At 72.7% G+C, this 56,273-nt stretch carries 52 protein-coding genes, 3 tRNA genes and 1 pseudogene (1 of these 56 running past the window's edge); 29 read left to right on the top strand and 27 right to left on the bottom strand.

Features of this window, described 5'->3' with window-relative positions:
* Positions 1-767: the 5' portion of a helix-turn-helix transcriptional regulator gene (locus tag CLV70_RS32040; protein WP_106130368.1), read on the bottom strand. It extends 268 nt beyond the left edge of the window; 767 of the gene's 1,035 nt are visible here — the first part of the coding sequence; the start codon lies at positions 765-767; its stop codon lies beyond the left edge, outside the window.
* An 893-nt stretch (positions 768-1,660) separates the two neighbouring features.
* On the opposite strand from CLV70_RS32040, the gene CLV70_RS32035 reads away from it, so the two are divergent.
* The 3 genes from CLV70_RS32035 (at position 1,661) to CLV70_RS32025 (ending at position 5,990) form a co-directional block, all read left to right on the top strand.
* Complete coding sequence (locus tag CLV70_RS32035; protein ID WP_106130367.1) at positions 1,661-2,767, top strand: magnesium and cobalt transport protein CorA; 1,107 nt, start codon at positions 1,661-1,663, stop codon at positions 2,765-2,767.
* Positions 2,764-3,267 carry a GrpB family protein gene (locus CLV70_RS32030; protein ID WP_158277867.1) on the top strand — a complete coding sequence of 168 codons (504 nt, stop codon included), beginning with the start codon at positions 2,764-2,766 and terminating at the stop codon, positions 3,265-3,267. Before CLV70_RS32035 ends, CLV70_RS32030 begins: the two co-directional genes overlap by 4 nt.
* Positions 3,268-3,398: 131 nt before the next feature.
* Complete coding sequence (locus tag CLV70_RS32025) at positions 3,399-5,990, top strand: lipopolysaccharide biosynthesis protein (protein ID WP_146164234.1); 2,592 nt, start codon at positions 3,399-3,401, stop codon at positions 5,988-5,990.
* Between the two features lie 47 nt (positions 5,991-6,037).
* Here CLV70_RS32025 and CLV70_RS32020 read toward each other — a convergent pair whose 3' ends face one another.
* Positions 6,038-6,463 (bottom strand): hypothetical protein, encoded by a 426-nt coding sequence (locus tag CLV70_RS32020; protein WP_106130364.1) that lies wholly within the window; start codon positions 6,461-6,463, stop codon positions 6,038-6,040.
* An 81-nt stretch (positions 6,464-6,544) separates the two neighbouring features.
* Positions 6,545-7,030 (bottom strand): GNAT family N-acetyltransferase, encoded by a 486-nt coding sequence (locus CLV70_RS32015; RefSeq protein ID WP_106130363.1) that lies wholly within the window; start codon positions 7,028-7,030, stop codon positions 6,545-6,547.
* 73 nt (positions 7,031-7,103) lie between these two features.
* Between CLV70_RS32015 and CLV70_RS32010 the strand changes: the two genes are divergently transcribed.
* Positions 7,104-7,736 (top strand): DUF2238 domain-containing protein, encoded by a 633-nt coding sequence (locus tag CLV70_RS32010; RefSeq protein WP_106130362.1) that lies wholly within the window; start codon positions 7,104-7,106, stop codon positions 7,734-7,736.
* Here CLV70_RS32010 and CLV70_RS32005 read toward each other — a convergent pair.
* Positions 7,694-8,158 carry an Lrp/AsnC family transcriptional regulator gene (locus CLV70_RS32005; protein ID WP_106130361.1) on the bottom strand — a complete coding sequence of 155 codons (465 nt, stop codon included), beginning with the start codon at positions 8,156-8,158 and terminating at the stop codon, positions 7,694-7,696. The genes CLV70_RS32010 and CLV70_RS32005 overlap by 43 nt on opposite strands.
* 71 nt (positions 8,159-8,229) lie before the next feature.
* Between CLV70_RS32005 and CLV70_RS32000 the strand changes: the two genes are divergently transcribed.
* From CLV70_RS32000 to CLV70_RS31990, 3 genes are all read left to right on the top strand, one after another.
* The gene (locus CLV70_RS32000; RefSeq protein WP_106130360.1) at positions 8,230-8,703 is read left to right on the top strand and encodes a DUF2000 domain-containing protein; all 474 of its coding nucleotides are present in this window, start codon (positions 8,230-8,232) and stop codon (positions 8,701-8,703) included.
* A gap of 65 nt (positions 8,704-8,768) precedes the next feature.
* The gene (locus tag CLV70_RS31995) at positions 8,769-9,200 is read left to right on the top strand and encodes a response regulator (RefSeq protein ID WP_106130359.1); all 432 of its coding nucleotides are present in this window, start codon (positions 8,769-8,771) and stop codon (positions 9,198-9,200) included.
* Positions 9,201-9,243: 43 nt separating this feature from the next.
* The gene (locus tag CLV70_RS31990) at positions 9,244-9,588 is read left to right on the top strand and encodes a PRC-barrel domain-containing protein (protein WP_106130358.1); all 345 of its coding nucleotides are present in this window, start codon (positions 9,244-9,246) and stop codon (positions 9,586-9,588) included.
* Here CLV70_RS31990 and CLV70_RS31985 read toward each other — a convergent pair whose 3' ends face one another.
* The gene (locus CLV70_RS31985) at positions 9,589-10,365 is read right to left on the bottom strand and encodes a nucleotidyltransferase domain-containing protein (RefSeq protein WP_106130357.1); all 777 of its coding nucleotides are present in this window, start codon (positions 10,363-10,365) and stop codon (positions 9,589-9,591) included.
* 83 nt (positions 10,366-10,448) lie between these two features.
* Between CLV70_RS31985 and CLV70_RS31980 the strand changes: the two genes are divergently transcribed.
* On the top strand, positions 10,449-10,877 hold the full coding sequence (locus CLV70_RS31980) for a hypothetical protein (protein WP_106130356.1): 429 nt from the start codon (positions 10,449-10,451) through the stop codon (positions 10,875-10,877).
* A gap of 8 nt (positions 10,878-10,885) precedes the next feature.
* Here the strand turns inward: CLV70_RS31980 and CLV70_RS31975 are convergent, their stop codons facing one another.
* On the bottom strand, positions 10,886-11,611 hold the full coding sequence (locus CLV70_RS31975; protein WP_106130355.1) for a hypothetical protein: 726 nt from the start codon (positions 11,609-11,611) through the stop codon (positions 10,886-10,888).
* An 84-nt stretch (positions 11,612-11,695) separates the two neighbouring features.
* Here CLV70_RS31975 and CLV70_RS31970 point away from each other — a divergent pair, with 84 nt between their 5' ends.
* A complete protein-coding gene (locus tag CLV70_RS31970) occupies positions 11,696-12,298 on the top strand; it encodes a TetR/AcrR family transcriptional regulator (protein ID WP_211303970.1) in 603 nt (200 codons plus the stop codon).
* Here the strand turns inward: CLV70_RS31970 and CLV70_RS31965 are convergent.
* Complete coding sequence (locus CLV70_RS31965; protein WP_106130353.1) at positions 12,295-13,542, bottom strand: L,D-transpeptidase; 1,248 nt, start codon at positions 13,540-13,542, stop codon at positions 12,295-12,297. The genes CLV70_RS31970 and CLV70_RS31965 overlap by 4 nt on opposite strands.
* Positions 13,543-13,628: 86 nt before the next feature.
* Positions 13,629-14,918, bottom strand: coding sequence for a L,D-transpeptidase (locus CLV70_RS31960; RefSeq protein ID WP_106130352.1), 1,290 nt, complete (start codon positions 14,916-14,918; stop codon positions 13,629-13,631).
* 157 nt (positions 14,919-15,075) lie between these two features.
* Between CLV70_RS31960 and CLV70_RS31955 the strand changes: the two genes are divergently transcribed.
* Positions 15,076-15,148: transfer RNA gene (locus CLV70_RS31955), tRNA-Lys, on the top strand.
* Between the two features lie 128 nt (positions 15,149-15,276).
* Positions 15,277-15,422: pseudogene (locus CLV70_RS31950) on the top strand (type II toxin-antitoxin system VapC family toxin); the annotation flags it as partial.
* Positions 15,423-15,591: 169 nt separating this feature from the next.
* On the opposite strand, the gene CLV70_RS40200 reads toward CLV70_RS31950, so the two are convergent.
* Positions 15,592-16,023, bottom strand: a complete 432-nt coding sequence (locus tag CLV70_RS40200; RefSeq protein WP_170148688.1) for a hypothetical protein — start codon at positions 16,021-16,023, stop codon at positions 15,592-15,594.
* A 358-nt stretch (positions 16,024-16,381) separates the two neighbouring features.
* On the opposite strand from CLV70_RS40200, the gene CLV70_RS31940 reads away from it, so the two are divergent.
* Positions 16,382-16,741, top strand: a complete 360-nt coding sequence (locus CLV70_RS31940; RefSeq protein ID WP_146164233.1) for a hypothetical protein — start codon at positions 16,382-16,384, stop codon at positions 16,739-16,741.
* Positions 16,742-16,933: 192 nt separating this feature from the next.
* Here the strand turns inward: CLV70_RS31940 and tsaA are convergent, their stop codons facing one another.
* Both tsaA and CLV70_RS31930 read right to left on the bottom strand, forming a co-directional pair.
* Positions 16,934-17,338 (bottom strand): tRNA (N6-threonylcarbamoyladenosine(37)-N6)-methyltransferase TrmO, encoded by a 405-nt coding sequence (tsaA, locus tag CLV70_RS31935; protein WP_106130349.1) that lies wholly within the window; start codon positions 17,336-17,338, stop codon positions 16,934-16,936.
* Between the two features lie 18 nt (positions 17,339-17,356).
* Positions 17,357-17,944: a hypothetical protein gene (locus CLV70_RS31930; RefSeq protein ID WP_146164232.1), complete on the bottom strand. Its 588-nt coding sequence runs from the start codon at positions 17,942-17,944 to the stop codon at positions 17,357-17,359.
* Between the two features lie 211 nt (positions 17,945-18,155).
* Here CLV70_RS31930 and CLV70_RS31925 point away from each other — a divergent pair, with 211 nt between their 5' ends.
* Both CLV70_RS31925 and CLV70_RS31920 read left to right on the top strand, forming a co-directional pair.
* On the top strand, positions 18,156-19,250 hold the full coding sequence (locus CLV70_RS31925) for a carboxypeptidase-like regulatory domain-containing protein (protein WP_106130347.1): 1,095 nt from the start codon (positions 18,156-18,158) through the stop codon (positions 19,248-19,250).
* A 224-nt stretch (positions 19,251-19,474) separates the two neighbouring features.
* Positions 19,475-21,022, top strand: a complete 1,548-nt coding sequence (locus CLV70_RS31920) for an alpha/beta hydrolase (protein ID WP_146164231.1) — start codon at positions 19,475-19,477, stop codon at positions 21,020-21,022.
* Between the two features lie 33 nt (positions 21,023-21,055).
* Here the strand turns inward: CLV70_RS31920 and CLV70_RS31915 are convergent, their stop codons facing one another.
* From CLV70_RS31915 to CLV70_RS31905, 3 genes are read right to left on the bottom strand one after another with little or no spacing between them, the layout of a single operon-like run.
* Positions 21,056-22,462, bottom strand: coding sequence for a hypothetical protein (locus CLV70_RS31915; RefSeq protein WP_106130345.1), 1,407 nt, complete (start codon positions 22,460-22,462; stop codon positions 21,056-21,058).
* A gap of 18 nt (positions 22,463-22,480) precedes the next feature.
* Positions 22,481-23,164 carry a cupredoxin domain-containing protein gene (locus tag CLV70_RS31910; RefSeq protein WP_106130344.1) on the bottom strand — a complete coding sequence of 228 codons (684 nt, stop codon included), beginning with the start codon at positions 23,162-23,164 and terminating at the stop codon, positions 22,481-22,483.
* A complete protein-coding gene (locus tag CLV70_RS31905) occupies positions 23,161-23,373 on the bottom strand; it encodes a hypothetical protein (RefSeq protein ID WP_106130343.1) in 213 nt (70 codons plus the stop codon). The genes CLV70_RS31910 and CLV70_RS31905 overlap by 4 nt, the downstream gene beginning before the upstream one ends.
* 135 nt (positions 23,374-23,508) lie before the next feature.
* Between CLV70_RS31905 and CLV70_RS39930 the strand changes: the two genes are divergently transcribed.
* Positions 23,509-28,218 (top strand): ATP-binding protein, encoded by a 4,710-nt coding sequence (locus tag CLV70_RS39930; protein WP_106130342.1) that lies wholly within the window; start codon positions 23,509-23,511, stop codon positions 28,216-28,218.
* 12 nt (positions 28,219-28,230) lie between these two features.
* Here CLV70_RS39930 and CLV70_RS31895 read toward each other — a convergent pair whose 3' ends face one another.
* Entirely contained in the window at positions 28,231-28,764 is a 534-nt protein-coding gene (locus tag CLV70_RS31895; protein WP_106130341.1) for an SRPBCC family protein, read from the bottom strand.
* Positions 28,765-28,851: 87 nt separating this feature from the next.
* Here CLV70_RS31895 and CLV70_RS31890 point away from each other — a divergent pair, with 87 nt between their 5' ends.
* The 3 genes from CLV70_RS31890 to CLV70_RS31880 all read left to right on the top strand — a co-directional run bounded on the left by CLV70_RS31890 (position 28,852) and on the right by CLV70_RS31880 (position 31,611).
* Complete coding sequence (locus CLV70_RS31890; RefSeq protein WP_106130340.1) at positions 28,852-29,718, top strand: helix-turn-helix transcriptional regulator; 867 nt, start codon at positions 28,852-28,854, stop codon at positions 29,716-29,718.
* Between the two features lie 70 nt (positions 29,719-29,788).
* Positions 29,789-31,339, top strand: a complete 1,551-nt coding sequence (locus CLV70_RS31885; RefSeq protein WP_158277866.1) for a multinuclear nonheme iron-dependent oxidase — start codon at positions 29,789-29,791, stop codon at positions 31,337-31,339.
* A gap of 86 nt (positions 31,340-31,425) precedes the next feature.
* Positions 31,426-31,611 carry a lasso RiPP family leader peptide-containing protein gene (locus CLV70_RS31880; protein ID WP_106130338.1) on the top strand — a complete coding sequence of 62 codons (186 nt, stop codon included), beginning with the start codon at positions 31,426-31,428 and terminating at the stop codon, positions 31,609-31,611.
* Here CLV70_RS31880 and CLV70_RS31875 read toward each other — a convergent pair.
* Together CLV70_RS31875 and CLV70_RS39925 are read right to left on the bottom strand one after the other, a co-directional pair.
* On the bottom strand, positions 31,608-32,456 hold the full coding sequence (locus CLV70_RS31875) for a formyltransferase family protein (RefSeq protein WP_211303969.1): 849 nt from the start codon (positions 32,454-32,456) through the stop codon (positions 31,608-31,610). The two genes, CLV70_RS31880 and CLV70_RS31875, sit on opposite strands and share 4 nt — an antisense overlap.
* Before the next feature lie 163 nt (positions 32,457-32,619).
* The gene (locus CLV70_RS39925; protein WP_158277865.1) at positions 32,620-33,171 is read right to left on the bottom strand and encodes a hypothetical protein; all 552 of its coding nucleotides are present in this window, start codon (positions 33,169-33,171) and stop codon (positions 32,620-32,622) included.
* A gap of 98 nt (positions 33,172-33,269) precedes the next feature.
* Here CLV70_RS39925 and CLV70_RS31865 point away from each other — a divergent pair, with 98 nt between their 5' ends.
* Complete coding sequence (locus CLV70_RS31865; RefSeq protein WP_158277864.1) at positions 33,270-34,487, top strand: trypsin-like serine protease; 1,218 nt, start codon at positions 33,270-33,272, stop codon at positions 34,485-34,487.
* A 98-nt stretch (positions 34,488-34,585) separates the two neighbouring features.
* Here the strand turns inward: CLV70_RS31865 and CLV70_RS31860 are convergent, their stop codons facing one another.
* Positions 34,586-35,455 (bottom strand): aldo/keto reductase family oxidoreductase, encoded by an 870-nt coding sequence (locus CLV70_RS31860; protein ID WP_106130336.1) that lies wholly within the window; start codon positions 35,453-35,455, stop codon positions 34,586-34,588.
* Positions 35,456-35,558: 103 nt separating this feature from the next.
* Between CLV70_RS31860 and CLV70_RS31855 the strand changes: the two genes are divergently transcribed.
* The gene (locus CLV70_RS31855) at positions 35,559-36,464 is read left to right on the top strand and encodes a helix-turn-helix domain-containing protein (RefSeq protein ID WP_245908590.1); all 906 of its coding nucleotides are present in this window, start codon (positions 35,559-35,561) and stop codon (positions 36,462-36,464) included.
* A gap of 125 nt (positions 36,465-36,589) precedes the next feature.
* On the opposite strand, the gene CLV70_RS31850 is transcribed toward CLV70_RS31855, so the two are convergent.
* From CLV70_RS31850 to CLV70_RS31835, 4 genes are all read right to left on the bottom strand, one after another.
* Positions 36,590-37,174, bottom strand: a complete 585-nt coding sequence (locus CLV70_RS31850) for a DinB family protein (protein WP_106130334.1) — start codon at positions 37,172-37,174, stop codon at positions 36,590-36,592.
* A gap of 324 nt (positions 37,175-37,498) precedes the next feature.
* On the bottom strand, positions 37,499-38,902 hold the full coding sequence (locus CLV70_RS39920) for an LPXTG cell wall anchor domain-containing protein (protein WP_106130333.1): 1,404 nt from the start codon (positions 38,900-38,902) through the stop codon (positions 37,499-37,501).
* A gap of 100 nt (positions 38,903-39,002) precedes the next feature.
* Complete coding sequence (locus CLV70_RS31840) at positions 39,003-40,988, bottom strand: Xaa-Pro dipeptidyl-peptidase (RefSeq protein ID WP_245908589.1); 1,986 nt, start codon at positions 40,986-40,988, stop codon at positions 39,003-39,005.
* A gap of 144 nt (positions 40,989-41,132) precedes the next feature.
* Positions 41,133-41,208, bottom strand: a tRNA-His gene (locus tag CLV70_RS31835).
* A 156-nt stretch (positions 41,209-41,364) separates the two neighbouring features.
* Here CLV70_RS31835 and CLV70_RS31830 point away from each other — a divergent pair.
* On the top strand, positions 41,365-42,075 hold the full coding sequence (locus CLV70_RS31830; RefSeq protein WP_106130332.1) for an alpha/beta fold hydrolase: 711 nt from the start codon (positions 41,365-41,367) through the stop codon (positions 42,073-42,075).
* Between the two features lie 20 nt (positions 42,076-42,095).
* Here CLV70_RS31830 and orn read toward each other — a convergent pair whose 3' ends face one another.
* The 3 genes from orn to CLV70_RS31805 form a co-directional block, all read right to left on the bottom strand.
* Complete coding sequence (gene orn, locus CLV70_RS31825) at positions 42,096-42,686, bottom strand: oligoribonuclease (protein ID WP_106130331.1); 591 nt, start codon at positions 42,684-42,686, stop codon at positions 42,096-42,098.
* A gap of 299 nt (positions 42,687-42,985) precedes the next feature.
* A complete protein-coding gene (locus CLV70_RS39315; protein ID WP_146164229.1) occupies positions 42,986-46,396 on the bottom strand; it encodes a hypothetical protein in 3,411 nt (1,136 codons plus the stop codon).
* Positions 46,397-46,538: 142 nt separating this feature from the next.
* Positions 46,539-47,462: a LysR family transcriptional regulator gene (locus CLV70_RS31805; RefSeq protein ID WP_106130327.1), complete on the bottom strand. Its 924-nt coding sequence runs from the start codon at positions 47,460-47,462 to the stop codon at positions 46,539-46,541.
* 70 nt (positions 47,463-47,532) lie between these two features.
* Here CLV70_RS31805 and CLV70_RS31800 point away from each other — a divergent pair, with 70 nt between their 5' ends.
* On the top strand, positions 47,533-48,264 hold the full coding sequence (locus CLV70_RS31800) for an SDR family NAD(P)-dependent oxidoreductase (RefSeq protein WP_106130326.1): 732 nt from the start codon (positions 47,533-47,535) through the stop codon (positions 48,262-48,264).
* Positions 48,265-48,273: 9 nt separating this feature from the next.
* On the opposite strand, the gene CLV70_RS31795 is transcribed toward CLV70_RS31800, so the two are convergent.
* Positions 48,274-49,935 carry a copper resistance CopC/CopD family protein gene (locus CLV70_RS31795; protein ID WP_170148690.1) on the bottom strand — a complete coding sequence of 554 codons (1,662 nt, stop codon included), beginning with the start codon at positions 49,933-49,935 and terminating at the stop codon, positions 48,274-48,276.
* Between the two features lie 62 nt (positions 49,936-49,997).
* On the opposite strand from CLV70_RS31795, the gene CLV70_RS31790 reads away from it, so the two are divergent.
* The 7 genes from CLV70_RS31790 (at position 49,998) to CLV70_RS31760 (ending at position 55,557) form a co-directional block, all read left to right on the top strand.
* A complete protein-coding gene (locus tag CLV70_RS31790) occupies positions 49,998-50,534 on the top strand; it encodes a sigma-70 family RNA polymerase sigma factor (RefSeq protein ID WP_106130324.1) in 537 nt (178 codons plus the stop codon).
* A gap of 68 nt (positions 50,535-50,602) precedes the next feature.
* A complete protein-coding gene (locus CLV70_RS31785) occupies positions 50,603-51,070 on the top strand; it encodes a MauE/DoxX family redox-associated membrane protein (protein WP_106130323.1) in 468 nt (155 codons plus the stop codon).
* The gene (locus tag CLV70_RS31780) at positions 51,067-51,795 is read left to right on the top strand and encodes a DsbA family protein (protein ID WP_106130322.1); all 729 of its coding nucleotides are present in this window, start codon (positions 51,067-51,069) and stop codon (positions 51,793-51,795) included. The genes CLV70_RS31785 and CLV70_RS31780 overlap by 4 nt, the downstream gene beginning before the upstream one ends.
* Entirely contained in the window at positions 51,792-52,784 is a 993-nt protein-coding gene (locus CLV70_RS31775) for a hypothetical protein (protein ID WP_245908588.1), read from the top strand. The genes CLV70_RS31780 and CLV70_RS31775 overlap by 4 nt, the downstream gene beginning before the upstream one ends.
* Positions 52,781-53,251, top strand: a complete 471-nt coding sequence (bcp, locus tag CLV70_RS31770) for a thioredoxin-dependent thiol peroxidase (protein ID WP_106130321.1) — start codon at positions 52,781-52,783, stop codon at positions 53,249-53,251. The genes CLV70_RS31775 and bcp overlap by 4 nt, the downstream gene beginning before the upstream one ends.
* Positions 53,252-53,327: 76 nt before the next feature.
* Entirely contained in the window at positions 53,328-55,034 is a 1,707-nt protein-coding gene (locus CLV70_RS31765) for a methyl-accepting chemotaxis protein (RefSeq protein ID WP_106130320.1), read from the top strand.
* 449 nt (positions 55,035-55,483) lie between these two features.
* Positions 55,484-55,557: transfer RNA gene (locus CLV70_RS31760), tRNA-Leu, on the top strand.
* Between the two features lie 265 nt (positions 55,558-55,822).
* Here CLV70_RS31760 and CLV70_RS31755 read toward each other — a convergent pair.
* Entirely contained in the window at positions 55,823-56,125 is a 303-nt protein-coding gene (locus CLV70_RS31755; protein ID WP_211303968.1) for an MmcQ/YjbR family DNA-binding protein, read from the bottom strand.
* Positions 56,126-56,273: the final 148 nt, after the last annotated feature.

Raw genomic sequence — 56,273 nt, 5'->3', positions numbered from 1 at the left:
ACCCGGCCGTGCACCGACGTGGCGGGCGCGGCGATCAGCACCGACACGTCGTAGCGGCTGGGCACGGTGGCCAGGCGCGCGCGCATCCATGCGACGGGGTCGCCGCCGGGGATGTCGCGGGGGCGGAAGCGGGCGCCGGTCAGGGCGGGGTTCGTGAGCCGGTCGACGCGGAAGCTGCGCCAGTCGCCGCGGTCGAAGTCCCAGGCGATCAGGTACCAGCGGCGGCCGAGCGAGACGAGCCGGTGCGGTTCCACGTGCCGGGGTGCGCTTTCGCCGTCCCGCGGGGCGTAGTCGAAGCGCAGGCGTTCCTCGCCCCGGCAGGCCAGCGCGATCGTGGTCAGCGACGCCGGGTCGAGGACCGGGCCGGCGCCGAGGACGCCCGGGGCGGTCACCGCCCGCAACGCGTCGATGCGGCGGCGCAGGCGGGGCGGGAGCAGCTGGGTGACCTTCGCGAGGGCGCGTACGGAGGTCTCCTCGAAGCCCGCCACGGCCCCGGCGGCGGCGGTCCGCAGGCCTACCGCGATGGCCACCGCCTCGTCGTCGTCGAGCAGCAGCGGCGGCACGGCCGCGCCGGCCTGCAGCTGGTATCCCCCGGCGACCCCGCGGGCGGCGTCCACCGGATAGCCGAGGTCGCGCAGGCGGTCGACGTCGCGGCGCAGGGTGCGCGGGCTGATCTCGAGCCGGTCGGCGAGTTCCGCGCCCGGCCAGTAACGGTGGGTCTGAAGAAGGGAGAGGAGCCGGAGCATCCGCGCACTGGTGTTCGCCATGGGTCCAGACTCCGTCGAATTGCGGTCAGGAAGTGGCCGGACCGCACCCTAACGCTTCCACTTCCCCGCCGACGACATCCCACGGCGCCCCTTCGGCGGGCGACGCGCGACCGCGACCGGCGACGGCGGCGGGCGACGGCGGCGGGCGACGCGCAACCGGCGACGCGCGACCGCGATGCGCGACGGGCGACGCGCGACCGCGACGCGCGACGGGCGACGGGCGACGCGCGACGGGCGACGACCCGCGCGCCGGGCGGGTGCGGCGGAACGGCAGAGGCGCGGCCGCGGGACAGACGAGGCGAAAATGCGGCCGCGGCGAGGCGAAGGCGCGCGGGCGCGGGCGAGACCGGCGAGGCGGAGGGAGGGCCGGGCAGACAGACGAGGCGAAGGCGCGGCCGCGACGAGCGAGGGCGCGCAGCAGGAAGGGTGCACGCAGACACCGCGCGCCCAGCGCTCACTCCGCCTGGCGATGGCAGGCGGACGGGCCAGACGGACGGGCCAGGCGCACGGGCGAGGCGGACGGGCCAGACGGACGGGCCAGACGGACGGGCCAGACGGACGGGCCAGGCGCACGGGCCAGGCGCACGGGCCAGGCGCACGGGCCAGGCGCACGGGCCAGGCGCACGGGCCAGGCGCACGGGCCAGGCGCACGGGCCAGGCGCACGGGCCAGGCGCACGGGCCAGGCGCACGGGCCAGGCGCACGGGCGAGGCGGACGGGCCAGGCGGACGGGCGAGGCGGACGGGCCAGGCGGACGGGCGAGGCGGGCTGAGTGGGATTGGGTGACGAGGGACTCACGGTGAGCGGTGTCCCGCCGGGCGGGAGGTGCGTCGGTGGGGGGCGGGCGACCGTTACGGTCGGTTCGGATCATTGGCGGCGGGAGGGCGCGGGCGGATGTTCGGGTGGCGGCGACGGCGGGAGCCTTATCTGATTCCTCGTACGCTCGGGCGGTTCATCGAGGGGTTGAGCCGGCCGGAGGTTGCCGTTCCGCAGCAGCGGCGGGGGAATCCCGATGCGGTCGTCGATTGTGCGGTCTACCACGGGGGGAGCCGGCGGCCCGGGTTGTCGCATTATGCCGATGCCGCCCGGGTCGCGGGGCGGCAGCGGCAGGCGTTCGTGTGGCTGGGGCTGCATGAGCCGGATGAGGCGACCATGGCGTCGATCGCCGGGGTGTTCGGGCTGCACGAGTTGACCGCCGAGCAGGCTACCGCGGGTGGACAGCGGCCGGCGGCCGAGACGATCGGGGACGTGACGCGGCTGGTGTTGCGGACCGCGCGGTACGTCGAGCACGAGGAGTTGACCGCCACCTCCGAGGTCGTCGACACCGGGGATGTCACGGTGCTCATCGGGGCGCACTTCGTCATCACCGTGCGGCACGGGGCGGCCGGTGCGCTCAAGCCCGTACGGGAGGAGCTTGAAGCGCGACCGGCGCTGCTGGCCGAGGGGCCGTGGGCCGTTGCCTACGCCGTGTGCGACCGGATGGTGGATCTGTACCTGGACGTCGCCGGGCATGTCGAGCGGGATCTGGAGGCGCTGGAGGCGATCGCCTTCGCCGCGGACAAGGCGCCCGATATCGCCCATGTGTACCAGTTGAAGCGGGAGATGGTGGAGTTCAAGCGGGCCGTTATGCCCCTTCAGGAGCCGTTGCAGCGGCTGCTGGACCGCGGGGTGGTGCCGGAAGCGCTGTATCCGTACCTTGTGGACGTACGGGGTCGCCTGGGACGGGCGGTGGACCGGGTCGCCGGCTTCGACGATCTGCTCAACTCGATTCTCCAGGCCCGGCTTGCCCAGGTCTCGGTCGACCAGAACAACGATATGCGCAAGATCGCGTCGTGGGCCGCCGTCGCCGCCGTGCAGACGGCCATCGCGGGGATCTACGGCATGAACTTCGCGCACATGCCGGGGCTGGAGTGGGAGTACGGCTACCCCGCGATCATCGCCGTCATGGCGGTCGCGTCGGTGGTGCTGTATCGCAGGCTGAAGAAGGTGGGCTGGTTGTGACGATCGCAGAGCCGGACGCGCGGTGGGCCGAGCTCGGCCGCCAGGCGTGCAGGACGCTGGCACCCCTGTTCGTCGCGGTGGAGCACATCGGCAGCACCGCGGTGCCCGGCCTGCCCGCGAAGCCGGTGATCGATCTGATGGCCGCGGTCACCGACCTCGAGCAGATCAACGCCGGCGCGCTGGAGACGCTCGGTTACCGGATGGAGCCGACGGACATGCCGGAGCGGCTCTTCCTGCGGCGGGAGGACTACGACAGCACGGCGTACCACCTGCACGTGGTCACCGCCGACACGTGGGAGACGCGCAACGAGCGGCTGCTGCGCGACCATCTGCTCGCCCACCCCGACGCGCGGGAGCGGTATGCGGCCCTCAAGCGCGAGCTGATGAGGCGGCACGGACCGGGCGACGCATATACGCAGGGTAAGACCGACCTCATCCAGGAGCTCACCGACGCGGCGCGGGCCGAGCGGGGGCTGCCCTCGGTTCCTGTCTGGGAGTAGGCGCGACTCGGCCGTTCGGCCCGCCTCTCCAGTCCGGACGGAAGCCGCTATCTACCCCATTTTGCCGTGGTCGACGAACACGCGGAGTAACTACCGTTGCGAGTCGATCACTGCAACTGGGGGCGGTAGTAGTGGAAACAGCGGAGGCCGTACCGGAGAGCCTTGACGCCGGACCCGAGGGTCCCGGCCGCAGCGGGCTCGTCGCCGTGCTGCGAGGTCACCTCGATCTTTTCCTGAACGCCGGTTCGCTCATGGCGACCACCGCGATCACGTCGCTGTTCGGCTTCGCGTACTGGTGGCTCGCCGCGCGGACGGCACCGGCCGAGGCGGTCGGGCAGGCGTCCGCGGCGGTGTCCGCGATGACCCTGATCGGCACGATCGGCATGTTCGGCATGGGCACCATGCTGATCTCGGACCTGCCCGCCCTGAAGGGCCGCCGGTGGGAGCTGATCAGCACGTGCCTGCTCGTGGCCGGCAGCGCGGCGACCGTGGGCGGCCTGATCTACGTGGCCCTTGCCCACTTCGCCGCGCCCGGGCTCCGGGACGCGCTCGGCAGCACGGCCGCCACCGTGCTGCTGGTCTTCGGCATCGCGCTCAACGCGATGACGCTGGTCCTGGACGAGGCCCTGGTCGGCCTCCTGCAGGGCCCGCTCCAACTGATGCGCAACGCCTGGTTCTCGGTGATCAAGCTGGCGTTGCTCGGCGTGCTGGCCCTGCTGCCGCTCACCCTGACCGGCAGCGATCTGCTGCTGACCTGGGTGGCCGGCATGGTCGCCTCGGTCGCGGTCCTGGGCCGGGCGCTGCGGCGCAGGGGCATGGTCGATTCCGTACGGCCGCGGGCGTCGCTGCTGCGCGGCCGGGGCCGGGCCACGTTCGACCACAACCTGCTGAACCTGGCGACGTACCTGCCGCGGGCGGCGCTGCCGCTGGTGGTCACCGCGGTGCTGTCGGCCGAGGCGAACGCGTCGTTCTACACGGCGTTCATGGTGCTGTCGTTCCTCGCGATGGTGCCCGGCAACGTGGCGCTCACGCTCTTCGCGGTGGCCAGCGGCGACCGGGCCGCGCTGCGCTCGAAGGTGCGGATGGGCCTGCTCATCTGCCTGGGCGGCGGCCTGCCGGTCTCCCTGGTCGTCGCGTTCGCCGCCGAGCCGATCATGTCGATCTTCGGCGCGAGCTACGCCGCGTCGGCCGGCACCGCGCTGACCATCCTGGCGCTGACCTACGTGCCGTTCGTCTTCCACCACTTCTTCCTGGCGATCTCCCGCGTGCAGGGCACCGTACGCGGAGCCGGCGTCTTCTCGGTCTTCGCCGGGATCGCCGAACTCATCGCCGCCTGGTACGGCGGCACCCGCGGCGACCTCACCGAGCTGGTCACGTGGGTAGCGCTGGTGATGGCGGCGGAGACCGTCCTGGTCGCACCGACCGTGCTGCGGGTGGTCTTCGCCAGGGACGCAAGGGCAACCCCCGAAGGAGAGAACATCGTGTCGAGCACCGGCCTGACCCTGCGGGAACGCGCGTGGCTGCCGCTGGAGTACATCCGTACCGTCGGACCGCTGACCGGGGTGACCGCCGAGCGGTTGCGGGCCGCGCTGATCGGGTTGCACGCGGCCGACCCCGCGCACCGGGCGGTCTCGCGGCTCGACCGCTCCGGCGCCCGCTGGCTGCACCTGGACGCGGACGCGTTCGCGACGTACGTCCGGGAGGCCGTCACCGATCTCGGCGACGGACCGGCCGACTTCGACGCGATGACCCGGCGGTTGCAGGCCGAGCCGCGCGGCCATCACCCGGTGCGGATCCTGGCCGGCGGCGGGTACGTGGCCATGAAGGTGGCGCACGCGTACGGCGACGCCGGACCGGTCAACACCCTGCTCCGCGAGCTGGTCCGCGCCGCCGCCGAGGACCGCCCCGCGGCGATCGCACCCTCCGTCCGGCACCGCTGGGCCCTGCCGAAGGCCTGGTGGAAGCAGTTCGGCACCAAGCCGGGCCGGTGGAAGCAGGGGCTCAGCTTCGCCCGGCCGCCGCACCCGGAGCAGGGGCCGACCCGGGCGTGGACCGCGGCCCTGACGGTCGAGACGGCCCGGTCCGCGGACGTGCTGGCGAAGATGCGGGTCTGGCGCGACGAGCACGCCCCCGGCGTGACGACGTCGGCGATCACGTTCGCGGCGTTCACGGCGGCCCTGCGGGACCTGGGGCTGAACCCGGACCTGGCCGGCGGCACCTTCCTCGCGGACGCGCGGCGCTACGTCGGCAAGGACGTCAGCATCGACAGCAACTTCTGCATGGGCCCGTACCTGTCGCCGCCGAGCCTGACCGACCCGAAGGCGATCCACACGACGCTGAAGGCGGAGCTCGCGACCGGCCGGATCCTGACGATGATGCTGCTGCGCGAGGGCAAGCTGCTCGTGGCGGGGTCGCCCGGCCTGCCCGACCCGTACCCGGGTGAGGCACCGGTCGAACCGCGCCCGCGGCTCACCTTCAGCAACCAGGGGCGCCACGACGTGCTCGCCGATCTGCCCTGGGCGGGCGAGCCCGCGGTACGCGTCAACCAGAGCGTGCCGACCCTCAACGGCCCGGAGGGCATCACGCTGACCACCTCCGAGATGGGCGGGGTGCTGCACCTGGAGGCCACGTTCCACGCCTCGACGTTCGACCCGGCGGTGGTGGCCCGGGCGTTGGAGCTGGTCTGCACCGACCCGGCCGCCCTGATCATGGCCGCCCGGTAGAGACGTGCGCGCGGCCGGCCGCCCCCGCCGGCCGCGCGCATCCCCCTTCAGGAGACGATCACCGGCAGGGTGAGCCGGAAGCCCTTGACCTTCGCCTTGTCGCTCTTGCAGTTGGTGTAGATCAGCGTCGCCTCGAGCGGCACGAACGCCGACTTGTCGCGGTGGGCGGTCACGGCGACGGCGGTACGGCCGACCTCACCGGGCTTGAGCATCTCGTCGCGGTGGAACGACGTGTAGGTGCCGGTGTTGCTCGGGTAGCGGACGTCGACGTGCTCGCCCTTGACCCAGACGTGGGCGTCGCAGATCTTCGCGCCGGTCTGCCAGTGGATGTCCACCCAGGTGGGGGTGTGCGCCTCGACGCCCCGCACCCAGGGCGTGACCGGGTGGGGGCCGCTGCCGCCGGCCGAGGCGGGAGTGCTCGCCAGCATCGGCGCCAGCGCGGCGACCGCCACGGCCCACCGGAACTTGCTCATGCGTCAACCTCCTGACGGCCCGGCCCCCGTGGCCCGGCCGTCCTCGACGCTAGAGCGCAAAGCGGATGTGCGGGTCGTTTTTCACAGTTTCTGGTACATCACGTGCAGGCCGACGAGGCCGTGGGCGCGGGAGTCGAACGCCTCCGGCACGGTCGTCATGATCTCGAAACCGAGCGCCTGCCAGAGGCGTACGGCCGAGGTGTTCGTCTCCACGACCGCGTTGAACTGCATGCCGAGGTAACCCGCGCCGCGGGCCCACCCCAGGACGTGCTCGCCGAGGGCGCGGCCCACACCCCGGCCCCGCGCGGCGGAGGCGACCATGAAGCTGGCGGTGGCGATGTGCGCGCCCCGGCCCGGCCGGTTGGGGCCCATCTTGGCCGAACCCAGAATCTCCACCCCGTCGACCGCGACCACCGTACGGCCGGGAGCCGGCTCGAGCCACAACGCGCGGGCGTCGTCGCTGCCGAGGCCCAGCGGGTACGCGTACGTCTCCCCCGCCTCGACGATCTCCGACCAGAAGGGGTAGATGCCCGGCCAGTCCTCGGCCGTCGCCACTCTGATGTCCATGTCCGCGACCCTATGACGACGCGGGTACGCGTACTCAGGGCCGGGCACCCCGGCGGCTGACAGCATTCCCGTCATGACTCAGGCACGCCGCGAGCCGGCGATCTTGCTCGGAGCCGGCCTCCTCGCGCTGGCGGTGTCGGCGATCCGCCCCGCCTCGTACGGGACCTGGCTGCTCGAGGTGCTGCCCGCCCTCCTCGCGGCGCCCGTGCTGGTGCTGACGTACCGGCGGTTCCCGCTGACGCCGCTGGCGTACCGGCTGATCCTGGCCCAGGCGGTGATCCTCATGATCGGCGGCCACTGGACGTACGCGGAGGTCCCGGCCGGCGACTGGTTCCGCGACCTGCTCGGGCTGGAGCGCAACCCGTACGACCGGCTCGGCCACCTGTTCCAGGGCATCACGCCGGCGATCATCGCGCGGGAGATCCTGCTGCGCCGCACCCCGTTGCGCCCCGGCGGCTGGCTCTTCGCCCTGGTGGTGTGCGTGGTGCTCGGCATCAGCGCGTGCTGGGAGTTCTTCGAGTGGTGGTCGGCGCTGATCGGCGGCGCGGCGGCGGACGACTTCCTCGGCACCCAGGGCGACGTCTGGGACACCCAGTGGGACATGTTCCTCGCCATGATCGGCGCCGTCCTCAGCCAGCTGCTGTTCTCCCGCGCGCACGACCGTCAGCTGACCGGGCTGATGCGGTCGTTGCGCAGGTGCTCGTAGACGACGGAGGTGCGCACGTCGGCCACGTGCGCGTGCTCGGTGAGGCGGTCGATGACGAAGGCGTACAGGCTCTCGTTGTCGGGAACCGCCACGTGGATCAGGAAGTCCTCGGTGCCGGTGGTGACGAAGACGCCGAGGGTGTCCGGCAGGGCCGTGACCCAGTTGCGGAACGCCTCGATGTTGCGGCGCGACGGCGGGCGGATCCGCACCGCGATCAGGGCCTGCACCGGGCGCCCGATGGCGGCGAGGTCGACGGTGAGGCTGGCGCCGCGGATCACCCCGCGCTCGCGCAACGACCGGGTGCGGTCGAGGGCGGTGGTCGGTGCGACGCCCACCGCCGCCGCGATGTCCCGGTTGGTGCGCCGTGCGTCCACCTGCAATTCCCGCAGGATCGCCGTATCAAGTTCGTCGAGAGAAGCCATTCGACGAGCCTAACCGAATTTCGTACGGAACTATTGTCGCCCTTCCGTTGACCTGCCTAGCCTCATGCCTCATGAGCGTCATTAATCAGGTGGGCTTCGAGCCCGGGGAGATCCGCACCGACGAGCCCACCCGTTCCGCCCGCCTCAAGTGGGTCATCGTCGTGGACGAGGCGCTGCCGCCCGGCCGGGCCGTGAATGCCGCCGTGTGCGTCGCCGCGGCCACCGCCACCTCGGTCACCGGCCTGCTCGGCCCGGACGCCAAGGACGCGGACGGCTCGATCCACCCCGGGCTGCCGTGGGCCGGCTGCACCGTTCTCGGCGCGCCGGCCGCGAAGCTGACCGACCTCCGCACCCGCGCGGTCGGCTCGCTCGGCGTCTTCGTCGCCGACATGCCCACCGTCGGGCAGAGCACCCGGGTGTACGACGAATACCTGCGCCAGGTCGGCGAGGCCACGGGCGCCGGGCTCGGGTACCACGCGATCAGCCTCGTCGGGCCGCGCAACCGGATCGACAAGCTCGTCCACCGGCTCACCCTCCTGAGCTGACGGCGCCGAGTGGTGTTCCGCGTGCCCCGCACCTATGCTTGCCGCACTGCAATCAAGGGGGCAGCGTGCGAAGTCTCGAGATCCTGGTCGTCGACGATGACGACGCGGACGCCTTCATGATCTCGGAGGCGCTGGAGACCTCGGACACCCGGACGTCCGTCAACCGCGTCTCCGACGGCCGGGAGGCGCTGGACTACCTGCGGCGCCTCGATCCGTACGCGGACGCCCAGCGCCCCGACCTGATCCTGCTCGACCTCAACATGCCGCGCATGGACGGCCGGGAGACGCTCGCCGCGATCAAGACGGACGACGGGCTGAAGGCGATCCCCGTGGTCATCCTCACGACCTCCGGCGCCGACCAGGACATCGCAGCCAGCTACCAGCACCGGGCCAACGCGTACGTGACGAAGCCGTTCACCCTCGACGACTTCGAATCGACCGTACGCACGATCGACCGCTTCTACCGCGAGGTGGCGGTCCTGCCGCCGGGCGACTGACCGGTCCGGTTACCCCGCGCCCGCCCTGGGTACCACCGTGCGCATGGCCGACACCGATTCCGCACCCGAGGACCTCGGGGCGCCCCAGTCGTTCCTCGTCCTGGCCGACGGCACCCCGGTCTACGACCGCGCCGGCGACCGGGCGGGCACCGTGGAGCACGTCCTCTCCGACGACCAGGACGAGATCTTCCACGGGCTCGTGATCAAGACGCGCGACGGGCACCGCTACGCGCCCGCCGACCAGGTCGACGGCATCTTCGCCCACGGCGTGATCGTCGCCGTGCCGGCGGATCAGCTCACCGAGCCCCGGGAGGACGCCGCCGGGGGCGACGACTCGCTCGCCGACGGCCTGCGCCGCGCGTGGAACTGGCTCGTCCAGCCCAAGTGATCAGGGGTCCGGCGCGTCGAGGACGTGGGTGAGGAACCGGATCAGGTCCAGGTGGCGGTGCACCGGGTTGCGGTAGAGCGGCTCGCCCTCTCCCGTACGGATCCGCAGTGCCTCCCGGACGATCCGGTGCCAGCGCTCGTCGTACGTCTCCAGGGCGTACCCGGCCGCCTCGGTCTTGGACGTGACCCGGCCGGCCGCGAGCGTGTGGCGCAGGCGGGTGACGCCGAGCACGCCCCACGCGACCGTCCAGTCGCCCGTACCCGTGAGCCCGAGGACCGCCCGGTTGCGCCACGACGTCCAGTAGCCCGCCAGGTTCTCCCGGGTGGCCGCGGCCAGCATCGGCCAGTCGGTGTAGACGCAGAGCTCGGCGACCGCGGGCCCGCGCACGGCGATCCCGCCCTGATCGAGCACGTGCCACGTGACCAGGTGCCGTTCGAAGCGCGACACCGCCTCGACCCGCCACTCGCGCACCGCGGGGCCGTCCGGCACCACCTCCGGGTCCCGGCGCAGCGCGTCCTCCGGCAGATAGAGCCCATCGAAGAACACTTCCCCATGGGTACGCCGGAGCGCCGCGTGCAGGGCCTCCAACGCCCGGGGATCCGGCGTCCGGGAGGTGACCGCCACGAAGTCGATGTCGCTGACGCCGGGGCGGTAGTCGCCGAGCGCCAGCGAGCCCTGAAGGTAGAGCCCCTCGACCAGCCCGGGCTCGTACCGGTCCGCGAGCGTCAGGTACGCGGCGCACGTCCGCATCACACCGGCGTCGCGAGTGGAGGTCACCCCGGCGACCGTATCGAGACGTGTCCAGGCCAGGGATGCTCTACCGTGGTGATATGTCCAGGTCGGTAGTGATTTGCGCCGTCGTGCTCGCCACCGTCCCGGGATGCGACGCCGGCGGCCCTCCCGCCGCGCGGCCACCGTCGCCCGCGCCGAGCGTTCAGGCCGCGGCGAACCCGCCCGCGCCGAGCGCCCAGGCCGCGGTCAACTCGCTCCCGCCGCGCGCGCTCGCCGCGGCGGACGAGCCGCCCGGCGCCCTGGCCTGCGGCCGGATTGCCGAGGCGGTCCGGGGCGGCACGCTCATGCAGCCGGGCGTGGTCACGGGCATCAGCACCGCCACCGCCACCGCCGACGCCCCGGTGGCGGACGCCGCCACCCGCCTCCAGCAGGCCTACGAGCAGGCGGTGAAGGCGCAGGGCACCGAGGACGAGCCCGACCTGGTCGCCGCGGTCAGCGCCGCCGGGGCCGAGATGGTCTCGGTCTGCGCCGACTCGGGGCTCGAGACCGCGGGCTGACGCCGCGCCTACCGTGCGACCGCCCGCTCCTGCCCGCTCACCACGCCGACGACGTCGAAGTAGTCGTTCTCGAAGGTGGCGAGCCCCTCCCAGTACTTCTCCCCGGTCTTGAAGCCGGGCTGGGCGAGCAACAGGTGGAACTGGTCGAAGCCGGACCACGTCCCGACGTTGATCAGACGCTGCCCGTCGTGGCTCCGGTGGAAGTTGACGGTGCGCAGCCCCGGCGTGGCCAGCGCCGCCGGGGCGGTGGCGGCCACCCGGTCGAGCAGGGCGTCGGCCCGGTCGTCGAGCACCGTGAACAGGCCGAAGTGCACCACCGGGGTGTGCCGCGGGGAGATGACCGTCGGGTTCTCGTTGCCGTCGCGCCACACCAGGTCGTACGCCCGCCGGTCCAGGACCCGGGCCGGCACGTCCAGCGGGTCCCCGGGCTCCAGCACGGTCGGCGCGGTGCCGACGCCGGCGTCGAACCGGCTGTAGACGGCGAGCCGGTTGTGATCCCGGCTGGCGAGCAGCACCGCCCCGCGGAAGCCCGGAAGGATCCGCCACAGTCGCACCCTGTCCGCGACCGCCGGCAGGACCAGGGCCTGTTCGTCCGTACGCCGAGCGACCCGGTTGGGCGGCTGCGGCCCGGCCGGGGCCGGTGCCACCTCGGGCTCGCCGAGCTCGAGCCGCTCCACCACCGCGATCACGTTCGAGTCGCGGGTGGGCCGCAGGGTGAGATCGGTGCTGGTCATCGTTGCCCCCTCGGTTCCGCCGAATTACGGGACCCGTGAGTCCCGAAACAATACGGTACTCGCGAGTCCCGTAAGATGGCGAGGGTGAGCCCGGAACTTTCTGACACGCCGGCGGCGGGACGGCCCCGCGACCCGGTGCTCGAACAGGCGATCCTGGAGGCCACGGTCGAGGTCGTGGTCGAGAAGGGCTTCGCGGCGGCGAAACTCGACGAGATCGCGAGGCGCGCCGGAACCGGGAAGGCGGCGATCTACCGGCGATGGCCGGGCAAGACCGCGCTGGTCATCGCCGCCGCGCAGAACCTGCGCGGCAACGCCCCGGTTCCCGACCGGGGATCCCTGCGCGAGGACCTGCTCGCCTGCGTCCGCCACTACGTCTCGCCGAGCGCGCGGGCCGCGCTGATGCTGGCGAACGTGCTCGCCGAGGCGACCCGGGACGGGGAGGTGCGGGAGGCGGTCACCGCGTCGATAGGCCGCCCGCCCGCGGAGGCGCTGCGGACGGTCATCGAACGCTGGATCGCACGCGGCACCGTCGACCCGTCGGTGCCGGTCGAACTCGTGTCGTTACTGGTGCCCTCGGTGGCGTTCCACCGGGTCGTCCTGATGCACGAGGGCCTCGACGAGGCCACCGCGGTGGCACTCGTCGACGACGTCCTGCTGCCGGCCCTCGAGGCGCGGCGCTCGAGCTAGATCGCGCTGCCCTGCTTGTACTGCTCCCAGCTCATGTTCCAGTCGGTCCAGCCGTTGCCGTTCTTGAGCTTCTCCTCGGTGCCCTTGACCGTGATCGGGTCGCCCATGAGCGTGCGGTCGAACAGCCACTTGCCCAGCGCCATCGAGACGTTCACGCAGCCGTGCGACACGTTCCGGCGGCCCTGCACGCCCTCCGACCACGGCGCGGCGTGGATGTACTGCCCGCTCCACGTGATCCGCTGGGCGTAGTCGATCTCGGTGCGGTAGCCCTCGCCCTCGGGCAGCTCGTCCATCGTGTCGAAGACGGTGTGCCGCTTCTTCTCGATGACCACCATCGTGCCGCTGGACGACGGGGTCGACTTCTTGCCGAGGCTGACCGGGATGGTCTTGATGACCTTGCCGTTCTCCCGCACGGTCATCTTCTTGGTGCGGTTGTCGACCGTCATGACGAACGCGCGGCTGACCTTGAGGTCGACGGTCAGGTCGGAGCGGCCGTACCAGCCGTCGCCCATCGGCACGCCGGCGAGCTGCACCTTGTAGAAAATCTTGGTGTTCGGCTTCCAGTAGGTCTTCGGCCGGTAGTGCACCTCGGTGGGGCTGGTCCAGTGCCAGATGCCCTCCTGCGCCGGCGTGGCGGTGACCGTCATGCGGCGCTGGACGTCGGCACGGTACTTGGCCGGGATCGAACGCCCGAACCGGACGATCATCGGCATACCCACGCCGACGACCTGGCCGTCGCCGAGGAAGCTGGACACCCGCACGAGCTTCGACGGCTTCTTCATCACCGTGAAGGAGCTGGTCGTGGAGCCGCTCTTGTCACCCGACGCCGTGCCGTTCACCGTGACGGTGTACTTCTTGCCCCACTTGAGCGCCTTGGCCGGCCGGAAGACCTTGTCGTCCTTGTCGAGCGTGCCCTCGACCTTGTTGCCGTCGGCGTCCTTGACCTCGACGGACGTGTTCTGCGGGTCCTCGGACTCGAACTTGATCTCGGCGATCGCCTTGACGCCGGTCGCCTCCGCGGCAGGCGACGTGACCGCCACCGTGCTCAGCGTGGGCTGCGGCGCCGGCGCCCCGGAGGCGCTGCTGCCGTCCGCTCCCGCCGAACCACCCTGCCAGGATGGGGAGCCGGACTTGTCGTCACCGCTGCAGCCGGCACTCACCAGCACCGCTGCCGCCGCCACGGCCGCCGCGGCGGTGCGCCACCGCAGCCGCCGGGCCGGGCCGGTCACTCCTGGAAGTCTCATGATCCCTCTCACCGCGCTGTCGTCCCGGCGACCATCATCCGTCATGGATGCCAGCGCTCCCAATCCCGGATTCGTGCCGCGACCCCTCAGGCCTGCCCCGGCTGGGCGGCCAGATCGGCCGGCACCGGCAGGGCGCTGCCCTTCACGAAGTCCTTCCAGCTGACGTCCCAGGGCGTCCAGCCGTTGCCATACGTGAGCTTGTCCTCAGTTCCCCGGACGGTGACCGGGTCACCGATCAGGGTCTTGCCGAACAGCCACCGGGCGTTCGACGGCGAGACATTGACACATCCGTGTGACACGTTGCGCCGGCCCTGGGAGCCGACCGACCACGGCGCCGAGTGGATGTACTGGCCCGACCAGGTCAGGCGCTGGGCGTACTCGATCTCGGTGCGGTAGCCCTGCCCGGCGGGCAGCTCGTCCATGGTGTCGAAGACGGTGGCGGCCTTCTTCTCCATCACCACCATGGTGCCACTCGACGAGGGCGTCGACTTCTTGCCGAGGCTGACGGGCATGGTCCGGGTGGTCCGGCCGTCCTGGATGACCGTCATCTTCTTGGTCCGGTTGTCGACCTTCATGACGAAGCTGCGCCCGATCTTCGCGGACGCGGACCGGTCCCGGTCGCCGTACCGCCCGCCGCCGGTCGGCAGCCCGCCGACCGCGATCCGGACGGTGAGCTGGGTGCCGGACTTCCAGAACTGCGGGGGCCGGTAGAAGGCCTGGGTGCCACTCGAGGTCCACGACCAGGTGCCGGGCTGGGCGGGCGCACTCTTGACGAACATCCGCTTCTGTACGGCGGCCCGATCCTTCTTCTTGATGCCCGGGCTGAACTCGACCACCACGGGCATCGCCACGCCGTACGTGTGATCGTCGAACAGGTAGAGGCCGGTGCCGGTCCGCCGGCCGGGCTGCCCCATCGTGGTGAAGCTGGTGGTGGAGGTCTTCGCCTGCCCACCCTCGTCCACGGCTGTGACAGTGGCCACGTACTTTTTGCTGTTCTTCAAGGGCTTGGCCGGCACCCAGGCCGAACCGTCCTCCCGCAGCCCGCCCGCGACGGCCTTGCCCTTGTCATCCTTGAGAGCGACGGTCGTCACTTTGCCGCCGGAGACCGTGAACCCGATCTCGGCACTGACCGGCACACCCTTCTTACCGGTGGCCGGCGTCACACTCAACGAGAGAGGGGACGACCCGCCACCGGGGCCAGCCTCGGTCCCGGGAGCACCGGCCTCGCCCCCCGGAGCACCGGAAGGAGCCGCCGAAGCACCCCCGGCGAACGCGGCAGGCGCCGGGGCCGAGGCCTCCTTCTTGCACCCCGCCAGCGCCAGGGGCGCCACCACCAATGACACGACCACCAGCAGTGAGCGCCGCATGTCAACCATCCTCTGCCCCGTTCTCACGTTCTGCGGGCACATCCTGCCCTATCGAGGCAATCGCCAACCTCCCCCTTCAGGCGGGTTGCAGGTCACGATCACGCCGCGGCCCCCGATTTCGAGGTCCCCGGAGCCCGTGTTAATGTTTCTCCCGTCGCCAAGACGAGCGCCGCTAGCTCAATTGGCAGAGCAGCGGACTCTTAATCCGCGGGTTGTAGGTTCAAGTCCTACGCGGCGCACAGTTTTACATGGCCCTTGACCTGGCTTTTCACGCTTGGTCGGGGCCGTTTTCATTTGACGCCTTCCGTCGCGACGCTCGATGGGCGCTCGGGCGCCGTGGGACCCGTCGCCGCGGTCGTCGATTCGCCGCGAGCTGCCCGTGACCTGTGCTCACGCGATGGCCGCTGAACGCCTCCCGCCGCACACCGCGATCCCTTTGATCGGATGCTGGTCGCGCAGGCAGCCGTCGAAGGCCTGACCCTGGTGTCGCGCGACGAGACGATCGCCCGGTACGGGGCCCGACAGGTCCGGTCGCTGAGTACCGACGCATCCGTGGCAGGCGCATGGGAGTGCCTCTCACGCTCACGCGGACGCGGTCCTGGATCGGCAGCGAAAGTCGGCACACTCGCGCGCCCCCGGACGCTGGGGCCTTCGGCTTTCGCCATGGCGATCGTCGAGGAGCTTACGAGGACGGGGACGGCTCGCCGTGTTGCCTCTGCTCGGCCATCGCCACTCGGAGGTTTTCCAGGGTCGCCATCGCGGATCGGTACATCGGAGTTCTGGTGTCGCCGAGGCGTCGCAGAGCGTCGACCAGTGACTCGTATTCGGGCAGGGCCGTCTCCAGCCAGCCGATACGCAGGTAGGACTCGGCCATGGTGAAGCGCAACAGGTTGGTGCGGGCCGGGTCACGTGCACTCTCGGCGGCCGGTCGGGTCGCGAGCAGATGTTCGCCGCGCAGGTGGCGCAGGTGGCCGCGCAACTCGGCCGGGAAGTCACGCCGCAACAGGTCGTCGACGAGGCCCGCGAACTCCGGATCGGTTCCGGCCCGGGCGTGGGCGGTCGCGAGGTCGCCCACCGCGTCGATTGCCCGCATGCCGGCGCCGATCCACGCCACTATCCTATGGGGAGGGTGGCGACGGGGTATGCGTCCTCGGGCTCCGAATCCTCAGGGGTAGCCGAGGCTTCGGAACAGCCCGCGAGCGCCCGGCCGACCCTGGTGTGATCGATGCAGGGAGCCGGCCCCTCCGCGGCGCGGATATGATCATGGATTTGGTCAGGTGTTTCGCGTCTGGTCGGGGCTGTTGCTCTTCATCCCTTCGAGCCAGCTACGCTGGATGCACCCCTCGCCCTTCGGCTTCGAATGCCGTCGATGACCGAGCAGGCGACTCACCGGCTGCCCCGGCGGGCAGCGGAGAATCCGATCAACACGACGGTTACGCTGAGTCGACAGCGACCCGAGGATGTGGCTGCAGATGATCAATGTGCAGGAATTCGCCCGGCGGCTCAGCACCCTCGGGGCCGCCGAGTTCACCAGCGACGACGTCGTGGACCTGGCGACGGCCGCGGATGTCCGCATCAGCGCCGACCTCGAGATCGACGCCGTCCTGGCGCAGCGCCTGCTCGACCACGTCTCGCCCGCGCTGCCGGTCACCGGGGCGCAGATGGCAGCGGCGCAGTGGCCGCCACCGGTCTCCTCCCGGCCGGCCGCGCCCGCGGTGTCGTTCTCCAGTCCCGGCGCCGTCGACGCCCCGGCCGACCAGCCGGCCCGCCGCCGCGGCGCCGGGCCCGCGCGCAACGGCCGCCGGCCCGGCCCTCGGCGAACCGGCAGGTGAAACGGCGCGGTCCCACACCCGGGGCGGCCTCGTCAACGCCGGGCTTCGTCAACACCCGGCCTCGTCAGCGGCCGTCCTCAGCGCCCGGCCCGTCAGAGCCCGGCCCATCGGAGCCCGACCTCAGAGCCCGACCTCAGAGCCCGGCCCGTCAGAGCCCGGCCCGTCGGAGCCGGGCGCCGCGCGCTGATCGGGTCAGCGTTCGCCGCGGCGTTCCAGGACCGGCTTGACGTCGATGATCGGCGTGCCGTCGAGCGCCTCCAGGCCGGCGACGCGGATCCGCAGGCCCTCGACGGCGAGCACGGTGATGCGGTGCAGCCCGACCGGGTTGGGGCGGTCGGGTGAGCGGGTGCTGAACACGCCGGTCAGCGGGCGGCTGTGGTCGTCCCGCGGGTGAACCAGCAGGACGTCCCGGGCGGCGCGGTCCAGCCAGGTGAGGAGCACCAGTTCGGCGCCGGGCACGATGTCGCGGAGCCCGTCGGCGACGCCGTCGGTGAAGACCAGCCATGCCTCGGGTGCGCCCTCGTCGCCCTGTTTCGGCGCTGATCCGCGCTCGACCAGGGGCGACTCAACCGTGCCGATGGGGAGGATTTCGTACATCAACGGACCGTACAGCGGTCAGTCCTTCATCGCCGCGACCACCTCGCGTTCACACTCCGGCATCTTGTCCATGCCCTTCGAGATCGACCGGCTGTCGTTCCCGTCCCCGCCGAGCGCGATGCTGATGCCGTCCTCGGCGACCGCCACGTACTTGACGCCCTTGCCCTTGAGGCACTTGACGACCTTGACGGCGAAGTCGCGCGACTCCGGGTTGGCCGGGTCCTTCTCCCACGGCGGCAGCGGCATGTACAGCGGCTCGCAGATGCGGTTCGCCTTGTCGAACTTCGCGTTCTCGGCGGCGGTCGCCGGCCTCGGCGCGCCGACCGGGCCGCCGCGGCCGGAGGCCTTCTGCGGGACGCCGTTCTCCCCCATGCATTGCTTGTACGGCTTCAGCAGCGCCTCGTACTCCTCGGGCGTGGTGTCCAGCCGTTCCCGCGGCCGTTGCGGCTTCTTCGACGCGGACGCGTCCGGCGTGGGTGCGGTGCTCTGCAACGTCGCCACCTTCGCACCGCCTCCGGGCGCGGCAGCCTCGTCCTTCGACGACCCGCAGGCCGGCAGCGCGACCACCGCGACCGCGGCCAGCACCAGCGCGTAACTCCTCCGCATGGAATGTGCCCTCCTGTCCGGGACGAGGCAGGATTCTTCCTCGCCGCGGGGGCAAGCCTGACGGGCAATGTTGAGGATCGTGTCAGGTTCGTCGGCCCGCTTCTCGGCAACCGGCGTACGGCTCGCGGGTCGCGCGACCCGTACCCGACAGGGCATAGTGACCGGCGGCTCCATCGACCGATGGCGCTGCCCTGGGAGAAGGTGGTGGGGAGTGACGACGCGCTTACGTGCCCGCTGGGCCCGTGCCGCCGCAGTGGCCGCGTTGATCGGCGGAGTGTTCGTGGTGGCCGAGGCACCCGCCACGGCTGCTCCACAGGTCGTCCGGCTCCTCAGCGTGTCCAAGGAGAACATGCGGCCCGGCGACAGCGTGCGCGTGAAGTTCCGCGTCACGAATCCCGGCCGCGCGCCCGAATCGGCGTACGTTCTGGTCAGCGGTGGTCTGCGGTGCACCACCGGATGCGAGGCCCGGCTGAACCTCGGAGCCGGCCGCAGCCAGACCTTCCAGGCCACGCTCGTCGCGCCCCAGGTGGATCCGGGGATGACCGGTCTCAACATCGCGATCGGTGTCCACCTCGCCGGGCAGAACCACATGGACTACAAGATGGTGTACGTCTACAGCAGGGACACGCCCCTGCCCGGCGGCGGCAGCGGCGAGGACGAGCCCGACGCCGGGGTGGCCCGCGTCTCCGGCCGGGTCCGCGACGCCGACGGCGAGGCCCTCCGCGGCGCGGCCGTGACCGTCCGGGACGCCAAGGGACACAAGTACACGACGACCAGCGACCGCAACGGCCGCTTCGCCATCAAGTCGAGCCCCGACCGCACCATCGCCGAGGGCTCGATCACCGTCGTCGCGACCCTGGACGGCTACCGCACCGCGCGCACGACCGTCCGGGGCAACGCCGGCGACACCGCCACCGTGCGCCTGACCCTGACCGCCAAGGCCGCACCCACCACCAAGCCACCCGCGTCGGCCACCGCCGACCCGCTCGCCGCGGCCGGCACCGCCGAGCAGGACCAGACACCCCCCGCCTCGCCTCCGCCCACCCTCAAGGCCGTCAGCGGCGAGGGCCCGAGCACGACGTGGCTGCTCCTGGGCGGCCTGCTGGTCGCGGCTGGCCTGGGTGCGCTCGTGCTGCTGATCCTGCGCCGCCGGAACGCCCCGGAGGAGCAGCCGGCGCCGGCACCCGCAGCAACCCAGTTGATGGCCCCGGTCGGCGCGAGCCTGGGCGACGCCCCGACCGCGGTGCTGCGCACCGGACCCCCGCACGGCGGTTTCCCGCAGCCGGGACACGACCCCTACCGGTAGGGCCGCCGCCGCTGAGGCAGCCGAAAGTCGTAGCGGGCGAACGCCTTGATCGATCCGCGGTCTGATGTGGCCGGCCCGGTGCCGCGCCTACCGTCTCAGCCATGATCGACCGGGAATCAGCCGCATCGTTGTCCTCAGTCCGCCGCGTTCGGCGGCGGCTTGCCGTGCCTCGCCGGGTGGTTGCGGCCGTTGCGTTGGCCGTTGCCGGCGGGGTGCTGGCCACCGTGTCCGTGGGGTTCGGTGCGGAGGCGGATGCGGGGCAGCGGCCCGTCGCGGATCCGTTGCGGGGCTTCCGGCAGCAGGTCGTCAAGTGGGGTGCCTGCCCCGAGGACGCTGGCGCCGTCGAGGGGCTGCGGTGTGCTTCGGTGGTGGTGCCGTTGGATTATCGGCGGCCGTACGGTGATCGGATCCGGATTGCGGTGTCCCGGCTGCCGGGGGTGGGTCGCGGGCCGCACCGGCCGCTGTTCCTGAATCCGGGCGGCCCCGGCGGGTCGGCGCTGGACATGCCGGCGTCGTTCCGGGCCGAGGCTCCGGCGGCCGTGCTGCGGCAGTACGACCTGATCGGGATGGATCCGCGCGGGCTCGGGCACGGCACGGCGCTGGACTGCAAGCTCAGCGATGAGCGGGAAGTGTTCGTGGACCAGTGGTCGTACCCGTACCGCCGGGAGACGTTCGGGAAGGTCGCCGACACCAGCCGGCGGATCGCGGAGGCCTGCGCGCGGGCGGTCGGGCCGGAGATGGCGCACTTCACCACCGCGAACACCGCGCGGGACATGGACCTGGTCCGCGGTCTTCTCGGCGCGCCGAAACTGTCGTACTTCGGCGTTTCCTACGGCACGTACCTGGGCGCTGTCTACACGCAGCTGTTCCCGCAGCGCGCGGACCGGATCGTGCTGGACAGCGCGGTCGACCCGACCCGGTCCTGGCGGGGCGTGAGCCTGCTGCAGGCCGAGGCGGCCGGGCCGGCGTTCGACCGCTGGGTGGCGTGGGCGGCCCGGCACGACTCGGTCTATCACCTCGGCCGTACCCCGGAGCAGGTCCGCAGGACGTTCGGTGAGCTGCTGCGCCGGCCCGGCGAGCCGGAGCCGGGTGAGGAGATTCAGGGCAGCTACGGCGACCAGCTGCGGGCGTACATGACTCGGGACGCGGTCCACGTCAAGGACACGTCCGAGTACGTGGCCGCGCAGAAGTTCGGCACGGATCCGGTCGGCGACCCGGACGTCGTCGACAACCCGAACCCGGTGGACGAGGACGGGCCGGCCGACGGGACCGAGCCGGAAGGCCGGCCGCAGCCGACCGGCCCGGCGTCGGTGCTGCCGTCCAGCGAGGACCCGGACGCCAACTTCTACGCACTGAACATGGTGATCCAGTGCGGCGAGGGCCGCGACTGGCCGACCGGCGCGGCCCGGTACCGGCGGGAGGCCGCGGCTGCCCGGGCGCGCGGATCGCTGGGTGGCGACCTGAAGGCCAACGTCAAGCCCTGCGCGTACTGGAAGATCCGCTCCGCGGAACCACCGGTGACCGTGCGCAATACCGTTCCCGCTCTGATCGTGCAGAACCAGTGGGACGCGAACACGCCGCTGGCCGGAGCCCGCGCCGCCCACCGGGCGCTGGCCGGCTCGCGGATGGTGACCGTCCGCAACGGCGAGGGCCACGGCATCTACCTGGAGCAGGGCAACCGCTGCGCCCGGGACCGGGTGAGCGCGTACCTGACGACGGGCAGGCTGCCGGCCGCCGACCTCACCTGCGTCGCCCCGGAGCCGAAGCCCTGACGGCCGGCCGGCCCGGCGATCCCCGCCGGCCGGCTACCGCCACACCTGCACGCGGCAGTTGAAGGCGCCGGTCCCGTTGTTGTGCACGTCGTCGTTGATCCACAGCTGCAGGTCCCCGCCGGCGCCGCCGTAGGTCCGGCGGGGCACCTCCGGGCCGGCATAGGTCCACGCCTCGTCGCCGACCCGGAAGATCAGCGAGAACTGCCGGGCGTCCGGTCGGCCGTGCAGCGGGAAGCGCGGGTTGTCGGTGATCCAGTCCACCCAGCCTTCCGGTCCGTTGTTCCCGGTGAACCAGACGCCGGCCCAGATGGCTCCCCGTCCGGTGAGGGCGATCTGGTCACCGGGCTTGATGGTGACCCCGGCACCGACCGGCTCGGTCGCCGATTCCGGGACCTCCACCCACCGGTCGTGCACGAGCTGGGCGTTCGGCGGGTGAACGGCGACATCGACGAAGGACCGGGTTCCGGGTACGGCCGACAGATCGCACCAGCGGTCGGTCAGGGACAGGTAGCTGACGCCGACCCGGTAGTTGCCGGGCGCACCGGCCGCGAAGGTGTCGCTGCGCCGCACGATGGTGTGCGACTCGCCGGGCTGGAGCATCGTCACGCCGGGCTCGGCCCCGTGCAGGAGATGGTCGGCGTTGAAGCCCTTCGGGTCGCGGACGTACACGTAGAGGTTCTTGAAACGGGACGGGTACTGGCCCATGTTCTTGATCGTGGCAGTGACCTCGAGCCCTCCCCCGGCCGCGACGTCGGTGGAGCCGTTGATCCGGATGCCCTCGGTGATGGCCAGATCGACGTAGCGGGGCGTCCACGGGGGCTGCTCGTCCCAGTTGTAGACGTCGGCGGCGAACCAGCCTCGGTAGCCGTCGCTGATGCCCGGGGCGCAGACCTCGACACCCCGGTCGGGTACGTCGAACGGCCGGAGCTCGCATTCCTGGTCGGGATGGTTAGGGTCGTACACGTACAGCTTCATCGGTGTCGTCTCGTAGCCGTAGCACAGCACCTGGTGCCCACCGAAGACGTCGTTCTGACCGAGCGACCAGAGGCCCACCAGGCACGGCCGCCCGGCGTCGATCCGCCTGCGGATCTCGGTGAACTCGGCGCCTACCGAGGCCCGGTGGCCGTCCGCGACGGAGCCGGGGCCGAACAGCCAGCGGTTGTACACCAGGGCGGTGGTGAGGGAGTGCACCTGCCGTTCGTAGATGGCCGACTGGAGCCGGCCGCCCTCGGCGGGCACCTCCGCGCCGCCGAGGTCGTTGCCGTGCTCGGCCGTGGCGAAGTGGTTGGGCGCGGCGATGCCGTTGCGCCAGTGATCCAGGGCGCCCATGGACATGCCACCGCAGAGTCCTCTGGTGACGATGCCCGGGGCGACGTGCGTGACGAACCTGTTCGCGAAGTGGTAGCCGTGCTTGCGCGGGTCGAACGAGGTGATCTTCATGTCGGTTGACTCCTGTTCCTATCGGATGATGACGGTGCCGCCGGAGGCGAGGTCGCCTTCGCAGGCGAAGGCGTACATCCCCGGCTCGGTGAAGGTGATCCGGTAGGTGGCGCCGCCGCGGATCGGGTTGGTGCCGACCCCCCGCGGCAGGTCGCCATCGGTCGCGACCAGGGCACACCTGGCGTCGCGTTCGTTCACCCAGACGACCGTGGAGCCCCGGCCCAGCGTGGCGCTGCGGGGCAGGAACTCCGGCCAGCCGGGGCCGGAGGTGATGCGGATCCGCTGCTCGCGGACCGGTGCGTGCCCGGCCTGCGGGGACATCGGCCCGATGCCGGAGGCGAGGTCGCGGCTGAGGGTGACCATGGCGAGCACGAAGAGCCCGGTGAGGATCGCCATGGACCAGCTGATCACCAGGGCCGCGGTGACGAGGCCACCGCCACCCTCGCGGGTACGCCGGATGCGCCGGCGGGCGGCGTACCCGACGGGCAGCGCGGCCGGCCACAGGCCGATGATCGACAGCAGGAACGCCGCCACGGCCAGGGCGCAGAACCGCTTCGCGTGCTCGTAGTAGTCGGGCGCGTGGTGCTGGTACTGGACATTGTGGATGTCCCGGCCCGCCTGGCTGACGTTGCCGCCCGCGCCGACGTTGCCGAAGGTCACGCCGGGCGGCGGGGCAACCCGCGCGCGGCCGCGGGCGGTCATTCCCGCCGCCCGTGGTGGTGGATGACGTCGCGGCCGGACTGGGTGACATCACCGCCCGCCCGGACGTCACCGAACGACACCCCGGACGGCCTTACCGCGGGCTCGGCAGTGGGCTCGGCCGGCTTGCGGCGGCCGAGCAGCCGACGGGTCACCTCGGCCACCCCGGCCGACGCGGCGGCGGTGGCGATGGCGATCAATTCGAGGGCCATGGGTTTCTCCCTTTCTTCGGCGAGGCGTGCACTGGGAAGGCGTTCGGTCGGGGGGAACAAAATCGTTCTGTCGCCGGAACGGGTGAAACTCCGAATTCCGGCTCGCCATAACGGGCAAATACCTATAATTGCGCCGTGTTCATCGGCCGGGCCGCTCAGCTGCGAGCAATCGAGGCGGAGATCGACGCCGCCGCGGAAGGCGCCGCCCGGGCCGTGCATCTCGTCGGCGAGGCCGGGATCGGCAAGACCTCGCTCGCCCGGCGGGCCGCGGCGGAGGCGGAATCGCGCGGCTTCACGGTCTCGTGGGGGTGCGCCTGGGGCGGCGCCCTGGCCCCGCCGTACTGGCTCTGGTCGCAGGTCCTCGACGACCTGGACGTGCCGTTGCCGGAGCCGGACGCCGATCAGGGCCCCGCCGCCCGGGCCATGCTGCTGCGGGCGTTCCTCAACGGCATGCGGGTCGCGGCGAGCGGACGGCCGCTGCTCATCGTCCTCGACGACCTGCACGACGCCGACCCGGCCTCCCTGATGCTGACCGGTGCCCTGCTCCGCAGCCTGCCCCACCGGGCGTTGCTGCTGGTGTCGACGCAGCGGCCGGGGCACGAGCGCCTCGACGAGGTGAACCGGGAGGGCGTGGTGATGCCGGTTCCGGCGTTCGGCGCCGAGGACATCGCCGAACTCATCGCCGGCTGCTCGCCCGCCGACCCCGTCGACGCCGGTGCGCTGTTGCGGCTCACCGGCGGAAACCCGTTCTACGCCGTCGAATCGCTGCGCACCGGGGCGGAGTCGGCGGCCGGGCGGCGCCTCGGCGCTCTCCGGTCCTCCTGGGACGACGACACCGGGCGGGTCGTCTCGGCCGCGGCGGTGCTCGGACCGTGCCCGGCGCCGGGCCTGATCGCCGCGGTGGCGGACCTTCCTCCCGTACGGTGCACAGCCGCACTCACCAGCGCGGTGTCCGCCGGCCTGCTCGACGAACACCACCGGTTCCGGCACGCGCTGCTGCAGGAACACTGCTACGCGAGCATCCCGGTGGCGGAACGCGTGGTGTTGCACGCAGCGGCGGCCGACGCGATCGATCGGGTCGGTGCGGCACTCGGCCAGGCGGCCGCGCTCGCCCACCACCGCCGGGCAGCCGTCCTGCACGGAGATCCGGCCGTCGCCGTCGACGCCACCTGCGCGGCGGCCCGCGTCGCACTGCACGCGTACGCCCCGGAGGACGCGGTCGCTCAGTGCACCGCCGGGCTCGCGTGCATCGCCGCGTACGGGAACGAGGCGACGACGTGGCGGGCCCGGCTGCTCACCCTGCGGGGCGAGGCGGAGGCAATGGCCGGCGACCCGCTGACCGGCTGGCGGAGCCTGACCGAGGCGATCGGACTGGCGTCCGCGGCCGCCGACCCGGTCCTCGTGGCCGAGGCGGCGCTGCGGCTGCCCCGCCGCGAACGTTTCCTGCTCCACGATCCCGAGCTGGGCCGGCACGTCGCCGACGCCCTCGACGGGCTGGGCACCGATCATCCGGCCCTGCGCGTGCGACTCCTCACGAAGCTCGCGTACGACTCCGCGATGAGCGACGACGACGCTGCGGGGCAGGACATCCGGAACCTCGCCACCGCCGACCAGGTGGTGGCGCAGGCACGGGCCGTCGGTGACCCGGGGCTGCTCGCCGAGGCGCTCAGTACCAAGCTCTTCGCCTCGTGGGCGCCCGAGACCCTCGACGACCGGCTTACCCTCGGCCCCGAGATAGCGCGGCTCGGTCGCCGGACCGGCGACCTCTCGCGCGAGCTGGACGGCCTGCTGTGGCAGTTCATGGCCGAGGTGGAGAGCGGGCGCATCGACGATGCCCACACCACGCTGGCCGGCTACACCTTTCGCGCCGAGCGCGGCGGCCGGCCGGATCACCTTGCCTTCGCCCGGTCCCGCGCGGCGGCGATGGCGTCGCTGCGGGGCCGCTACGAGGAGGCCGAACGGCTGGCCGACGCCGCCCGCGAACACTCCCACGCCGCCGGGTCACCGGACACCGAATCCCTCTACCTGACGCAGCTGGGGGCCTGGGCCTGGGCGCGCGGCGGCGAGACGGCCGAACGGCTGCTCGACGCCTACCGCTCCTGGGACGCCCGCGCCAACCCGCTGATGTCGGTCGTCATGTACCTGTACCTGGACCGGCCCGAGGCGGCACGCCTGCCGCTGCGGGCGACGAAGTCGATGCTCGCCCACACCCCCGGGCCGCCGAGACTCTTCGGGTACAAGATCCTCGCCGAGGCGGCGTTCCTGCTCGACGAGCGTGACCTCGCGGCGGACCTGTACGAGCGGATGCTGCCGTTCCCGGACCGCTGCGTGATCAGCAGTGGCGGCGCCGCGGCACACGGCGCCATCAACCAGGCGCTCGGCGTCTGCGCCATGACCATCGGCGACCTCGACGCCGCCGTACGGTGGCTCAGATCCGCGATCGACCAGAACCGTTCGTACAGTGCGGATCCCTATGTGGCCGCGAGCCAGGCCGACCTGGCCGACGCGCTGCTGCGCCGCAACGACGACCCCGCCGAGGCGGCGGGCCTGCTCGCGGAGGCCGCCGCGACCGCCGAACGGCTCGGCATGGACCGGCTGAGCGCGCGGGTCGGCGAGCTGCGCAAGGGACTGCCGGACGACGACCGCGCACTGGCCCGCACCATCGCCGTGCTCGGCGCCGACGCGGACCGCAGCCTGCTCGCCGCCGCCTGCGGCCTGCCCCCGGAGCGTTTCCTCGCCGCGGTCGCGCGTGCACCCCTCGCGCCGCCGGACATCACGCCGGACGAGCGGCGCGCCGACCTGCTCCGGGCCGCCGCCGCGATCGACCGGCTCGGCCTGCGCCGCCGGTACCTCGGTGACGTCGCCCGCTACCGGCTCGAGGCCCTGCCCGCCGGCGACCCGGCGACCGCCGTGGGCGCGGCGCTCGAGGCCGCCCGGGAAGCGTTGCACCGCTTCCGGCCGGCCGAGGCCGCCGAGCGATGTACCACGGCTCTCGACGCCATCGCCCCGTACGCCGACCAGGCCCGCGGCTGGCGCGCCGAGTTGCTGACCGTTCTCGGCACCGCGCAGGCCGATGCCGGTGCCCGCGACGCCGCGACCCGGACCCTCACCGAGGCCGCCGACCTCGCCGACCTCGCCGGCGTGCCGGAGGTGGCGATCGACGCCGTGCTGGGCATGCCCCTCGATGCCCGGTTCGAGATCGGCAGCTGCGGCCCTGTCGAGTCCGCGCTGCGTGCCCGGCTCGACACCGCACCGGCCGCCCATCGGGCCCGCCTGCTGGCCCGGCTCGGCGCCGACGCGCTGGCCGCGCGGCCCGGCGCCGTCCGGGAACGCGAGCGCCTCGTCGATCAGGCCGTCGACGAAGCACACGCGATCGGCGACGGGCCACTGCTGGTCACGACGCTGGCCGCCTGGCTGCGTACGGTTCTCGGGCCGGACCGCATCCAGCAGCGGCTCACGAGGGGCGCCGAGACGGTGGACCTCGCCAGGCGGCACGGCCGGCCGGCCGGGGAGCTTCAGGCGCGACTCAGCCTGTTCACCGCGTTGCTCACGACGGGCCGGATCGAGCAGGCCGAGGCGGAGCTGCATCAGTACGAGAAGCTCGCCACCAGGATCGACGCACCGCTGTTCCGGATGTACGCCCACTCACGCCGGGCCACGCTCGCGACCCTTCGCGGCGAGTTCGCCGACGCCGAGCGGCTCATCCGGGACGCCCACCGCGCCGGCGGCACCGTCACCCCGGACGCGCACCTGCTGTACGGCCTGCAGGTCCTCGCCCTCGGCTGGGCCCGAGGCCGGATCGACGACGAAGCCTGCCTCGCCTCGGTACGCCGGACCGCCCCCGCGCACGAGCTCATCGTCGGCTACCTGCTGCACAAGGACGGCCGGCTGCACGAGGCACGACAGCAACTGCGGGCCTCGATGAAGACCCTGGACGTCATGCCGCCCGGCTTCGAGCTCTTCGGACTGACGCTCGTCACCGGTCTCGCGCACCGCCTCGGCGACGCGGAAGCCGCCGCCGAGCTGAGGTCGCGGCTCACGCCGTACGCGCACCACGTCGCCGTCGCCGGCACCGGTTCGGTGTGCCTCGGCAGCGTCGCCCGGCCGCTCGGCCTGTGCGCGGCCACGACCGGCGACCTCGATGCCGCTGCCGCGCTGCTCCGGCAGGCGCTGGCCGTCGACCGGGGGCTGGGCGCGTTGCCGTTCGTCGCCGCGGGCGCCCACGAGCTCGCCGCCGTGCTGGCCCGCCGCAACGGCCCGGGTGACCCGGCGGAGGCCTCGGCGCTCCGGGCCGAGGCGGAGGCCCTCGCCGCCCGGCTGGGCGTGACGTTGCGACCCGAGGCATCCGCCCCGGCGCCGGGCGGCGTCACCCTCAGCCGCCAGGGGGACTCCTGGTGCCTGACCTGCCAGGGCCGCACGGCGACCCTGCGGCATTCGAAGGGCATCGCCCAGCTCGCGGTCCTGCTGGCCCATCCCGGGCGGGACATCCCGGCGATCGAGCTGGCGGGCGGCATCGGCGGCACCGGCCGGACGCCCGTGCTGGACGACGCCGCGAAGCTCGCGTACAGGAACAGGATCGCCGCCCTCAAGGCCCGGATGGCGGAGGGCGACGACGCGACCGCGGCCGGACGCGAATACGCCTTCCTGGTCCGCACGCTCAAGCAGGCCACCGGGCTGCGCGGCCGCACCCGCCTGATCAGCGACGAGGACGAGCGGGCCCGCGTCAACGTGACCCGCACGCTGCGCAAGGCCATCGACCACATCGTCACGGTCGACGAGGCGGCCGGCCTCTACCTGCACGGGACCATCTCGACGGGCATCCGCTGCCGCTTCGAGCCGGCCTGACGGCCGGCGGCATCACGCCCCGCGCAGGTGATGGCCGGCCTCGCCGATGCTCTCGGGGCGCGCGCCTTCGATGATCGCGACCATTCGCCGCAGGGCCGACTGCATGTAGCGCTGCCACAGGGGCCGGAAGGGTCCCGCGACGATCCACCGGCGTCCGGGGCGGGGCTTGAACTCGTACGTCCACCGGATGATCGTGCCCTCGCCGTCGGGGAGGAACGAGAATTCGCCGCGTACGCCGAGCGCCAGGGTGGCCAGTGCGTTGGTGAAGCCGGTCAGTTCGTACGCGAAGCCGCGGCCGTCGACGTATTCGGTGAGTGACTCGGTGACGGAAGTGCCGTCGGTGAACCGGGGTCGCCGGGAGGCTCCGGCGCGGTCCCAGGTGCCGGTCTGGTCCGCCACGGCGGCCACCCCCGGGAACAGCCGGTCGGCGAGGAACACCCGGGTCAGATCGATCGGGGCGAGGATCCGGAATGCGTCGGCGGGCCCCGCGGAGGTCCGGGCGAGAACGGTGATCGGAACGGTCCTGTCTGCGCTGGTGATAAGCATGCGATCAGCTTCGGCCCGGGCCGCGGCGGCAACCAGATACCTGCCCGGCCCTGGTACCGCCGGTACGCAGGGTGCGATCATGCGCCGATGAACGCGGTGACCTTCGGTGCCCTGGTGCGGCGCTGGCGTGATCGGCTCGATCCGGCCGACGCCGGGTTCACCCGGACGGCCAAGAGCCGCGCCCCCGGCCTGCGACGCGAGGAACTCGCCGGCTTGGCCGGCCTGTCGGTCGAGTACGTGCTGCGTCTCGAGCAGGGCCGCGCCACGAATCCCTCGACGCAGGTGGTGGCCGCGATCACCCGGGCTCTTCAGCTGCGCCGCCCGGAGCGGGACCAGCTCTTCCGCGCGGCCGGGCTGCTGCCGCCGCAGGACGGCATGGTGGACCACCATGTGCCGCCGGGCGTTCAGCGACTCGCGGCCAGGCTCGGCGACGTGCCGATCGGCATCTTCGCCGCGGACTGGAGCCTGGTGTGGTGGAACCAGATGTGGAACGCCCTGCACGGTGACCCGTCCGTCATCCCCCAGCCGGAGCGCACCATCGTCCACATGCTGTTCGGCACCGGGCCGGCGGCCGCGTACCTGCGGCCGTTGCGGTCGACTGCGGGGCCCGAGGCGTTCGCGAGCACCATCGTCGCTGATCTCCGGGAGGTCTCGGAACGGTACCCGGCGGATGCCCGGCTGGCGGCGCTGGTGGCCGGCTTCCGGCAGTCGTCGCCGGAATTCGAGCGGCTGTGGGCGACGGCCGGCCCCTCGCCGCTGATCAGCGACGAGAAGACGGTGACCCACCCGGAGGTCGGCGACGTGACGGTGGACTGCGATGTGCTCACGGTCCCCGGCGCCGACCTGCGGATCGTGACCTATACCGCGGCCGCGGGCTCCCCCGACGCCGACAAGCTGGACTGGCTGCGGGTGACGGCCGGTCAGTCGTACGGTCCGGTGGCCCGCACGAACTGAGATCAACAACCTGACGTACGACAACTTGCCCTTTAGCCTGATATGACCGATTCAATGGCAGGGGGCGCTGGTGGACTTCGGACCGGACTATTTCCGGGAGGTGCGGCGGTTCGGGGTCGGGGTCGGCATCAACCCGTCGGACTTCCACCCGTCGTACCTCGCGGACGGAGTCGACTTCTTCGAGGTCACGGCGCCCAGCGTGCGGCATCGCGGGACTGCGCCGTACAGCCTGGGGGCCGCCTCCGGGAGCGGCGGCGGATTCGAGCGACGCGGGATTCCGGATCTGGCCGCGACCGCCACCGTGCTGGTGCACAGCACCAACATCAACCCCGTCTACGCGGAGGCTCCGGCCGAGGCGGACCTCGTACGGCTGGGCGAACTGCTGCGGCTGACCGGCGCACCCTGGGTGACCGAGGACCTCGGCGTCTGGCTGATGAGCGAGCGGCACGTCTACCCGCACTTCATGCCGCTGCCCCTGACCGCCGACACGCTGGCCGTGGCCACCGAGAACATCCGGTTCGTGCAGGACGTCCTCGGCCTGCCGTTCAACGCCGAGTTCCCGCCCATGACCTACGTCGTCGGGGACATGAACGCCTTCGAGTTCTTCGCGCGGCTCTGCGACGCCACGGGCTGCGGCATGTGTCTCGACGTCGGGCACGTGCTCAGCTATCAGCTGGCCCGGGGCGCGTCCGCGTCGGCCGGCTTCCACCGCATCCCCTGGGACAGCGTCACCGAGATCCACTTCGCCGGCGGCAGCATCGACCTCGTCCGCGAGGGCTTCCAGTATCACGACGTCCACGGCGACCTCGAGGTCGTGTCGATCTGCCTCGACCTCATCGACGAGATCGTCGAAACCGCACCCCACCTGCGGGCGATCGCGCTCGAGCTGTTCGGCGCCCGCTCACCGGGAAGGGCCCTGGACCGATTGCGTACGGCGAGAGCACGGCCCACGGTCAACGCCTGGCTGGCCGGCGTCCCCGCACAGAGCGGCACGCCGGATCCGGAGGCGGCCCGGGAACGGGTCAGGACGCTGTCCGTGGCGATGTACGACCTGCTGCACACCGACCAGCCGATCTCGGGCGCCCGGCTCGGCGGGGTGGCCGGCGTGTTCGCGGCCGACGAACAGCGGCGCTGGGACCGCGACCGGCAGGCCCGGCTGAAGGCGCTCGGCAAGAGCCTCGTGGCGTACTACCCGGTCACCGCCGGCTGGCTCCGCCGCACCCGCGACTGGACCAGCGAGCACCTGTACGCCCGCCTCATCGCGGCGGTCGACGGCACCGCCCCACCGGGCGCCGAGGCGGTGGCCGGCGGGCTGCACACCCTGCTCCAGGAAGGCGAGTCGGGGCTTCTGCACGACTTGCTCGACTGCGAGACCTGGATGAACCAGTGCGTCAACGGCCTGGCGGTTCCGCACAAGCGCCGCTTCGGCATCGACGCCGATGCGGCCTCCGCGGCACTGACGGAGCCCGCCGCCCGGCTCGACTCCTTCGCCGGTCCGGTCGAGCTGATCTACCTGGGCGACAACGGTTTCGTACGACGCGGAGCAGCGGCGGTCCCGGCCGTCCGCGACGCCGTCGAGCCGGCCGCCTGCGGCACGGCACGATGCTGCACCGGCGACTGAATCGCACCGTTGTCTCCGGTTTCGAGCGGAGGAAGTGATCTGCCCGATATCGTGGGTATGAGAGCTTTTCGACTCAGGGGGAACACATGACGCAGTTGTGCGAACAGGTACGCCGGGACGCGTACAAGCCGCCGGCGCTGGAGCCGCTCGGCTCGCTCCGGTCCCTGACCAGGGGCGCGGGACCGGACGGCGAACTGGTCGTCACGGTGACCGGCGGAGGCATCCCCGGCGGGGTGTTCGACGACTCGGACGCCCGGGCCGTCCTGGTCTAGCACTCGACGCCCGGACCGGGGCTGCCCCGGTCCGGGCGTCCGGCGGGCAGGGCCCACGCCGCGTCGATCGCCGACGGCGACCATCGGTCGAAGAGTTCGGCGGCCCGCCCGGCTGCCGCGAGCGCCTCGTGCGCCGGCCGGTCCACGTCGGCGGCAGCCAGCCGGTGAAGCGGGAAACGCTCGGCGTGCGGCGTCCCCGCCGGGCGTTCGCCCCTCCTCACCAGGGCCTCCACCACATCCACCAGCAGTTCCGCCGCCGCCTCGTCGGCCGCCGCCTCCAGGTCGGCCAGCGCGCACGGGCCGGGCGGCACCGGCAGCAGCCGGCGGGCGACCACCGGCCCGGTGTCGATCCCGGCGTCAACCAGGTGCACGGTCGCGCCCAGCGCCACCCCGGCCGCGAGCGAATAGCCGACCACGCCGCAGCCACGGACCCACGGCAACAGCGCCGGGTGCGCGTTGAGCACGCCCGAACCCGCGGTGGCGATGATGTGCGGTCGCAGCACTCCGCCGCCCCCGAGCACCAGGTAGTCCGGTGCGAGCCGGCGCAGGTCCCGCTCCAGCCGGCGACTGTTCAGGTAGCCGGTCACGATGACCCGCCGGCACCTGGCCTCGAACCAGCGGCGACGCCTGCGGTACAACCGGAACCTCCGCCGCACCGACCGGGCGGCGCTCGCCGGCCACCGCGCGAGCCGGTGCAGGCCACTCTCGCCGGGCCGGGCCGGCGGCGGCTCGAGCCCGCCGGCGAGCACGAGAACGGCGTCGAGCACGATCCCGCGCCGGTGCAGGCGGTCGAGGAGCAGCAGCCCCCGGTGCCCGGCGGACGTGGTCATGACGATCCGGGTCATCGCTCCGACCGTACGGACGCGCCCGCCGACCCGGGCCGCCACGACCCGGAATCACCCGGCGGAGTCCGCTCAGCCCATCACCACAGCGGGCGGCACGGCTCGGAGCCGCCCCGAGGTCCGAGCTGGGCGCCGGAATCGCCCCGAGGGTTCGGGCCGGCGGCTGCTACAGCGGGCCGCTCTCGGCGGCGGGCTCGGCGCGGCGCTCGAAGACGGCCGCGGCCAGGCCGCCGCCCGCGCCGACGGCGGAGCCCGCCAGGTGCAGGACGGTGCCGATCACGCCGACGACGCCCGCGGTGCCGGTCAGGTGTCCGGTGCCGGCGCCGTTGATGAGGCTGATGATCGCGAACGCCACGATGATCACGATTCCGAGGAGGGCGCCGACCGCGGGCGCCCAGCTCCGCCGCACGAAGGCAACGATCAATGCGCCCGCGACGAGGATCAGCAGGTTGGGCGGCGGATAGAACGGAAAGTACGCGCCGGCGGCCCACATGATCGCATTTCCGGCCGCCCCGACGGCAAGGCCGATGACAGTGAAGCCGCGCGGTGTGAGCGTCATGCCAACCCTCCGGTCCGCTTCGCCGGCACCACAGTGGTCAACCGCCGCGCCGGAGATCCTAGGGCCTGCCACCCGATCCGGCCAGATGCTCCGGAAGTTCCGGAGCACATCGTCGATTTCGCAGGTCGTGTTGTTACATCTGGAAACATTCCTTAACAAGCGTTAGCATTCCAACGCATAGAAGTTCGTCTATCCCTATTTCCCCGCACCCTCACCCCCATCCCCACCCGAAGGAGCTGATCGAGGTGATGACAACGATGTCAAGGCGCGCCGAGTGCCTGATGTCCGTCGCCGTCCTGACGACCGGCGCGGCCCTGTCCGCCGGCCCGGCACCCGCGAAAGCAGACCCCGAAAAGACCGCCCGGGCCACCACAGCCGCCGATCCAGCACCCCCGCCCACCGGAGCCGCTGCGGGCGGCGGGCGGGCCGTCCACTTCGTATCCGGCGCTACCGGGCTCTCCGCCGCCGACAGGGCCCGCATCGACCGCCAGCGGCCCCTTGTCGCCGCCGCCACCAAGATCCGGTGGGACGTCGAACGGCACCGCTACCCCGGGTACGCCGGCATCGTGCTCGAAGACGCGCACGTGGTGCTGTGGTGGAAGGGCACGGTTCCCCGGGGCATGGCCGACGTGGTCGCCGACGCCTCCCGCATCGCCCCGGTGCGCGTCCGGGCCGCCGCCCACTCGGACGCCGAACTGCGCGCCGCCGCCGCCCGCCTCGAGGCGGAACGGGGTGCGGACATCGACAGCATCAAGCTGCGCCCGGACGGCAGCGGGCTGCTGGTCGGCGTACGCGGATCGGGTTCCCGGGTCTTCTCCGACCAGGCCGTGCCGATCTCCGTGGTGACGGAGGAGCCGCTGCGACCGATCAGCCGCGACGACGACTGGGCGCCCTGGAAGGGCGGGGCGACCACCGTGAACGCGACCCGCTCGACGGCTTGCACGGCAGGCTTCGGCGTACGGTCGGGCAGTGCCAGCTATGTGCTGACCGCCGCGCACTGCGGGCAGACGGGTGACCGGATCCAGGACGCCCGCGGCGAGTTCATCGGCAACGTCGGCCCCCGCCACCAGGACCACGACGTCGAGCTGATCCCCACCAGCAGTGTCGACGGGTACGTGTACATCGGCACCCCGACCGACGGCGCCGCGGCCTCGGTCGAGGGGTGGGGCTGGACATTCATCGGCGAGTACCTGTGCCAGTCCGGCGTCAGCAGCTCCCGCGAGCTCGGCCGGCCGGTGTGCAACCTGAAGGTGCTCTTCTACTACGCCGACCGGGAGGACCTCGTCGAGGCGGAGCAGACCCAGGGCCAGACCGCCGCCCGCCCCGGCGACAGCGGCGGCCCGATCTACTCGGTGTCGGGCAACGGCAAGCTGATCGCGAAGGGCACGACCACCCGCGTCGCCGGCGCGCGCCTCGGCTTCCAGGACTACGGCACCGCCTGGCGCGACTTCAACATCACCCCCGCCACCAGGTAGAACGCGGGCGGCCCGCCGAGGTCCCGGCACCCAGGCGGGCCGCCCGCCGACCGAACCCGGCCGGACGGCGGGGCGGCCGGCGGAGAGCGGGCTCCGGTTCAGGCGCCGATCGTGTCCAGCTCGCGGAGGGCGTCCGCGGGCAGGTCGAGGCCGGCGCCCGCGACGTTCTCGCGGAGGTGGGCCACCGACGACGTGCCGGGGATCAGCAGGATGTTCGGCGAGCGCCGCAGGAGCCAGGCCAGCGCGACCGACAGCGGGCTCGCCCCGAGCCGGGCCGCGACCCGCCCCAGCACGTCGGACTGCAACGGCGTGAAGCCGCCGAGCGGGAAGTACGGCACGTACGCGATGCCCTGCGCGGCGAGCGAGTCGACCAGGTCGTCGTCGACCCGGTGCGCCAGGTTGTAGTAGTTCTGCACGCACACGACCGGGGCGATGGCCTGCGCCTCGGCGAGCTGTTCGGCGTTGACCGTGCTGAGGCCCAGGTGCCGGATCAGCCCCTGCTCCCGCAGCTCGGCCAGCGCGGTGAACGGCTCCTCGATCGAGCCCGGCTCCGGGGCGTCGAACCCGCCCACCCGCAGATTCACCACGTCCAGGACCTCGAGCCCGAGGTTCTCCAGGTTCTCGTGTACGGCCCGGCGCAGCTCCTCCGGCTTCCGGGCCCGCGGCCAGCCTCCCTCGGCGTCGCGGCGGGCGCCCACCTTGGTGACGAGGTGCAGGCTTTCCGCGTACGGATGAAGCGCCTCTCTGATGATCTGGTTCGTGACGTGCGGACCGTAGAAGTCGCTGGTGTCGATGTGCGTGATGCCGAGCTCGACGACCTCGCGCAGGACGGCGACGGCCGCGGCCCGGTCCGCCGGAGGGCCGAAGACGTGCGGGCCGGCCAGTTGCATCGCTCCGTAGCCCATGCGGGTCACCGTCAGGCCGTCGGCCAGGGTGAAGGTGCCGCCGGGAAGTGTCTGCGTCATCATGTCTCCCAGGCTCACCGGGATCGGCCCGGCCCGGGAGGTCCCCCGTGTTCCTGGTAGTGCGGGGACCAGGGACCGGACGGGTACGCGGCACTACCGTGAAGGCGTGGACAACGCGAACCCGCTGGGCGACTACCTGCGCGCCCGCCGGCAGCTGGTGAGCCCCGAAGACGTGGGGCTGCGCGCGACCGGCCTGCGCCGGGTCGCCGGGCTGCGCCGCGAGGAGGTGGCGACGCTGGCCGGCATCAGCGCCGACTACTACCTGCGGCTGGAACAGGGCCGCGACCGGCACCCGTCGGAGCAGGTGCTGGAGGCGCTGGCCCGGGTGCTGCACCTCGACGAGAGCGCCACCGATTATCTGCTGAGCCTGTCCCGCCCCCGGGCCCGGGCGCGCTCCCGTCCGCGCCGGGAACGGGTTCCGGTCGGCATCCGGCAGCTGATCGAGGTGATCGGCCTCCCGGCGTTCGTGGAGGGCCGCTACTTCGACGTCCTGGCGGCCAACGCCATGGCCCGGGCCCTCTCCCCCGCCCTGCGCGTCGGCGAGAACCGGCTCCGGTCGGTCTTTCTGGACCCGGCGGAACGCGAGCTCTACCCGGACTGGGAACGCGCCCTCGCCGGCATGGTGGCCGTGTTCCGCTCCTCGGTCGGCACGACCACGGACGATCCCCGGTACGCCCAGCTGGTCGGGGAGCTGTCGGTGGGAAGCGAGCACTTCCGGCGGCTGTGGGCCCGGCACGACGTGAAAATCCGGGAGGGCGCGCCGACGCGGCTGCGGCATCCCGAGGTGGGCGAGATGACGTTGCGCCGGGAGAAGCTCGGGGTCGGCGGGAGCGACGGGCTGCTGCTGGTGGTCTATCACGCGGAGCCGGGCACGGACAGCGCACGGTCGCTCGGGCTGCTGGGGTCGTTGGCGGCCTCGGAGTCCGTCGGCGAGCTGAAGCACGAGCCGGGACAGGACCAGCCCGGCACGCGCGCCGAGACAAGACCGGGCCCGGGCCGCGGCGGCCGGTGAGGCCGGGGCCCGGGCGCGCGAGAGCGAGGCCGGGGCCCGTGAGGCCGGGGCGCGAGAAGCCGGGGCCCGTGAGGCCGGGGCCCGGGCGCGCGAGAGCGGGGCCGGAGCGCGGGAGGGCGGCACGGTCAGGGCTGGACGTCGACGGGCGGGGCGCCGCGGGGTTTCCAGCCGGCCGGGGGATCCTCGCCGGTCAGGCCGTCCACCGACTCGCGGAGCAGGTCCGCGTGGCCGGTGTGGCGGCCGTACTCCTCGATCAGGTCGCAGAGCAGCCGGCGCAGGCTCGCTTGGCGGCCGTCCGCGCCCGAGACGTGCACGAGCTGGTCGAGGCCGCCGTCGGACAGGGCCGCGGCGAGGCGGCCTCGGGAGCGTGCCACGGCGGCGTCCCACAGCGCATACAGATCCTCGGGGGTGTCCTCGGCGGCGGAGGTGAACTCCCAGTCGGGGTCGTCGTCCCACGCGGCCCGCCGCCAGGGAGCGCCGGGCGCCTCGCCCCGGAGTTTCGTGGTGAAGGTGTAGTCCTCCACGAACGCCAGGTGCTTGAGCAGGGCGCCCAGGGTCAGCGACGACGCGCCGAGGCGGGTCCGCAGGCCGGCGCCGCCGAGACCGTCGGTCTTCCAGCGGAACGTCGTGCGCAGCCGGTCGAGCGCGCCGGCGAGATGCTCGGCCTCGGTGCCGGCAACGGGCGGTTCCCAGGGAAAATCGCTGCTCATGGGGCCACGGTAGTCCGATCCGGCGGGCCCCGGGCGCCCCTGTGGACAACGCCGTTCGCACCGGATTCCGGTGACTGTTGGGACAATGTCGACCGCCGATATGGACGATTGACACTCCATCGATTATTGTCGCTCAGGACGCCGTTGCGAGTTCTTCCCCCGTGGAATTCGCAACGGCGTCCTTCGTTCGCACGGCGGGACGCCCCCGCCACCCGAGGGTGCCGAGGGCGCCGCTGCGCCGATCAAGCCAGGAAGCAGCGCTGACCGGAAGCAGCGCCGATCAGGCCGGAGGCAGCGCCGATCCAGGCCCGGAAGCAGCGCCGATCAGGCCTGGAAGCGGGTCCGGCGGCGACGGGCCACCCAGAATCCGCCCACCCCGGCCAGGAGCAGCAGCGCCCCGGCACCGGCCAGCGTCGCTGTCCGCGTACCCGTGATGGGAAGGCTGCCGCCCCCGCCGCCGGGAGCGGCCGTCGCGGGCGGAGTGGCAGGCGGTGTCGTCGGTTCTGGGCCGGACGGCGGGACCAGGGCGAGGAGGTAGTCGACCGCCCCGGTGACCCCCGGCTTCAGGGCGGACGAGCCGGCGCTCAGCGTCAGCGTGCCCCCGGCGCCCCGGACGACGGTCGTGCCGGGCGTCGCGGAGAGCTCGGCGAGGTCGCGGGCGCCGCCGTGGCCCTCGGCCCAGCCGGCGCTGACCCAGTGGAAGCGGAGGTCCTTGTCGAGGTCCCCGTAGCGTTGCCGGAGGGCGATCGCCACGGGCGCGGCCAGCCGCAGCGTCTCGCCGGCGGCCAGCTCACGGTCGAAGGCGCACCAGGCCGAGTCGGGCTTCGCCTCGAGCGCGTACCAGCAGTTGTCGTACCTGCGGGCGAAGACCAGGTCGTCGTCCGCGAGGCGCAGCTCGACGAGGAGACCCTTGACCGGCGTCGCGCCGGTGTTGCGGACGCCGACGGTCCCGGGCAGGGTGTCGCCGGGGGCGATGTGGTGGAGCTTGGGGCGTTCCCCGGCGACGGTGCGCTCCTGCACGGCGTCGAGGGCGGCGCCGTCCGGGTCCGACGGCGGCAGGACGTCCGGCGCACCCCAGGGCCCGTCGGCGGGCTTCTCGAACCAGACCGGGAAGATCGTGCCGGTCGAGTCGCTGTAGGAGGCCGACAGCCGCGGCGAGGCGGGCTCCAGGGTCAGGGTGCCGTCGTCGCCGCGTACGGCGGTCGTGCCCGCGGCGGCGTCCTCGTTCGCGAGCGCCTCGATGCCGCCGGCCGCGTCGGCCCAGGCCTTGCTCGACCAGCGCACCTTGAGGTACGGACGGTCGGGGGAGGGTGTGGACGGCTGGGCGTCGCCGGTGGCCGCGAGAACCGGACCGGCGAGCTGGAAGTAGGACGAGGCGGCGACCTTCGAGTCGAACTCGCACCAGGCCGAGTCGGGCCTGCCGTCGAGGGCGTACCAGCAGTTGTCGTACCTGCGCGCGAAGACCAGGTCGTCGGTGGTCGAGGTGAGCTGCACGACGACACCGTCCACCGTGGCGCCGCGGTTGCGCACGCCGATCGGGTCGCGCGTGATCCTGCCGGGGCGGAAGGTCAGCCCGTCCATGCGCCCGGACTCGCTGGAGCGTTCTCCGACTGCTTCCAGGCGTACGGAATCAGGGTCTGCCGGTGCCGCGACGGCGACCCCGGGCAGGACCGCCGCAGCCAGGGTGACGGCCGACAGCAGCGCGCCGGCCGGTAGGCGTTTGTTCATCTGGTGTTACCCCCGTGGATCGATGAGGGCAACACCCTACCTACGCCGCCGGGCCGTTCGTGGCCCGCCGATCGGCCCGATTCCGTACGCCCGGAGCCCCTTACGGAAGCAGCGGCGGCGCCTGCCGCGCGGCGATCCGGGGCCGCACCGCCACCTCGGGCGCGGTGGCGGCCGGCGCGGGCAGCGTCCCCACCAGGGGCAACGTCAGCGAGCTGCCCCGCAGGTCGAGCCGGACGGTTGCGCCCGTCGAACGATGCGGGAAGTGGTAGTCGTTGTCGCTGGCCATGACGATCAGCCCCAGCGCGTGCCCGGCGGCGATCCGCTGATCCGTGGCCTGCAGCGGAACGGTGACCGAATACCACCGGTCCGGCCGCAGCGGCGTCTCCGTGCGAAGCGTCCGATAGTGGGCCGCGTCCGTCCAGCCTCGGGTGAGAATCCCATGGTCGCTGGTCACCACGTCCTCGACGGCATCACGGATGCAGGCCTCGTCGGTCGCGGACGAGGCCCCCCAGCACGTCTCGGTGTCCAGCTGGCGGGTGCCGCCCCGCTCGTTGAGGTAGTCCACCCGGTCGGCGACGCCGTAGTCGACGAGGCGGGCGGACAACTCGGTGGTCGGCTTGTCCACCTTGACCCGCAGCGTCACCGACGGCGTGCCGGAGATGCGTACGCCCTCGGTCAGCGGCGCGGACAGGAACGCGACGCGGCCGGGCACCGCACTGCCCGGCGTCGCCACGGCGGTGGCCTCGCTCAGGTCGAGGTTGTCCGTCCACGTCCGCGAGCCGCTCCCGGACCGTCCACCCAGGGTGCCGGTCGTCCCGTCGCCGTCGCCCAGCGCCACGTCCGTCTCACGCACGCCCACCGCCGGCCAGCTCCGCTCGTCGACCCAGGTGCCCGGCGTGGTCTCGATCGACACCGCCGGTTCGCGGTCGACGCCGTTGGGCACGTCCCGCAGCCAGCGGTCGAACCACCGGTGCAGCGTCTCCAGCCATTCGCCGCGCCGGAGGTCGAGCGGGTGGATGTGCCCGACCTGCGACAACCACAGCTTCTTCGGTACGTCCAGCCGGCCCCACCAGGCGGCGAACTGCGTGGGCTTCACGTTGATGTCGTTGAGGCCGTGCACCATGAACACACTGGCCCGCACCTTGCGCGCGTCCCGCCGGTAGTCACGCTCCGCCCAGTACGCGTTGTAGCTGCCGGTCGCGTCGTCGCTGTCCTCGCCGAGCCGGGCGAGCATCGCCGCGCACGCTTCCGGCGGACGCGCGGAGACCACCGTGTGCAGGAACGCGGGGTACTCCGGGATGCGCAGCACGCCGTTGAAGCGCTGGTAGTCGTACCAGCTGGAGATCGCCGCGATCGGCACGACGGTCTCCAGGCCCTCGACGCCGGTGGCGGCCACCCCGTTCGCGACCGAACCGTCCCAGGACATGCCGATCATGCCGGTCCGGCCGTTGGTCCAGCCGGTGGCGACGGCCGGGGTGCCGTCCGCGTACGCGGCCCGCGCCCGCCCGTTCAGCCAGTCGATCACGGCCTTGGCGCCGAGCACCTCCTCCCGCCCGCCGACGTCCGTGCACCCGGTGGATCGGGCGGTGCCGGCCAGATCGGGCGCGACGAACGCATACCCCCTCGGCACGAAATAGTTGTCGTTCTCCGTCTTCAGCATGGCGATCGTGCCGCCGGCGTCGTACCCCTTGGCCCCCCACGCGTTGTACGGCGAGGCCTCGAGAACGACCGGCACCTTCAGCCGCCGCTCGGCCGCCTCCCGAGGCCGCACGATGTCCACCGCGATCCTGTCCCCGACGCCGTCACCGTCGTTGTCGAGCGCGGTCGACACCCAGACGCTCTCGCGGATCGCATTCTCGTAGGAATAGATGGGGGCGCTCCCACCGCCGCGTACCGGCGCGTCCGGCGCGATCTCCCGGTGCCGCACCGGCACGGTGGGCGTGGTGTCCCCCGGGCGGATGGGCACCGTCGGCGCGCTCCCGCCGTGCCGCACGGGCGCGGCCGCTGCCGGGACGACCGGAACGATCAGGGTGCCACCGATCGCCGCGGCGACGGCGAACGCGATCCTGCGGACTGATATCGACACCCGGCAGATCGTAGGGCGTCAATACCGTGCTTTCGTACGAATGGAGCACCGTTGCCCGGGTCATTGCCCCTTCGGCCACCGCCGAGCCGAAACGACAGAAGCCCCGCCGCTGCCGCGGTGAGGCTTCCGTGTACTGCTTTCACTTGGGGTGATCGACGGGACTTGAACCCGCGACCCCCGGGACCACAACCCGGTGCTCTACCAGCTGAGCTACGACCACCATGACACCGCCTGCGGCGGAGTTCTCCGCAGCGGGCGCCGGACAAGCATAGCCGGACCCCCCACCCCGCCGTCGACCGGGTTACCTCCGGGACCCGGCGACCTGGCGGAGGGACGCTACAAATGGCGCCGGTCCGGCTTCCGAAGGAGAAAACACGTGAGTACGTACGTTCTGGTGCATGGCGCCTGGCACAGCGGGCGGGCCTGGGACCGGGTGGTTCCGCTGCTCACCGCGGCGGGCCACGAGGTGTTCGCGCCGTCGCTGACCGGGCACGGCGACACGGCCGGCCTGATGCGGCCCGGCGTGGGGCTCGACACGTACGTCGAAGACCTCGCCCGGTTGTTCACGGGTCGCGGCCTGGCCGAGGTCGTGCTGGTGGGGCACAGCTTCGCCGGGATGATCATTTCGTCGGTCGCGAACCGGATGCCCGAGCGGGTGGCCCACCTGGTCTACCTCGACGCGATGGATCCGACCGACGGTCAGGCCGCCCTCGACGTCGCGCCGGCGGCCCAGAGCCTGATCGACGAGGCCGCCGCGTCGGACGCTCCGTGGCGCCTCCCGCCGCTGCCCCCGGCCTTCTTCGGCGTCACCGAACCGGCGGACGTCGCCTGGCTGCACACGATCCTGACGGACGAGCCGGCGCAGATCTTCCAGCAGCCCGCCAAGCTCGGCAATCCCGCCGCGGAGACGATCCCGGCGACCTACATCCGCTGCGTCGATCACCGGTCGGTGCCCGGCGCACCGCAGCCCGTGCCGGGCACCCGGCCGAACGGCGGTCCGGTGCGGGTGTGGGAGCTCGAGAGCGGTCACGACTGCATGATCACCACGCCGTCGGGCCTCGCGGAGATCCTCCTGAAGATCACCTGAGGCGCCCCCGCACGCGGAGCCTAGAGCTCGGCGGCGATCGCGCGGGCCTGGTCGACGTCCGGGCCGGGCAGCGGCACGAACAGCGTCCGGCGGTAATACTCCAGCTCGCGGATGCTCTCCCGGATGTCGGCGAGCGCCCGGTGCGCGAGCCCCTTCTGCGGCTGGCCGAAATACACCCGCGGATACCACCGGCGGGCCAGCTCCTTGAGCGAGGAGACATCGATCATCCGGTAGTGCAGGAAGCCGTCGAGCGCCGGCATGTCCCGGGCGAGGAAACCCCGGTCGGTCGCGATCGAATTGCCGCACAGCGGGGCCGAGCGCGGATTGGTCACAAACTGTTTCACGTACGCCAGGACGGCCTCTTCCGCCTCCGCCATCGCGACCGTGGACCGGCGCACCTCCTCGGTGAGGCCGGACTTGGCATGCATCTCCCGGACCACCTCGGGCATCGCGTCCAGCGCGGCGTCGTCGGCGTGGATGACGAGGTCGACACCCTCGCCGAGAACGTTGAGATCGGGATCGGTGACCAGCGCCGCCACCTCGATCAGGGCATCCTTGCCCAGATCGAGGCCGGTCATCTCACAATCGATCCACACCAGAAGATCCGCCACCCGATCAGCCTACGCGCACGAAGGGGTGACGCGCCGGTACGCGGGGCTCTACCCACCTGTTCGAGAGAGAACACGCCCAGACGCCCAGTTTCACCCTAGATCGCCCGTATTAGCGCGAGGACTACCCACTTCGCCTGTCGACGGGCTAAAGTGTGCTTAACGGACGAAGCCCCCCTTCGGTTACTCCGTTCCCCCGGTAAAGGGGCCCTCCACGTCGGCAGCGCGGAGGGCCCTTTCGGCGTCCCGCCGGGACGCGGGCAGCGGAAAGCCCCGGGCTTCCACCCGGGGCTCCGCCATACTCAGTCCTTGCCCTGCCCTCGACCCCGGCGCGGCGGCCGGGTCACCTTGATCGGAGGCTCCTGCTCCTCCGGCCCCGGCGACGGCAACCCGGAAGCCGTAACATTCCGCCGCCGCCTGGCCTTAGCCCCGCCGAGCAGCTCCGCCACCTCATCCTTGTAGCTGCCCAGCAGCCCCCTCTTCGCAGGAAGCCCCACCGCAGGCTTACCCGGCGCAGCCTTCACGGCCTCAGGGTCCGCGGCCTCAGGGTCCGCGGCATCAAGCTTCGGGGTCTCAAGCTTCGGGCTCTCAAGCTTTGCTGCATCCGGCCTCGGGGTCTCCGGCTTCCGGGTCTCCAGCTTTGTGGCATCCGCCTTCGAGGCCTCAAGCTTCGCGGCCTCAGGCAGCGCGGCTCCGGGCTTCGCGGCCTCAGGCAGCGCGGCTCCGGGCTTCGCGGCCTCAGGCTGCGCGGCTCCGAGCTTCGCGGACTGCGTGTTCTCGGTCTTGGGCGACTCGGGCCGTTCGCTCTCGGCCTTCGGCGCCTGGGCAGTCGGGGTCGAGCGCAGCGGAATCCGCTGGGCGGCGGGCGTCGTGGCCGCGGCCGGCTCGCTCCTCGCCGCACCGACGGTGGGCGCGGGCTTGGCGGACTGCGCGGGCGCCGGGGCAGCCTTCGCGGAGGAGGTGGGCGCCGGCGCAGCCGTGGCGGAAGAGCCAGGCAGCGACGCGGCCTTGGCGGAGGGAGCGGGCACCGACGCGGCCTTCGCGGACGGAGTGGGCACCGGCGCAGCCTTGGCGGACGGGGTGGAGAGCGACTCGCCCTTGCCGGGTGTTGCCTGCGAAGGCTCAACCCGGCCGGAACCGGCCGGCACCGGCTCACGGGACGGCTCGCTCGGACGGGACGGCCCGGGAACCGCCGGCCGAGTGGGAGCCGGTGAGGGCCCGGCGGGCTTGGCGGGCGAGGTCGGCGCCAGGGAAGTCGGTCGGCCCGGAGCGGGCACGGTGCCCGCCTTACCGCTCCGGGGACCGCCCGACACAGCCGGAGCCGCGGACGCAGCCGGAACTGCCGACGCCGCCGGAGTTGCGGGCGCAGCCGGAACTGCCGACGCCGCCGGGGCCGCGGGCGCAGCCGGAGCCGGAGCTCCCGATGCGGCCGGAGCGGCGGGTCCGGCTGGAATCGCGGGCGCGGACGGAGTTGCGGGCGTGGCTGGGCCCGCGGGTGCGGTCGTCGGGGCGGCCGGCACGGCGGATTTCGGGGTGCCTGCGGCTCCGACGCGGCCGGAGTCGGCGCGGGTCAGGCCCGTGGCGGCCCAGGCGTTGGGCGGCGGGCCGCCGAACAGGGCGTTGCGAGGAGCGGCCTTGGCCGCAGCCGCAGCGGGCGTCGGCACAGAAGCGGGCGCAGGCTTAGCCGCGGGTGTGGGTGCGGCCCCGGGCGCAGGCTTAGCTGCGGGTGCGGGTGCGGCCCCGGCCTTGGGTGCGGGCGCGGCCGCTGTCGCCGCGGCGAGCGCCGGGGTGACCGTGGGCTCCTGCTGCGTGCTGGCCGGCTCCTTTTCCTGGGGGAGGTGCTTCCGGGCGGCGATGTCGGCCGGTTTTGCGCCCGTGGCCGGTTCGTTTCGCGTGGGCCTGGTGGCGGCCTCCGGGTTGTCGGAGAGGCCAACCACGATGACGTCGTAGCCCTTCGGCATCGGGCCGATGGCCGGCGCTACGGGCCTGGCTTCGGTTGCCGGGCCGGTGGACGCGGCAGGCTTCGCGGATCCGGGCTGACCGGCGACGGGCTTTTCGGCCTTGGCCGACGGCACCGGCGCGGACTTCTCCGTGGCAGCGGGCTTCCCGGCCACGGCCGGCGACTTGGCAGCGGGCTTCTCGGCAGCAGCCGGCGACTCGACAGCGGAGTTCTCGGCCGGCGACTCGGCAGCGGGCTTCTCGGCCACCGCCGGCGACTCGGCGGCGGGGTTCTCGGCCGGCGGCTTGGCGGCGGGCTTTCCGGTCTTGGCTGGCGGCTCGGTGGCGGCCGGCCTGGGCTTGGCGGCCGGTTCGGCGGCGGGCTTGGGGGCCTTGGGGGCCGGCTCGGTGGCTGTGGCGGGCGAGGTGGCCGCCTCGGTGCCGGTCGGGGACTTGCGGGTTGCGTTCAGGGCTGCCAGGGCTCGGGCCTCGGTCTCGCGGGCCCGGACCGCCGCGGTTTCTGCCACCCAGGCGCCGACCGCCGAGGCCTCGAAGATGGGGAGGTCCGTGGGCTGGGGTGCGGTCCGGCGGCGGGGGCCGCGGGCGGCCGGCGGGTCCGTCGAGGGCGGTTCGGCGGGCGGGGTCACCCGGGGTGCGATCAGGCTCAACGGCTCCCCCGGCGACGGCGCGACGGCCGGCGATTCGGACGAGGAACCAGACGGGGAAGCAGACGAAGAACCGGACGGGGAACCGGAGGCCGGCGACGGACCCGACGGGGACGCGGACTGGGACGCGGATGGTGAAACGGACGCCGGGACCGGCACAGAATCGGCCGGGACGGAAGCCGGGACGGAAGCGGCCGGAACGGAAACGGCCGGGACGGAAGCCGGGGCGGGCGTCGGCAGCGGGATGGCGGCGCCGCGCTCGGACGGCCGGTTGCCCTTGGCGGAGGACGGTGGCCAGGTCAGGGCCGGCGGACGGCTTCGGGGCTGGGAGTCTGCGAGCGTACGCGGGCGGTGGGTTGCCGAATGCCGTCCTCCGCCCGTGCGGCTCAGCGGCAGGGGGGCGCCGATGGCCTGCATGAGGCTGGGGACCTGGCTCGGTTCGACGATGTAGACGACCTCGCGGCGGCGGGAGGGCCAGCCGAGGAAGATCATGCCGATCATGACGAGGAGGGTGCCCGTGATGAGCAGGGCCCAGGTGGCCTCGTTGAGCCAGCCGGGGCTGACCGCCGCCGTCGACTCGAGGCGTACGCCGGGCTGGGCCGCCGGGTTCATGATGATCAGGCTGTAGGGGGTGTCGCGGAGTTCGGTGGGGTTCCAGTCGACCGCGCCGGTGCCCGCGGCGATCCAGAAGCGTTCGCGGGCCGGCAGCTGTTCCGGCGCCCGGGTGCCGGGCACGAGTTTGCTGGTCACCGGGAGGTCTCCGGTGCCGAGGTCGATCGCGGAGACCGAGATGCGGGGGATGTCCGCCAGGTACGCGTCCGCCCGCGCCCGGGGTGCGAGGCCCAGGAACGCCGGGGCGCCGGAGGACGTCGCCGTGATGCGCAGCCGGGTGTCGCCGAGGCGGGCGAACGGGGCGTCGTTGATCAGCAGCGTGTCGACGTCGTCGATCACGATGGCGTACCCGGAGGTCGCCACCCGCTGCATGGTGCCGCTGAAGGCGCCGCCCGCGTCCCGGTGTTGCATGGCGGCCCAGAAGGCGCCGCCCACCAGTAGGGCCGGTAGTCCGACGGTCAGCATCAGCATGCCGAGGATCGTGCGGAACACCCGCATCGCGATCTCCCCCTTCTCGGTGGTACTGGCCAGACCATACAGACCGAAATAACACCAAAATGGATAAACCGCTACTTAGGCCCCGCAGGAGGGAGGCGGGCAGCAAAAAGGCCGGCCCCGCGCGTGAGGGAGGGCGCCCGCTCTACCCGCCGTGGCCCGTCGCCTGGCCCGCCACGGCGGCGACCGCGCCCGTCGCCTGGCTTGCCACGGCAGCTGCCGTGCCCGTCGCCTTGCCCGCAACGGCGGCGGCCGTGCGGACGAAGGCGGCCAGGGCCGGGGAGGTGGCGTGCTCGGGCCAGGCGAGGACGAGCGTGGTGGGCTCGGCGTCCTCGACGGGGACGGCGACCAGGTCGTCGCGGAACTGGTCGCGGATGGAGGAGGGGAGGACGGCGACCATGCGGCGCAGGGCGATGAGGTGGAGAAGCTGTCCGAGGTCGTGGACCTCGGGTCCGGGTGAGCCGCCCTCGGAGGCGCCCGGCCAGCGCGGCAGGGGCTCCCCGGCGAGGTCGTCCAGGCAGACCCGGGTACGGCCCGCGAGGCGATGCGATCTCGGCACCACGAGAAATTGAGGCTCGGTCAAGAGGTCCTGGGTGTCCAGGCCGGTGAGGTCGGGGTGGGGGCGGTGAAGCAGGGCGGCGTCGGCACGGCCCTCCCGCAGCAGGAGCTCACGCTCGCCGAAGCTGCACACCAGCTCGACCGGCAGCGCACCCGGCTCGGCCTGATAGGCGTCGAGAATCGCGGGCAGCAGGCCACCGTCGCCGCCCGGCTTGATGACCAGGACCAGATGCGGGTCGGCGCGGCCGGCCCGCCGGGTGCGGCGCGCCGCGGCCGCCGCGGCGTCGAGCACCGTACGGCCCTCGCGGAGCAGGACGGCCCCCGCCTCGGTCAGTGCGACCCGGCGACTGCCACGGTCCAACAGGGCTACGCCCAGCCGTCGTTCGAGCTGCTGAATGGCGCGGGAGAGCGGCGGTTGGCTCATCCCCAGCCGGGCGGCCGCCCGGCCGAAGTGCAGCTCCTCGGCGACAGCGGTGAAGTAGACGAGCTCGCGGACCTCCGGTCTCTCCATACCCGCACGGTATCGCTGAGTGCGTGATCGGTGTTGGAACCCCCGGCCGCCCCGGTGGTTGGCTGAACGCATGACAGAAACCACGACTGCCCTGGTCACCGGCGCCAACAAGGGCATCGGGCGCGAGGTCGTAGCCCAGCTCGCCGCGCTCGGCACGAACGTCGTGCTGGCCTCGCGCGACCCGCACCGCGGTGCGGCGGCCGCAGCCGGCCTGGGCCCCGGGGTGTACCCGGTCACCCTGGACGTCACCGACCGCGCCGGCGTCCTGTCCGCCGCCCGCTGGATCGAGGAGCGCTTCGGCCGGCTGGACATCCTGGTCAACAACGCCGGCATCGGTGGCGACCTCGCCGCCCAGAGCCCGAGCAGCGTCGAGTTGCCCGTCGTACGCGAGGTGTTCGAGACCAACGTGTTCGGCGTGATCAGCGTGACCACCGCGATGCTGCCGCTGCTCGCCCGCTCCCCCGCCGCCCGGATCGTCAATGTCAGCAGTGGACTGGGCTCCATCGCCCGGATGACCGATCCCGGGGACTACTTCACCACCCGGCCGCCGCTGGCCGCGTACGCCCCGTCCAAGACCGCACTCAACTCGCTGACCGTGCAGTACGCCAAGGAACTGCGCAGCCGCGGCATCCTGGTCAACGCCGCCGATCCGGGGCCGAGTGCGACCGACTTCACCACCGCGTTCCCCGGCCTCACCCGCACCGCGGCCGACGGCGCGGCCGTGATCGTCCGGCTCGCCACGCTGCCCGACGACGGGCCGACCGGCGGCTTCTTCGACGAGAACGGCCCGGTTCCCTGGTGAGCCGGGCGGCTAGGAGATCTTGGCGGTCATCGTCAGCGTGGACTGGTCGATGTCGCTCGTGCGTACGGTGAACTTGAACGTCCAGTCCCCCGCCATCGGCAGCGCGATGTCGCCCACCGCGTGGAAGTCCGTGAGGCGCAGCAGCGGCACCTCGATCGGCTCGATCCCCTTCGCCGGCAGGGCGGCCGTCGCCGTCCACTCGACCACCGGCAGCGGCTTGTTGTCCGGCGTGTACGCGTACAGATGCAGGGAATTGTTGCCCACCGTGGCCGGGAAGACGTCGACCTGGAGCGACACGGAGTCGTCGGACACCGTCTGGGTGATCGTCGTCGAGGTCGCCGCGGTCTCCGACGCCTCGGCCGTGCGCGGCGGCGGGATCTGCACGAGCGCGGCGGTCACGCCCAGCACGACCGCCGTCACGGCCAGCTCCGCGAGGACCATCCGGCGCAGCGTGCGCGGCCCGGTCTCGGCCGTGCGGTTCCGGACCAGGGTTCGGGCGTACGCCGCGAGCCCGAGCACCACCGCCACGAGCGCCACCTTCACCAGGATCAGCCGCCCGTACGTGCTCTGGAAGAGCCCCTTGAACGACGCGATCTCGATCAGGGCCTGCACCACGCCGGCCAGGACCAGCGCGGTGACCGCGGTGGCCGCCCAGCGCGACCAGATGGGCAGGATGGCGCCCAGCTCGCGTTCGTCGGCCCGGCGCAGCAGGAAACCGGTGAGCATGACCAGGCCGCCGAGCCAGACCGCCATCGCCGCCAGGTGGATCGCGTCCACGACCACGGACACCCCGGCCACCGGCGACGCGGTCGGGTGCCCGGTCAGCGGCCAGGTCGCCAGCGCGGCGACGCCGAGCACGCCGAGCAGCGCCAGGTCCGCTCTGCTCTCGCCGCCGGCCCCGGTGAGCAGGGGACGCAGCAGGAACGCCGCCGCGACGATCACGCCGAGGCGGACCAGCATCACGGCCCCGAACGTGCTGCCCAGGACGTCCTGGAGGTCGTCGGCCGAGACGTCGAACAGGCCCGTTCCCGTCGTGTACGGCGCCTGCAGCCACACCGCCAGCGCGGTGCTCCCGAGCACGAGGCCGATGCCGGTCCAGACCAGCCGCGCCGGGCCGACCCGGGACAGCCGGTGCGGCCACAGCAGCGCCAGCACCAGCACCGGGCCGACGAGCAGCACCAGGCCCGCGTACCCGAGATATTTGCCGACCGGGATCAGGGCCCGCACGACCGGATCGACCGACTGGTCGAGCTGGGTCTCCGTCGGCGGCGCCGACGCCGCACCCACCGAATACGTCAGCGTGCCCGCGACCGGGTGGCTGTCGGCCGAGACGACCCGGTAGCTGACCAGGTAGGTGCCGCGACCGCCGCCGGAGCGCAGCGGGATGGTGACCGTGCTCCCGTTCGCCTGCGGGTCGCCCTGGTCGGCGCGGCTGCCGTCGGGCGCGAGCACCTGGATCTTGCCGGAGATCAGCTGCACCGACTCGCTGAAGGTCAGCGTGATCTTGTTCGGCGCGTCCGGGACGATGGTGTTGCTCCCCGGATCGCTGGCGACCAGGGCGGCGTGCGCGTCGGCCGGCCCCGCCGGCCCGAGAAGCACGGCCAGGAGCCCGAGGAGCAGCCCGGCGAGAGCCGCCGATGCCCGGCGTCGATCAACGGTCATGCCCGCAATGCTCCCCGATGGCCGCACGGGGGCGACAGCGTGGGGGGTCGGCCCGCGTACGATCTCCGGTTGTGACGCCCGATGCTCTCACCGCGCTGGCCCTGCGGGCGCGGGCCGGCGACCCCGCCGCGCAGTCCGGCCTCGTGCGCGGCACGCAGGCCGAGGTGTGGCGGTTCACCGCCGCGCTGGTCGACCCCGGCGCGGCCGACGACCTGACCCAGGAGACGTATCTGCGGGCGTTCCGCGCGCTGCCGGCGTTCGAGGGTCGGGCGAGCGTACGCACCTGGCTGCTCGGCATCGCCCGCCGCACCTGCGCCGACCACCTCCGGGCCGTGGTCCGGCGCCGCCGCCTCGACGCCCGCCTCGCCGCCGAGGCGTGGGCGGACCGGCCGCAGCATCCCGACCCCGCGCACCGGCTCGGCGCCGCCGACCTGCTGAGCCGCCTCGGCGAGGAGCGCCGCACCGCGTTCGTGCTGACCCAGGTGCTCGGCCTGTCGTACGCCGAGGCCGCCGACGTCGAGGGTGTCCCGGTCGGCACGATCCGCTCCCGGGTCGCCCGCGCCCGCGACGAGCTCGTCACGGCGGTGGCCGAGGCTCAGGCCGGCTGAGGCCGTCCCCAGCAAACCCTCAGCCGGGGGAACGGAACCCGGCGGCGCCCCGCGTCGACTAAGGGGGCGTGAGCGTGAGGATCTGGGTATCGACCGTGGCGCGGCTGGGCCTGGCCGCGGTGTGGCTGGTCGCCGGCGGCCTCAAGGTCGGGGACCTGGCCGCCTCCGGGCGGGCCGTCAACGCGTACCAGCTGTTCCCGTACGAGGTGGCGAAGGTCATCGGCGCCGCCCAGCCGTTCCTGGAGATCGCCCTCGGGCTGCTCCTGCTGGCCGGGTTCGCCGTACGCCTGACCGCCGGCATCTCGGCCGCCCTGCTGGTCGTCTTCATCGCCGGCATCGTCTCCGCCTGGGCCCGCGGCCTGCAGATCGACTGCGGGTGCTTCAGCACGGGCGGGGAGCTGGGTGCCGGGGCCGATCCCGCGTACGGGTGGGACCTCGCCCGCGACGCCGGGTTCCTCCTGCTCGCCGGGGTCCTGCTGTGGCGGCCGCGGACCCGCTATTCGATCGACGGCATCCTGATGGGGGACGAGCAGTGAGCAAGGGCACCAGGGAACGCGCGCAGGCGAAGCGGGTCGTGCAGGAGCAGCTCGCCAGGGAGCGCCGCCGGACGGTTACGCTGTGGACCACCATCGGGGTCGTCGCGGTGCTGGTCATCGCCGGCCTGATCGGCTGGGGCGTGGCCGCCGGGCAGCAGAACGACGCCGGGGGCAAGCTGACCGTGCCGCCCTCGGCGGTCGACGACGGTACGGCGTTCGCGCGCGGCTCCGGCCCCGTGACCATCGACATCTACGAGGACTTCATGTGCCCGGCGTGCGGCCAGTTCGAGAGCTCGAGCGGCGCCACGCTCACCCAGCTCGTCGACGCGAACAAGGTGACCGTGCGCTACCACCCCATCGCGATCCTCGACCGCTATTCGAGCACGCGGTATTCGACGCGCTCCGCGGGCGCGGCGGCGGCAGCGGCGGCCGGCGGGAAGTTCTACGAGTACCACGAGGTGCTCTTCGCGAACCGGCCCGAGGAGGGCAGCGCCGGGCTGGACAACGCCAGGCTCATCGAGCTGGGCCGGTCCGTGGGGCTGACCGACCGGGCCTTCGCCGACGCGATCAACGCGAAGACGTACACCGCGTGGGCGACGAAGGTGACCGACACCGCGTCGTCGCGCGGGGTGACCGCAACCCCGACCGTGCTGGTCGCGGGCAAGAAGCTGGACGCGCCGTCGCCCGGGGCGCTGACCGCCGCGGTGGAGGCGGCCGGCGCGTGAGACGCGGTGTTCTCTTCCTGGCGGTGCTGGCCGGCGCGTTGCTCGTGCCTGCCGCTCCGGCGTCCGCCCACGGCGGGGAGGCGCCGGACGCGACCGCCTACCGCATCGAGGTGACCGGGCTCAGCGTCGCCGCCCCGGGGCTGACCGTACGGGTGGTGGAGGCGGGCGCGCGGCTCGAGCTGACCAACGACACCGGGCGGACCGTGGAGGTGCTCGGCTACTCCGGGGAGCCGTATCTCGAGGTGCGGCCCGACGGCACCTATCAGAACGTCAACTCGCCGGCCGCGTACACGAACCGGACGCTCGGCGGCGACACCCCCGTACCGTCGAATGCCGGACCGGCCGCGGCGCCGCAGTGGGACCGGATCTCCGGGGATCGCACCGTGCGCTGGCACGATCAGCGCATCCGCTGGGCCGGCGCCGACCCGCCGCCGGAGGCCGCCGCCGACCCGTCCCGCCCGCACAAGCTGCGCGACTGGTCCGTCCCGCTGCGGCAGGGCGTGACCACCTTCGCCGCGACCGGCACGCTGACCTGGGAACCGCCCCCGCCCGCTTGGGCCTGGTGGGCCGGCGCGATCGTGCTCGCCGCGGGGGTGACCGCGGCCGGACTGCGGCTCCGGCGGGGCATCGGCGCGGTCGCGGTCGTCGCCGGCACGATCGCTCTCGCGTACGCGGTGACGCGCACGACCGTCGGCGTCGGCGGCCAGGCCCCGGCGATCGGCGCGGCGGCGATCGCGGTCGCGGCCGGGGTCCTGACGCTCCGCGGAGGCACCCCGTTCGTGCTGGTCGTGGGCGGTGCCGCGCTGGCCGTCTTCGGCGGGCTCGCGGACGCGGGCGTGTTCACCCAGGCGGTCGTCGACTTCCCCGGGCCCGGCTGGGCGGCGCGGGCGGCGGTGCTGTTCGCGATCGGCGCCGGGGCGGGCGTCGGAGCCACGGGGGCGCTGCGGCTGCGCTCCCCCGCCCCGGCACCGATATCTTCGGACGCATGACTGAGCGCCTCTCGCCGGGTGATCCGGCCCCCGAGTTCTCCCTGCCCACCGACAGCGGCGACACCCTCACGCTGAAGGATCTGCGCGGCCGCAAGGTGGTGCTGTACGCGTACCCGGCGGCGATGACCCCCGGCTGCACCACCCAGGCGTGCGACTTCCGCGACTCGCTCGGCTCGCTGCAGGCGGCCGGCTACGAGGTCGTCGGCATCTCCCCCGACACCCCGGCGAAGCTGGCGAAGTTCCGCGAACGCGACGCGATCACCTTCCCGCTGGTCAGTGACCAGGACAAGAGCGTGCTGACCGCGTACGGGGCGTACGGGGAGAAGCAGCTCTACGGCAAGACGGTGACCGGGGTGATCCGCTCGACGTTCGTGATCGACGAGGACGGCACCGTGCAGAAGGCGCTCTACAACGTGAAGGCGACGGGCCACGTGGCAAAGCTGCGACGGGATCTTGGTATCGACTGACTTTCCGGGCGATTTCTCGGATCCTGGGGTGTGGTGCCGATAAGCGAGGTAACCACCAGACATCCCGGAGACGCCGATGCCGACTGCCAAGCCGACCCGCCGCTCCCGCCGGGGTGCCGCCGCCCACCGTCGCACCGCCACGCCGCCCGCGGCGTCCCCCAAGGCTACGTCCGGGCGGCGCCGCCGGGTCGCCCTGCCCGGCTTCGCCCGCAACCTGAGCGTCTCGCACAAGCTCATCGCCAGCTTCGGCATCCTCAGCCTGCTGGTGGTGACGGTCGGCGCGTTCGGCCTGTACGAGCTGAACTCCGCCAACACCCGGCTCGAGGCGATCGGCACGAACAACCTGCGCTCCACCGACCTCATCGGCGAGGTCCGTGCGGACGTGCAGCAGGCGACCGCGCTGTCGTACAAGTTGATCGTCCGTTCGCCGCTGGCCGACGTGAGCAGCGTCGAGACGACCATCGGACGGCTCGACCGGGAGATCGACGACAACTGGAAGGCGTACGCGGCCCAGGAGACCCCGGGCTCCCAGGCCGACCGCGCCGCCTTCGTCGCGGCCCTGGCGGAATACCGCAAGGTCCGCAAGGAACAGCTCGTGCCGGCGGCGATGGCCAACAGCCTCTCCTCGTACCTCGGCGCGCAGAACAGCTACATCGACCCACTGACCAGCAAGATCACGGTGGCCCTGAACAACCTCGCCGACCTCGAGGACAAGCTCGCCCAGCGGCAGATGAGCGACGCCCGTACGAATGCCGACCTGGCCAGGATCATCACGATCGTCCTGATCGCCGGCGCCGTGGTCTTCGCCATGGTCATCGCGATCGTGGTCAGCCGGGCCATCGCCGGCCCGCTCGGCCAGACCGTGACGGTCCTCGAAGGCCTCGCCGAGGGCCGCCTCGACCAGCGCCTCAAGGTGCGCAGCCGCGACGAGGTGGGCCGCATGGCCGAGGCGCTGAACACCGCGCTGGACCGGCTCACCGCGACGCTGCGCACCATCGGCGAGAACGTGACCACCCTGGCCTCGTCCTCGGAGGAACTCACCGCGGTCGCCGGCCAGATGAACTCGTCCGCGGCCCGCTCGGCCGGCCGGGCCCGGGCCGTCTCCGCCGCCTCCGACGAGATCAGCCACAACATCACCACGGTGTCCGCGGGCGCCGAGGAGATCGGCGCCTCCATCGCCGAGATCGCCCGCAGCACCTCCAGCGCGGCCGAGGTCGCGGGCCGGGCGGTCCGCATCTCCGGCGAGGCCGGCGAGATCCTCCAGCAGCTGGGCACGTCCTCCGCCGAGATCGTCTCGGTCGTCAAAATCATCACCGGGATCGCCGAGCAGACCAACCTGCTCGCCCTCAACGCCACCATCGAGGCGGCCCGCGCCGGCGAGATGGGCAAGGGCTTCGCGGTCGTGGCCGGCGAGGTCAAGGAACTCGCCCAGGAAACGGCCCGCGCCACCGAGGACATCCGCACCCGCGTCGGCGCCATCCAGACCGACTCGACCGCCGCGGTCACCGCCATCGCCGAGATCGGCTCGGTCATCGACCAGATCAACGCCACCCAGACCGCCATCGCCGCGGCCGTCGAGCAGCAGACCGCCACCACCAACGAAATGACCCGCAACGTCGGCGAGGTGGCCAGCGGCTCCACCGAGATCTCCGCCAACGTGGCCGAGGTGGCAGAGGCCGCCGCGGAAACCACCAGCGCGGCCTCCAACACGGCCGGCGCGGCCGACGAACTGGCCCGGGTCGCCCACGACCTCCAGAAGAGCCTGGCCATGTTCCGCTACTGACCCCTCCAGCCCGCCCCCGACCCACGGCGGCTGTCACGCGGCATGATCCGCGAGGCGGCCGCCGTGCCACGCCAGCCGGGCGGGCGGCGCAGCCGCGAGGCCGTGGACGCGGCCCATCTCGCGGAGCAAGCGCGATCCGCGGGGGCCCGCTCATCACACCGGCCCGACCCGACCGAGCCGGGACCCGGCTCGGTCCTGGCCGGGTAGCCCCGCGCGCTTGTCGGCGCGCCCGACGCAGGTGGCCTCGCGCACTCGTCGCCGCGCCCCACGCAGGTGGCCCCGCGCACTCGTCGCCGCGCCCCACGCAGGTGGCCCCGCGCACTCGTCGCCGCGCCAGACGCAGATGGCCTTGCGCATTCGTCGCCGTGGCCGCCGCAGGTGGCCGGGGCGGGAATCAGCCGGACGGCCGCGCGCGGCGGCGTGGGGATAAGCCCTAGAGTGGTCACCGCGGGGCCGTAGCCCAATTGGCAGAGGCACATGGTTTAGGTCCATGGCAGTGCGGGTTCGAGTCCCGCCGGCCCCACTCACAGCATGTCAGCGTGCGGCGAGGGCGACCTGCGAACGCTCTGCTGTCCTGCGCCGCGGGCCAGCGGCCAGTGCGTACTGGCCGGGATCAGGGTTACAGTTTGCGCCGCGCTCGGACTGCGGCAAGTGAGCGTGTCGATGCGGGACTTCCCAAGGCGTTGTCTCTTCGTGCGGCAGGCCCCGCAAATCGCCGGGGTGGGCGGCCAGCCCGAGAACCCGACAGGCGACTGAACAGGATTCGACGCACGGCCGAATCGGAGAGATCAATCCCTCGGGAAGCCGTCCTGAATTTCGGGGACGACGCGGGCCACCAGAAACTTCGGAGCCATTTCGCAGTAGCTGTCGGCGACCAACTCGGCGACTTCGGCCCAGTCGGTATGCTCGCCGAGGACGGCGCCCACGACGTTGCGGCCCCAGTCGGCCTTGAAGTACGGAAATCCGTTGCCGGTCAGAGCGCGCAGATCCTCGACGGGCGCACGGAACGTCATCACGATCGGCCCGTCGCCGTCGGCCACATACGGGGCGTACACCGGATAGCGGTCGGGATCGGGCGAGTACACGTGCACGAAGGTTCGCGTACGGATGCGCCAGCGCACGCCGATCCAGGCCGGCTCTTCGTGGCTCTTCGAAGTTGAGCGGGGTTCGTGACTGAAGCCGACCCGTGTGTGAGGGCTCGCAGCTCATCAGTGATCATCTGAGTGTCTAGATCGGACG

It is taken from the genome of Pseudosporangium ferrugineum (assembly GCF_003002065.1).
In the GTDB taxonomy this organism is placed as follows: domain Bacteria; phylum Actinomycetota; class Actinomycetes; order Mycobacteriales; family Micromonosporaceae; genus Actinoplanes; species Actinoplanes ferrugineus_A.
This window is presented reverse-complemented; position numbering and strand designations above follow the sequence as displayed.

Bases quoted from the DNA above. Each gene is read 5' to 3' on its own strand.
- CLV70_RS31860 (WP_106130336.1), bottom strand. From the start codon at position 35,455: ATGATGACGCAGACACTTCCCGGCGGCACCTTCACCCTGGCCGACGGC.
- tsaA (WP_106130349.1), bottom strand. From the start codon at position 17,338: ATGTACGAAATCCTCCCCATCGGCACGGTTGAGTCGCCCCTGGTCGAG.
- CLV70_RS32000 (WP_106130360.1), top strand. From the start codon at position 8,230: ATGAGCGTCATTAATCAGGTGGGCTTCGAGCCCGGGGAGATCCGCACC.
- CLV70_RS32010 (WP_106130362.1), top strand. From the start codon at position 7,104: ATGACTCAGGCACGCCGCGAGCCGGCGATCTTGCTCGGAGCCGGCCTC.
- CLV70_RS39315 (WP_146164229.1), bottom strand. From the start codon at position 46,396: ATGCGGGTGTTCCGCACGATCCTCGGCATGCTGATGCTGACCGTCGGA.
- CLV70_RS31960 (WP_106130352.1), bottom strand. From the start codon at position 14,918: ATGGTTGACATGCGGCGCTCACTGCTGGTGGTCGTGTCATTGGTGGTG.
- CLV70_RS31765 (WP_106130320.1), top strand. From the start codon at position 53,328: ATGCCGACTGCCAAGCCGACCCGCCGCTCCCGCCGGGGTGCCGCCGCC.
- CLV70_RS32035 (WP_106130367.1), top strand. From the start codon at position 1,661: ATGTTCGGGTGGCGGCGACGGCGGGAGCCTTATCTGATTCCTCGTACG.
- CLV70_RS32015 (WP_106130363.1), bottom strand. From the start codon at position 7,030: ATGGACATCAGAGTGGCGACGGCCGAGGACTGGCCGGGCATCTACCCC.
- CLV70_RS31990 (WP_106130358.1), top strand. From the start codon at position 9,244: ATGGCCGACACCGATTCCGCACCCGAGGACCTCGGGGCGCCCCAGTCG.
- CLV70_RS31965 (WP_106130353.1), bottom strand. From the start codon at position 13,542: ATGAGACTTCCAGGAGTGACCGGCCCGGCCCGGCGGCTGCGGTGGCGC.
- CLV70_RS32020 (WP_106130364.1), bottom strand. From the start codon at position 6,463: ATGAGCAAGTTCCGGTGGGCCGTGGCGGTCGCCGCGCTGGCGCCGATG.
- CLV70_RS31915 (WP_106130345.1), bottom strand. From the start codon at position 22,462: ATGAAGATCACCTCGTTCGACCCGCGCAAGCACGGCTACCACTTCGCG.
- CLV70_RS31975 (WP_106130355.1), bottom strand. From the start codon at position 11,611: ATGACCAGCACCGATCTCACCCTGCGGCCCACCCGCGACTCGAACGTG.
- CLV70_RS31910 (WP_106130344.1), bottom strand. From the start codon at position 23,164: ATGACCGCCCGCGGCCGCGCGCGGGTTGCCCCGCCGCCCGGCGTGACC.
- CLV70_RS31930 (WP_146164232.1), bottom strand. From the start codon at position 17,944: ATGCGGAGGAGTTACGCGCTGGTGCTGGCCGCGGTCGCGGTGGTCGCG.
- CLV70_RS31875 (WP_211303969.1), bottom strand. From the start codon at position 32,456: ATGACCCGGATCGTCATGACCACGTCCGCCGGGCACCGGGGGCTGCTG.
- CLV70_RS31850 (WP_106130334.1), bottom strand. From the start codon at position 37,174: ATGAGCAGCGATTTTCCCTGGGAACCGCCCGTTGCCGGCACCGAGGCC.
- CLV70_RS32005 (WP_106130361.1), bottom strand. From the start codon at position 8,158: ATGGCTTCTCTCGACGAACTTGATACGGCGATCCTGCGGGAATTGCAG.
- CLV70_RS31905 (WP_106130343.1), bottom strand. From the start codon at position 23,373: ATGGCCCTCGAATTGATCGCCATCGCCACCGCCGCCGCGTCGGCCGGG.
- CLV70_RS39920 (WP_106130333.1), bottom strand. From the start codon at position 38,902: ATGAACAAACGCCTACCGGCCGGCGCGCTGCTGTCGGCCGTCACCCTG.
- CLV70_RS31940 (WP_146164233.1), top strand. From the start codon at position 16,382: ATGATCAATGTGCAGGAATTCGCCCGGCGGCTCAGCACCCTCGGGGCC.
- CLV70_RS31895 (WP_106130341.1), bottom strand. From the start codon at position 28,764: ATGCTTATCACCAGCGCAGACAGGACCGTTCCGATCACCGTTCTCGCC.
- CLV70_RS31865 (WP_158277864.1), top strand. From the start codon at position 33,270: ATGTCAAGGCGCGCCGAGTGCCTGATGTCCGTCGCCGTCCTGACGACC.
- bcp (WP_106130321.1), top strand. From the start codon at position 52,781: ATGACTGAGCGCCTCTCGCCGGGTGATCCGGCCCCCGAGTTCTCCCTG.
- CLV70_RS31880 (WP_106130338.1), top strand. From the start codon at position 31,426: ATGACGCAGTTGTGCGAACAGGTACGCCGGGACGCGTACAAGCCGCCG.
- CLV70_RS31805 (WP_106130327.1), bottom strand. From the start codon at position 47,462: ATGGAGAGACCGGAGGTCCGCGAGCTCGTCTACTTCACCGCTGTCGCC.
- CLV70_RS31890 (WP_106130340.1), top strand. From the start codon at position 28,852: ATGAACGCGGTGACCTTCGGTGCCCTGGTGCGGCGCTGGCGTGATCGG.
- CLV70_RS31800 (WP_106130326.1), top strand. From the start codon at position 47,533: ATGACAGAAACCACGACTGCCCTGGTCACCGGCGCCAACAAGGGCATC.